This is a genomic window from Pseudomonas sp. MF4836 (assembly GCF_002018875.1).
Lineage (GTDB): Bacteria > Pseudomonadota > Gammaproteobacteria > Pseudomonadales > Pseudomonadaceae > Aquipseudomonas.
Genome location: NZ_MVOL01000024.1, coordinates 1 through 55,127 on the forward strand (window position 1 = coordinate 1; position 55,127 = coordinate 55,127).

Consider the following 55,127-nt stretch of genomic DNA (forward strand, 5'->3'; position numbering starts at 1 on the left):
GGTGGGGGTCAGGCTTGTTCGGGGGCGGCGAAGGGCGCATCCAGCGGCGCTGTGTCAAAGGTGCGCAGCAGCTCCACCAGAATCTGAGTGGCCGGGCCCAGGGGCTTGTCCTTGTTCGAGTACAGGTAAAAGGTCGGGTGCCGGCTGCCGCCTTGTTCCATCGGCAGCACCTTGAGCACGCCTTCGCTGATTTCCCGTTCGATCAGGTGCCGGGGCAGCCAGGCAAAACCCAGGCCGCTGCCGACGAAGGTGGCGGCGGTGGCCAGGCTGCCCACGGTCCAGCGCTGTTCGGCGCCGAGCCAGCCGACATCCCGGGGTTGCTGGCGGCCGGAGTCGCGGATCACCACTTGCAGCTGGCTTTCCAGGTCCTGGAAATTCAGCTCGCGTTGCAGGCGATGCAGGGGGTGTTCCGGGTGCGCCACGGCGACGAATTCCACTGAGCTCATTTCCGTGCCCAGGTAGCCGGGGATGCTGAAGCTGCTGATGGCCAGGTCGGCGACGCCTTCGAGCAGCACCTCCTCGACCCCGGACAACACTTCCTCGCGCAGTCGTACCCGGCAACCGCGGCTCTGGGGCATAAAGGCGGTCAGGGCCCGCACCAGGCGCGCATTGGGGTAGGCGGCGTCGACCACCAGCCGTACTTCGGCCTCCCAGCCTTGCTCCATGTGATGGGCCAGGTCTTCCAGCTGGCTGGCCTGCTTCACCAGTTGCCGCGAACGCCGCAGCAAGACGCCACCGGCTTCGGTCAAGACCGCCTTGCGGCCGTCGATGCGCAACAGTGGCACGCCCAGTTGATCCTGCATGCGGGCCACGGTGTAACTGACGGAGGATTGCGAGCGATGCAGCGCCTCGGCAGCCTGGGCAAAGCCGCCATGGTCGACCACGGCCTGCAGGGTTCGCCATTGATCGAGGGTAACGCGGGGCGCTTTCATGAGGGGCTCCTCTTGTCCTAAGCTGGCGCTCCACATTGGAGACTGCCGAATGAAAAAATTCTGTTGTGCGCTGTTGGCCCTGCTGCCACTCAGCGCCTTTGCCTACCCGATCGATGTCGAGAAACAGCTCAACGGCCTGAGCGTCGACTACACCGCCTTCGACACCGACCAGGACATCGGCTCCATCCAGTTGAACAACTTCGGCAAGACCGATGTGCTGTGTTCGGTGGTGTTTCGCAACGGCCCCGAAGCACCGCGCACGCGCAAGGTGGAAGTCGCCGCGGGGCAGAGCAAAAACGTCACCGCCAAGTTCAACCGCAAAATTATCAAGCTGCGGCTGGACCTGAACTGTTCCGCCAAGTGATCCCGGTGTGCCCGGCCTGTAGGGCTTATGCCGGGTACGCTGCGCTTATAAACGAATTTGTTGATTGGTTATAGCAGTTATTTGCGCTTTTTCATCGATATCACTCTGTTTAGTCTCCCCTCCATCGACTTACGCACCCCGATGGAGGCTACAGCCCATGTCCCGCGTCCTGATCATCGAAAGCAGCGCCCGCCAGCAAGATTCCGTGTCTCGCCAACTGACCCAGACCTTTATCAGCCAGTGGCAAGCCGCCCACCCAGGCGACGAAGTCACCGTGCGTGACCTGGCGCGCCAGCCGGTGCCGCACCTGGACGCCGACCTGCTGGGCGGCTGGATGAAGCCTGCGGAACAGCGCAACGCCGGCGAACACGCTTCCCTGGAGCGCTCCAACCAATTGACCGACGAACTGCTGGCTGCCGATGTACTGGTACTGGCAGCGCCGATGTACAACTTCGCCATCCCCAGCACCCTGAAGGCCTGGCTCGACCATGTGCTGCGTGCCGGCGTGACCTTCAAATACACTGCCACCGGCCCCCAGGGCCTGCTGACCGGCAAGCGTGCCTACGTGCTGACCGCCCGCGGCGGGATCTATGCCGGCAGCCCGGCCGACCATCAGGAACCCTACTTGCGCCAGGTGCTGGGGTTCATCGGCATCCACGATGTCGAGTTCATCCATGCCGAGGGCATGAACCTGGGCGGCGACTTCCAGGAGAAGGGCCTGAACCAGGCCAACGCCAAGCTGGCCCAGGTCGCCTGATCCGTTAATCGTCAGATAATCGCGCAGTGCTTAAGTAACGCCTGCGCTCCCCCTTCAAGCGGTTCGCGCATCGAACCTCCCTTTGCACTTGTTGCTCCTGAGTGCTCCTGCCCGATCGAACGCATGGCGAGATCGGGTTTTTTTTGCCTGCGAATCGGCAAACCGCTATCGTCGCCGCCATTCCAGACGAGGCGACCATGGGCTATCTACTTTTTGTCACGCTGATCCAGGCGTTTTCCTTCAGCTTGATTGGCGAGTACCTGGCCGGTCACGTCGACAGCTATTTCGCGGTGCTGGTGCGGGTGGTACTGGCGGGGCTGGTGTTCATTCCCCTGACTCGCTGGCGCCAGGTCGAGCCCAAGTTTATGCGCGGCATGCTGGTGATCGGTGCCTTGCAGTTCGGCGTGACCTACGTCTGCCTGTACCTGAGCTTTCGTGTGCTGACGGTGCCGGAGGTGTTGCTGTTTACCATTCTCACGCCGTTGCACGTGACCCTGATCGAAGACGCCTTGAACCGACGTTTCAACCCCTGGGGCCTGCTGGCGGCACTGGTGGCGGTGGCGGGTGCGGCGGTGATCCGCTACGACCGCATCAGCCCGGATTTCTTCTTCGGCTTCCTGTTGCTGCAACTGGCCAACTTCACCTATGCCGCCGGGCAGGTGCTGTACAAGCATCTGGTGGCGCGTCACCCCACGGATCTGCCGCATTACCGGCGTTTTGGCTATTTCTACCTGGGGGCGCTGGCGGTAGCGTTGCCGGCGTTTCTGTTGTTCGGCAAATCCAACTTCCTGCCCGAAGCGCCGCTGCAATGGGCCGTGCTGCTGTTTCTCGGTCTGGTATCCACGGCGCTGGGCCTGTACTGGTGGAACAAGGGCGCATGCCTGGTGAACGGTGCGACCCTGGCAGTGATGAACAACCTGCACGTGCCGGTGGGGTTGCTGATCAACCTGTTGATCTGGAACCAGCATGAAGAACTGGGGCGGTTGTTTTTCGGGGCTTTGGTGATCCTGGCGGCGGTATGGATCAGCCGACGTGGCAACACCTCACAGCCTCGATCCACCTGAAACCCAGCGGCGCTCCCGCGGGCGGCTACGGACCTGTAGCCGCTGCCGAAGGCTGCGACACCATCAATCCACCTGACACCCCACGGCGGTCTCCCGGGCCAGCGCAGCCTGGCGGCAGCGGCTACGGGGCACATCAGATTGCGCGTTTTTCCGCTTCGGGAATTGCGCTGGCTCCGAGCACCGCGGGCAGCAGGCCGGCGCGCAGGTCGTTGCCGCTGGGTTGCTGGTACAGGCTCAGGCCGAATTCCGGCATCACCGCCAGCAGGTAATCGAAGATATCGCCCTGGATCCGCTCGTAATCGGCCCAGGCCGTGGTGCGGGTGAAGCAGTAGATTTCCAGGGGGATGCCCTGGGCGGTGGTCTGCATCTGCCGGACCATGCAGGTCATGTTCGGCTGGATCTCGGCGTGGCTCTTCAGGTACGCCAGGGCGTAGGCGCGAAAGGTGCCGATGTTGGTCATGCGCCGACGATTGGCCGACATGGCGGCGACGTTGCCCTGGGCTTCATTCCAGCTTTTGAGCTCGGCCTGCTTGCGGCTGATGTAGTCGGTCAGCAGGCGGACCTTGCTCAGCCGCTGCTCTTCATCGTCATGCAGGAAGCGCACGCCGCTGGCGTCGATAAACAGGCTGCGCTTGATCCGCCGCCCACCTGATTGCTGCATGCCGCGCCAGTTCTTGAACGACTCGGACATCAGGCGCCAGGTCGGGATCGAGACAATGGTCTTGTCGAAGTTCTGCACCTTGACCGTGTGCAGGGTGATGTCCACCACGTCGCCATCGGCGCCGACCTGGGGCATTTCGATCCAGTCGCCGACCCGCAGCATGTCGTTGCTGGTCAACTGCACGCTGGCCACGAACGACAACAGGGTGTCCTTGTAGACCAGCAGGATCACCGCCGACATCGCCCCCAGGCCAGACAGCAGTAACAGCGGCGATCGGTCGATCAGGGTGGCGACAATGATGATCGCGCCAAACACATACAGCACCATCTTCGCCAACTGCACATAGCCCTTGATCGAGCGGGTGCGGGCGTGTTCGGTGCGGGCGTAGATGTCCAGCAGGGCATTGAGCAGGGCGCTCAGGGCCAGGACCTGGAACAAAATGGTGAAGGCCATCGCCACGTTGCCCAGGAACACCAGGCTGGCCTTGCTCAGTTCCGGCACCAGGTGCAGGCCGAACTGCACCACCAGCGACGGAGTCATCTGTGCCAAACGGTGAAACACCTTGTTGTGGCGCAGGTCGTTGATCCAGTGCAGGGCCGGTTGGCGCCCCAGCAGTTTGGTGACGTGCAGCACCACATAGCGCGCCACTCGTCCGAGAACCAGGGCCACCGCCAGCAGCAGGGCCAGGGCCAGGCCGGAAAGCAGGAACGGGTGCTGATCAAGGGCGCCCCAGAGGTCTTGGGTGTTGAGCCAGAGCTGTTTGAAATCCATAAGCTAAAACGATTCTTCTGTAAGACAAGTTCGGTCGATTAGAGCATTTAAGCCGTAAAAAGTGACGGTTGCCGACAAACCCGCTGACAAAAAACCATCGGTTTAGCGCCGTTCGCGCAAAGAAACTCGGCCTCGGCGCTCGAAACCGGTAACCTATGCAGCTGTTTTTTTGCATATCTTCGAGGTAGCACCCGTGTTTTCCCAATTCGCCCTGCACGAACGCCTGCTCAAAGCCGTGGCCGAGCTTAAATTTGTCGAGCCTACGCCTGTGCAAGCAGCGGCTATCCCGCTCGCGCTCCAAGGGCGTGACCTGCGGGTGACAGCTCAAACCGGCAGCGGCAAGACTGCTGCTTTTGTCTTGCCGATCCTCAATCGCCTGATCGGTCCGGCCAAGGTTCGCGTCAGCATCAAGACCCTGATCCTGCTGCCGACCCGCGAACTGGCCCAGCAGACCCTGAAGGAAGTCGAGCGTTTCTCGCAGTTCACCTTCATCAAGTCCGGCCTGATCACCGGCGGTGAAGACTTCAAGGTCCAGGCCGCCATGCTGCGCAAGGTGCCGGACATCCTGATCGGCACCCCGGGCCGCATGATCGAGCAACTCAACGCCGGCAACCTCGATTTGAAAGAAGTCGAAGTACTGGTACTCGACGAAGCCGACCGCATGCTCGACATGGGGTTTGCCGAAGACGTGCAGCGCCTGGTGGAAGAGTGCACCAACCGCCAGCAAACCATGCTGTTCTCGGCCACCACCGGCGGTTCGGGCCTGCGCGAAATGATCGCCAAGGTCCTGAACAACCCGGAGCACCTGCAGCTCAACGCCGTCAGCCAGCTGAACGCTACCACCCGTCAGCAAATCATTACCGCTGACCACAACCAGCACAAAGAACAGATCGTCAACTGGCTGTTGGCCAACGAGACCTACCAGAAGGCCATCGTGTTTACCAACACCCGGGCCATGGCCGACCGCATTTACGGCCGCCTGGTGGCGCAGGACTACAAAGCGTTCGTCCTGCACGGCGAGAAAGACCAGAAGGACCGCAAGCTGGCCATCGACCGCCTGAAGCAGGGCGGGGTCAAGATCCTGGTGGCCACCGACGTAGCCGCACGCGGCCTCGATGTGGACGGCCTGGACCTGGTGATCAACTTCGACATGCCACGCAGCGGCGACGAATACGTGCACCGTATCGGTCGTACCGGCCGCGCCGGCAATGATGGCCTGGCCATCTCGCTGATCTGCCACGGCGACTGGAACCTGATGTCGAGCGTCGAGCGCTACCTCAAGCAGAGCTTCGAGCGCCGCACCATCAAGGAAGTCAAAGGCACCTACGGCGGACCGAAAAAGGTCAAGGCGTCGGGCAAGGCCGTGGGCGTGAAGAAGAAAAAGGTCGACGCCAAGGGCGACAAGAAGAAGACCGGGGCCAAGGCTCCAACCAAGCGCAAGATCGCCAATCGGCCAAAAACCGATGCCCTGTCGCTGGTCAGCAAGGACGGCATGGCGCCGCTCAAGCGCCGCAAGCCGGAAGCTCCAGCTGCTGAATAAGCGCCTGGCGTGACCCTGAAAAAAGCCCGGACCTGTTCCGGGCTTTTTGCATCCGGACTATCAGCTGTCGGCTTTCTTGCCGGCGGTGTCGAGTTCCTTGAGGCGCTGATCGATCAACTGGCACTTGTCGGGCAGGTCCTTGCTCGCGGTTTCCAGGTTCATCTTTTGCAACTCATCATTGATCTCCTTGGCCTTGGTCGGGTTCTGCTGGGTGAGTTTCGTCACTTCCTGGGCCAGCTGTTCGCGCTTGGCGGTGGCCTCTTCGAGGGTGCAGGCCCAGGCGGGCAGGGCGCAGAGCAGGGTGCTGGCGATGACAAGGTTACGCAGGGTTTTCATGGCAGTGGCCTCGGGGTCCGATAAGGCAGTTACCCGGTTGAGGCCGAGGGGCGGATAAAAGTTCAGAGTTTCAGGCGCTGCGCAGCGCCAGGAAATGACTTTGTTTCCGCTGGCCGGCTGTTATCGTGAGCGCCCCGAAGCCCCGTGCGGCCGGGAAAGCAGTTATCAGCAATGAGATGAGCAATGGATGCCCAATTGAACCAGCAGTGCGCCACCCTGCGTGCCATGAGCTCCGCCGAGGCCGCGCAGTGGCTGCTGCGCGAATACCCCGCTGCCAGCCCTGCAAGCGCAGTCGCCCTGCAACTGATCCCCCATCGTTCCTGGCAGCGCAGCGAGCAACGGTTGCTGGCCGAGCACTACCTGACGTTGTCCTTCGCCAGCGCCCGGCCTTATCAGGCGTTTTGTTCGATCATGCCCACCCGAGTGCTGGCCGACTGGGTCGCCCAGCGCCTTCCCCAATCCCCACGCGACCGCAGCCTGTTGGCGTACCTGTTATTGCCGACCCTGAAGCAGAACACCCGTACCGAGCGCGACGCCGAGGCCATGGAACGCCTGGCCCAGGCTCTGCGCGACAAGGCAGAATCCGACCCGGAGCACACCGCAGATGAGTAACTACTTTGACCAGGAACTGCTGCAGGACCTGCGCCAGCCGCTCGCCAGCGGCCAACTGCGGATCGAACCGCAAGTCGATGCTTACTTTGACCTGATGAAGGGCTGGTTCGAGATCCGCAACCTGCGCCCACACTGGCCGAGCCTGCCGTTCGCGGTGACCGAGGTGGCGCTGGATCGCCAGCAGCAGACCCAGGCCTTCAGCGACTTCTTTGCCCGGATGGTCCAGCAATTTCGCCTCGCCGGAGACGCCGTGTACGTCGGTGACAGCGCCACCAGCCTCGCAGTAGTGGGCGATGTCTCGGCCTTGCTCGAGGTGCCGGAGTGTCTGTTTTCCATTCCCCAGCACCACTACCTGCTGGCCGCGGATCATGGGTGGTTCATGTGTTTCACCTTCGAGGGGGATATGGGGTTTGGGTTTGTGCCGGCATATAAGACAACGTATGGATAGAAATGCCGGGTGAGCTCGTCTACAACAGGGGCTTCTCTGTCGACGGTAGATACTCCCGCTCCTCCGGCATCATCTCCCACGCTTTTACCAAATCCCCCTCCTGAACCAGTTTGCAGATCGAATGGGCTAAGGGTGTGACGTCAGTAATACGCTGTATCCACTGATGCACATACAACTGCACCGCTTCTTTACTCAATCCAATTTGAATCGCGCGGTGTTCCTGTGGCTGCAAGTGCAGATCCCGTTCCGGGTCCCATTGAATGCGCACCGGTGAATTGTTTTTCAGTGTGAGCCATTGTTCTTGGCTGACGGACTCATCGGCATGGCTTAAACAGCCATTGGCCAGTGCCCATTCGAAGCCTTCCCGGCTGATGTCGATGGCGAGGATGCGTTTTTGCCCGGCGTCTTTAAACCCCCAGCCGGCGCGGTACATCATCCACAGGAAGGACGGTTTAACCCAGGTCATGCGTTCCATTTTGAACGGTGGGGATATGAATGTGCCGTGGGCCAGGGCGGTGTCGGCGATGGTGTCGCAATAGGCTTGGTAGACGCGAATGGTGTGGGCGTCGTAGACCGCTCTGATTTGGCGGTGAGGTATGTTCGATGGTGTTACGGGCATATTTTCCTTGATGGCATTAAGCGGGCGACTCTCAGGTCGCCCGTTTTGTTTTAGAGCGTGAGTTGTTCTTGCAGGCGTCGCGTCGTCACGTCCAGTAAATCACAGCCGTCGCGCAGCAGGATGGTACAGGCCAGGGTCAGTTCCTGGAGCACGACCGGCGCGTGGTCTGGTTTCTCGGGGCCTGCGAAATTTTCCAGCAGTTGGGTGGCGGCACGAATGCGGTAGGCGGCTGCGTCGTGCAGCACGTCGATGGGCGCATGGGTGTCGATCAGCAGGGAAGGGAATGTGCAGTCGTGTCCGGTAATGGGCATGTATCGGTTCATGAGTAAATCTCTGGTGGTGGGCTTTTATGCTGTTCCCATCGTCGCCAAACAACGGGTGGCAGCTGTACGCAGGTTGGCGAGCCGGCACCAGATAAGCCGGCAGACCCGAAGGTCTCCCACGCACAGCCGCCATAGAGCGATTGTGCGGGTGCAAAAGTACCTGCAAGCAGCGGCTTTTGCATCAGTTCTGGTGTTAGGTCGCCAAACCCAGCCGTCGTTATCGACGGCTTGCCGACTATAGCCAATCCGTTGATTGCCTTTAAAGGGCTGGCCGGGTTGGGGTTTCTGATGTTGTTGTAAGGCCTTTCCTATTTTATCGAGGACCCCGTTCAGCCAACTTAACCGCTGACGACCTCGGGTTGCTTTCAAATCACTGCCTGTATTCGGCGTAGGTGAATTCTCAGCCAGCAGAAGGTGGTGTTATTCTCGCGCACGTTTGCCAGTTGCTCTTGAGCAACACTCTATGCGCTAAAAGGGGCGCATTTCAGGCGGACGCAGAGCTTGAAAGCACCTCGAAGAACGCCTCGAAAAACGTCCAGTCGATGTTTTCCTGGCTTGATGTAAATACCATGCACTTTACGGCCTCCGACCCCCGCGTCGGAATCTGTTCCGGGGCCCAACCCCCTTCGCCTATTCACCTATCAAAGGATGATGGAGCCGTTGCTCAATGGCTCCACAACGGGAATACGCCCATGCTCATTAATTACCTCGAACGCTCCATGTCGGCCTTGCGCTCCATCGGCATCACTTTCCCCCAGCAGGAGATGCCAGTGCTGGCGCTGTTGGACAAGGTGGCGGTGTATGACGTTGACCGCGTGACCAATATCGCCGCCACCTTGCAGCAGTCCACCGCGTTTAACGCTGCGGTGCGCGACAAGTTGCAGGGCATGGACATCAGCACCCGCTATGCCGATATCGCCACCAGTTTCGATTCGATTCGCAACGATGCGCAGCAGATGATGGAGTGGATGGCCGACGGCAAGTTGCAGTTCTCCGAGCGCATTCAGTTGGCGTGGTTGAACATGCGTCGCGGCTCGATCCCGGATCGTTTTGAGAGCATCCGCGAGAATTACCTCGCCGTGGCCAAGTCGGCGAATGAGCAGATCCAGCTGGAAACGCTGATCCTCGAGGCCTATCAGGACTATCGCTTGGCGATGAAGTCGGCCGAGGTGGATGCCTGTGAAGTCCAGAAGATCGCCCAGACGCAAATGGATGCCCGACGCCAGGCCTTGGCGGACGCCAGCGCTGCACTTGAGGTGGTGGGGGCGGCCGCGCCGGACCAGGCCAAGCTGGAGTTGGAGCGGGATGTGGCGCTGCGTGATTTGCAGGATGAGGACAAACGCTTCCAGATCATTACCGACATCGCCGATCAACTGAAGGCCGCCTATGGTGCGGCGGAGTTGGTATTCGCCCGCCTCAATCAGTATCACGCGGTCAAGGAGCGGCTGTATCAGCGGGCAGTCAGTTTCTTCGCCACCAACGAGATTGTCCTGACAGGGTTGGCGGCGGGTTTCACTTCCTCCGGCGGCCTGGCAGAAACCACCCAGACTCTGAATGCCATGACCGACGGTATCAATACCAGTCTTGAAGTGCAGGCCCGTGTTGGAGGCGACCAGCTTAATGCGGCGCTCAAGGCCGGTTACGGTTCGAGCCTCAAGGCCAGTTCGGTCAAGGCGCTGGCGGATGCGGTGCTGGAGTTCCAGGCCAGTAGCCTGAGCCTGATTCAGGAGCTGCGTAAGGAGTCGGCGTCGGCCGCTGCGGAAATCGAGTCGGTCACTGAGGACAGCAAGCGCCGCTTCACCGCGCTCCTGCAGAAGGGGATGTGAGGTGAGCGAGGTTTCTCTTACCGAACAGATGGGCGCCATGGCGCTGATTGATGAGCTGCGCCACAGCCAGACGGAGATCCAGAAACACCTGAATCTGCCCCTGCATCGCAAGGCGGTGGCTGAGCGGATTCGTGAGTTCTACAAAGCCAAGGGTATTGACGTCGAGGATGGGCTAGTGGAGCAGGGGGTGCGTAACTACTTTGCTACACGTCTTGTTTATGAAGCACCGAAGCTGCGTTGGTGGGAGCAGCGTGTAGCGGATACTTACCTGCGTCGCCGCTTTTGGCAGAAATGGGTACTGATATGGACGCCCATTGTTTTGTATTCGCTGTATGCCTGGACCCACGTGTTTATCGACCTCAAGGAACAAGGCCGCTATACCCAGGCTGATTTGGTCAGCCTGCAGAATGAGGCGCACACCCGCACGCAGCAGGTGTTCTTGGTGCAAGAACAGTTGGGCAAGCTGGAGCCCGAAGTTCAGGCGGGGCAGGTCGCGGCGGCGACGCGTTTAATGTATACGGCCAAGAACGGGTTGGCGAAAGCCCGTGAGCAGGCGTCGATCAAGTTGCCGCAGTTTGCCCTGCCTCAAGAACAGCGCAGTTTCAGCGATGGGGTCATGGTCTCCAATGCCAGGGACAACTTGAAAGCAAGCGTCACATCGCTAAAGGACGTGCAGGCTCAACTGGACAAGATCAAGAACCTGTTGGTCGCGGCGCAAAAACTCAAGCGTTTGACTGCCAGTCGCGAGTTTCTTATTGCCAGCAAGGCTGTCCCCGAGGTTGCAGCGGCAGCCAAGGAGGCCCAATGGGCGTTGGATGATGCTGACACCAAGGGTGTGACGGCGGCTATTGCCAAGGTGGACCGGGCGGTAAGACTGACCGATCGGCAAAGTTTGAACCCCAATTACCTCGCCTCCCTTGAGGCGGCCCGGGCAAGTGTGCAGCAGATGGGGTTGAGCCAGGGGGATGCGGCGCAATTCCAGCCGTTGTTGAATAAGGTAGACCAAGCGATCAAGGCCCTGGATGTCTCCGGCACCACCAGTGGGCTCAAGGAGATAGAGCAGTTACTGGCGTTTGCCAAGACCCCTTTGAAGCTGGATGTGGTGAGCCGTGTGGGCGAAAAATCAATGGTCGAGCGTAACTACGACCCGACCGGGGGCAAGAGTTGGTACCTGTTGACCGAGGCGACCGACGCTGCCGGCAATGTGGTACCGGTGCCGATTACCAGTATCGAGACCGGGGAGAAGCGTTACGCCAGAATATTCGGTGTTCGGGTTAATCAGGCCACCTATCAGGAGGTCAAGAATGACAAGTTGGCCGATGGTCATGTGGATAATCGGCGTCTGGGCAGCAAGGATGCCAATTCCTTGAGCTTCAAGTTCGTCAAAGGGCGTACAACCGCCAAACCTGCTTACATTTTGGAGTGGTGATGAGCGCGAACAGCATGATGGCGACCCTCAGTGAAAACTCCCGACGCTATGAATATGAACTGCGCAAGCTGCAGCGAGAGCTGTCCAAGGCCCATGAGCGCGAGTTGCGACTGGAACAGGAAATCACTGATGCGTTGGCGCAGATCGCCGGTTATCAACTCAAGAACGTTGGCCAGCAGTCGGTTGAAGTCAAGCGTTTGCTGAAGCAGCGCAATGAGGGCGAGGCACAGTTGCGCGAGCGCCTGACCGCAGCTGAGGCCAGTGTGGAACACCATCTGCGAGCGGCTATGGAGGTTTCGGGTGGGCTTCAGGCTCAGGTCGCGGGCATCGATCGGCAGTTGGCGGATGACCCAGGCTATCAGCGTCAGGTACTCGCATTGCGTGAGGCGGAGATGGCTCGGGTTGCAGCGTCTGAGTCCTATGAGGAGCTGCGTGATGAATGCCGGAGCAAGCTTCAGAGCTTCCAGGTCGACCGGTTATATCTGTACTTGAAGTCGCGCAAGTTCGGGACCGCGGGCTACCCACGCTGGACCCCTTGGCGGCAGGCTGACCGCTGGGTCGCCAAACTGTGCAACTTTACTGAAAACTGGCGCACCGAGCAGACGCTGCTGGCGCTTCAGGAAGCCAATCAAAGTGCTGCCAGCCGCTTGGAGAAAGAAGAGGCTGCCCAACAGGCCAAGCTGACGCAGCTGTATCAAGCGGCGTCCACCGGCGGTGAATTTGCCGAGCTTCAGCAGCGCTTGCAGACTGCGCTGCAGGCGGTGGAGGTGGCTAAAGGCCAAGCCAATGAAGTGCATGCCAGTCTGGATGCCTACAGCGCGAAGCGGGACGAGTATCTGGCGCAGGCTTCAGTACTGTTGGCCGAGCAACTGGCCGAGATGAGTGACCAGAAGCTTGCACGCCTGGCGGCGCAAACCCCCGGTTCCGAGGATGATAAGCAGGTGGTGGAAGTACGTGATCTGCGCGCCGAACTTGAAGCGTTGCAGAAGCAGGTACCGTTTCTGCAGGGTAAGTGCGAAGAGGCTCAGGGCGAATATGAACGAGCCAAACAGCTTGAACGAAGTCTGTTGGCCAGCGAGGCGGGTCGAGCCAGCCAGAGCGTTTCCAGCAGTGGCAACGTCAACTCGCTGATGGTTGGTTTCATGAAGGGCGCGCTATCGGTGGCGCAGGCTCCGAGTCGAGACAGTAGTAGTCGCAGTTCCGGATCTTCCAACTCAAACAGTTCATTCAGTAGTTCCCGTCCTCGCGATGGGGGTGGGTTTTCTACCAGCGACAGTCTCTAGGTCAATCAGGCCTGTTGGAGGGAAAGTAGAGTAGGGCGAGTACCAATTCATGCTGGTCAGTTAAAGAAAGCGCTGTTTTCTCATGCAGAGGAAACGGCGTTTTTTGCCTCTGGTCTGAGGGGGGATATTTGCTGGTAGAGCTGTGCTGATTCGAAGCTTTTGGGGGTGTGCTCAATACCTTGTGTGACGCTAGCTTGATGACTGCTATGAGGTTCTACCCGGGATAATTAGGGCTCAGGTTTTGCCACCGCTGTGCGGTCGAGCCGGAGCACGCTGCCTCGCCACGGGGAGCCCTTTGGTTAAAGCGCCTTCACCGGAATACAGATCTCACATTCCAACTCGCCGGTTTGCGCGTCGTAGGGGGCGTAGACCGGGTAGCGTTCGAAGGCCGGCCGGGCGTCGAGTTGCAGGCCGCTGCGCGGGAGCCAGTCGCGGCAGAGTTCGAGCCAGGCATCGGCGATGTCCGGGCCTTTGCCTGCGTAGGGCGCGACGGCGTAGAGGCCGCCGGGCAGGAGGCTGAGGGTAGCGGGTGCGGCGCTGATGAGCTCGGCGGGGACTTCGATGCAGGCGTCGTAGCGGCATTGGTGGGCCGGGATGATGCTCGGGTCGTCGTGGCCGATGCCATAGCGCACGCGATTGAACAGCTGGTTGTCGATCATCCAGCGCGCTGCGGTCTCGCGCCAGAACAGGCCGATGCCGGTGCCATAGGGGCCGGTGTAGCGCAGGCAGGCCACGGGCACCGGTGGCAGGTGTTTGAGGGTGACGTTCATCAGCGGCTCCTTGAGGTGAATGAAGGCGTCAGGGTCGTCGAATCCCGGGATATGGGTCTGATCGGGGTTGGGTAACTCGCGCAGGCGGCGCTCACGCACGTCGCTGAGGCGACGGTGCCAGCGTTTGGGTTCGCTGCTGCGCCAGCTGCTTGGGGTGACTGAGTAGTGTTGCTTGAAGGCCCGGGAAAACGCCTCGCCCGAACTGAAGCCAGCCGTCAACGCGACCTCAAGGATGCTTGCCTGAGGTTCACTGGCCAGTTGATAGGCGGCGTGGGCCAGGCGCCTGCGGCGCAGGTAATCGCCCAGGGGTTCCCCGACCCAGGCGTTGAACAGGCGATGAAAATGCCGTGGGGTGAAATGCGCGATTTGCGCCAGGTCCGCCAGCTCCAGGGGCTGGTCCAGGTGATGGTCGATATGCTCCAGCACCCGGTTCATACGCAGGGTGTATTGGTGCAGGCTGAGGTCGGCGGGGGTCATATTTGCAGCTTAGCCGGGGCTTGGTGGTATGCGGGGTAGCCGTTGCCGCGTTCGACCCGGTGCCCAGCGGTTTCCGATCAAGGGTCGGATCAGGCGCAGGAAATCCTGAACGGCTGAAAACCACACCGGTCACAACCTATGAAAGGCATTTCACTCTTATGTGTGGAGGTTGAATCAGGATGACGACTTATAACTGGGATTTGATTGAACGGCTGTTGCACGAAGTGCAGAACAGCGCCGGCCATAGCTTTACCCCGCGGCCCTACGCCGAGCAGCATGCGGCGGCCAAGGAAGCCGAGGGCGAGTCGACGGGCAATCTGGATGAGCTGAAGGTCACGGCCACCGAGTACGAAAAGCTGCTGTTGGATCGGGGCTTTATCGAGTCGCGGCCGGAGGACGAGGGCGGCAACGGTGAGAATTTCATTCTGACGCCGCGGGGCTCCAGCCTGTTGTGCATGATCGACAGCAGTATCCCCGGCAACGATCACCCGCGTCAGGTACTGGACGAACAGGCCGATGCCCTGGATCCGGCGACCTTCGACGAAGTGGCGAGCAAGGCCCAGATTGCCTGAGCCTTGGGCCCCGCGTCGCCAGTTGCCAGTGAAAGCTTCAGCTCTGGCGCGCGGCTTTTAGGCACTTGAGGGCTTCGAAGTCGCTGCGTACGCCATCGATCTTCTTCAGAAGACGTTGGCGTTGCTCCACCGTACTTTGGGCCATCAGGTCCACCAAAAGGCTGCGTGCCGCCTGTTCAGTGGCGGCGTAGGCCTGGCGATATTCCGGCGTCCACAAGCTCTCGCGATTGACCAGCAGTTGCTCGATGCGTTGCGGGAAATCACTGACATGGCGCTGCTCCACGGCGGCGCTGAACTGCGTCTGCCAATGGGCGCGGTTGGCGATCCATTGTTGATTCTGATCGCCGAGGTCGGCTGACCACTGTTCGACCCGCTGCTGCTGTTGCGGGCTGAGCGCGCCCAGCCAGGCGTTGAGGCGTTTAGTCATGCGCTCGCTGCGTTGCTTGATCTGTTCCTGCAAGGTCGGCTTGAGGTACTGCGCCTGACGCTCGCGCTGATCCTTGGCGAAGGCGTTGTTCATGTCCTTGACCTGTTGATCGTCCAGGCCCTGCAGCAATTGGATGGCCGATGGGGTGATCTCCCGGGCGGTCTGGGCGATGGCCTGCTTGGCTTCCTGGGTTCGCACTTGCAGGGCCGCGTCGTCGACCTGGTTGCTTTCAACCATTTGCTGCAGGCGGTCGAGCCAGTCGAGGTAGCCCGGTAGCTGGGTGCTGCAATGCCAGCTCAGGTGTTCCTTGAGGCGTTGGTTGAACCAGCCCTTTTGCTCGCTGTTCATGTCCAGGTAGTCGTTGAGCGTCCAGGGGATGATCACGTCGAGGTTGCGATAGGCCAGGCCAACGCGGTTACAGGCGCTGGAGGCGAAGCACAGCACTAACAGCATTGCGAAATGGATTAACCGGCGCGACATGGGCGAGTCCTTGCGAATGCGGGTTTGTGTATCTGAACCCGAAAGGCGCCCCGCAGTTCAGCCTTTTAATAGAAGGAGCGTTCGGCCTTGAACGTCAGCAGGCCGTCGCATTCGGCGTTTTGCCCAGAATAGGCCGAGCAGTCGCCGCCGTTGAGGTTGGAGTCGCTGTAGATCAGGTTGAGGTCGATCCCCATCCACGGCCGTGAGAGCTTCACCGACCAGTCATTGAAGCTGTTGACGTAGCCGCCACTGGTGATCGACACCGGGTTGCCCAGCTGATGGTTGGTGTATTTGACGCTGACGCCGATGCCAAATGGCGCATTCCCGCCGAGGTCGGCGAACAGGGTGCTGTTGCGTTTGTCCGGGTCGTTGCTGAAGGCCGCGCCAAAGCGGCTGCCGAGCAGGGTCAGGCCGCCGAAAAATTCATGGCTGTCCAGGGTTTCCAGCTTGGGGTAGCTGTAATGGATCATCCCCAGCTCATAGCCCAGGGTCTGGTCGAAGGGCTGCTTGTAGCCGAGGTAGGAGTCCACTTCCAGTTTGCTCGATGGGCTCAGCCCCACGCTGGGCGACCATTGCCCGGCGTACCAGCCGCTGTCATGGCTCAGGTCCAGGCCGCCGTGGAATGAGCCGGAGCTGGTCGGCTTGACCAGTCCCTGGGCCATGCTGCGCGTCGGGGTGGTGCCCAGCTTGAGGTCGAAGTCGCCCAATTCACGCTGGAAAACCTGGGCGTGACTGACGGGGCTGGCCAGCAGTGCGCTGATCAGCAGGAAAGAGGGTTTGAGCATGCTGCACTCCATGGGTAGCGAGGAGCAGAAACCAAGAGCCCTTGGCAAAGGCCCGTTCTAGACGTGTGCAAGCATACCGGCGAAACCTCGGGGTTGAGGGCCGTTCGTCGATTTATGCAAGGAAAGGGGGGGTCAGGCTCTAGTCCTAGCGCTTTGAGGTTCAAAGCGCTTAGGGACCAGGATGTGCTGCGGGGGTATTACTTTTTGCCGAGGGTAATCTGCTTCGACGGGCCGAAAGTCTGGCCGCTGACGCCTTTGGCAATTTGCTGGATCTCGCCGCCAGACTTGAGGAATGCAGCGATCTGGTTGTTGATCGATTCGCTGGTTTCAACGGCTGGAGCTGGCTTTGCTTTGCTGTTGGATGCTTTTACACGCATGGCGGCCATTAACCTGTAGAAAATTAACTTGGCCACGCATAATACATGAAATGCTTGACAATTGCTTGGTAAATATCCTTCGAAATACTTGGGTGATAAAGAGTTGAGCATCGGACAGTGCTCGCTTTATTTACCTAAGCTGCTGTTTTAACTAAAGCTTTGTCTTGATTATGGCGTTTTTTAGCGGTCAGGTCGGGGAGTTCGGGACGGCCTCTGCCTGACGAGCGGAGGCCTATGGCTGTGGAAATCGAGAAAAATCAATGTCTTCAAGGAAATTTCGTCCACCGCCCGCCTGCGCATCAAACCAACCGGGTAAAACCCCTGTAGAATGCCGCCCACGCAATGAGGGTATTGGAAATGGCTTTAGTCGGGCGCTACAACAGTTTGCAAGTGGTTAAACACACTAACTTTGGTTTGTATCTGGACGGTGGGGCGGACGGCGAGATATTGCTGCCTAATCGTTATATTCCCAAAGATATTCCCAGTGAAGACGAAGACTGGCTCAATGTTTTTGTTTATCTGGACAGTGCAGACAAACTCATCGCAACTACTGAAAAACCGAAAGTTCAAGTCGGTGAGTTCGCCAGTCTTAAAGTCGTTGAAGTTAACAGCATCGGTGTATTCCTCGATTGGGGTTTGCCCAAGGATCTGTTGCTGCCGTACTCCGAAGAAAAGCGCCAGATGACCGCCGGCGAGTACTGCGTGGTGCACGTCTATCTCGACAAGCACACCCGCCGTATCACCGCCACCGCGCGTCTTGACCGCTACCTGGACAAGACCCCGGCCAACTACCAGCCGGGTCAGGAAGTCGACTTGCTGGTGGCCGAAGCCACCGACATGGGCTTCAAGGCGATCATCAACAACAAGCACTGGGGGCTGATCCACAAGAACGAAGTGTTCAAGTTCCTGCGCCCGGGCAAAGAAGAAAAAGGCTTTATCAAAGAAGTTCGTGGTGACGGCAAGATCAGCCTGAGCCTGCAACCGGTGGGCGAAGAAGCTTCCACCAGCCTGAACTCGAAGATCCTCGCCAAGTTGCGTGAAAACAACGGCACCTTGCCGGTCAGCGACAAGAGCGACCCGACCGTGATCAGCAGTTTGTTCGGTGTCAGCAAAGGCAACTTCAAGAAGGCCATCGGCGCGCTGTATAAGCAGGGTCAGATCGTGATCCATGCCGATCGCATTGAACTAAGCTGAGCGGGACCCCACTGAACAGGCCATTCGACATGCGACTCCGGCTGATTGCCTATTTCGGCACATTGCTCGCGTTTCTGCTGCTCGACGGCCTTTGGCTGGGCCTGTTGATGGGGCCGACCTACAAGGCGCTGCTGGGTTCGCTGATGCTCGACCAGCCGCTGCTGGCCCCCGCAGCGCTGTTTTATCTGCTGTATGTCCTGGGTTGCCTGGTGTTTGCGGTACAGCCGGCGCTGGCTCGGGGCAGTTGGCTGCACAGTACGCGGCTCGGTGCTTTGCTCGGGCTGGTGGCCTACGGCACCTATGACCTGAGCAACTGGTCGACCCTGCACGGCTGGTCGGCGCAGTTGGCCTTGTTGGACATGGCCTGGGGCACCTTCGCCAGCGCTGTCGCCTGCAGTATCGGCTATGCCTGTGCGCGGCGCTTTGGCGATCTTCGCGCTTAGCCGGTCTTGCCTTGTGCCGCCACGGATGTGGATGGCCGGCGATGTCCTGGCAATGCCTTTTCGTACACCCACCTGAGTCTGTTTCGCCACGCAGCCATCGCGAGGCTTTTTCGTTTTTGTCGAGTAACTGCCATGTCGTTGATTAACGTTGAGTGTTTGCGGTGAGCACCGAGCGGCGTAGCGCCGATGGCTTTGCCCTGCAAGTGATGCTGGGGCTGTGCCTGATCTGGGGCGTGCAGCAGGTGATGATCAAGTGGGCGGCGGCCGATATTGCACCGGTGATGCAGGCTGCGGCGCGCTCCGGGATTTCCGCGCTGCTGGTGGCCTTGTTGATGTGCTGGAAGGGCGGCTGGTCGCAGATCGGCAGCACCTGGCGTGGCGGCTTGCTGGCCGGCAGCCTGTTCGGCCTGGAGTTTCTGTTTATCGCCGAAGGCCTGCAGCTGACCAGCGCCGCCCATATGTCGGTGTTTCTGTACACCGCGCCGATCTTTACCGCGCTGGGGGTGAACTGGCTGTTGCCCAGTGAGCGCCTGCGGCCCCTGCAGTGGCTGGGGATTCTGCTGGCGTTTATCGGCATCAGCATTGCCTTTGCCGGCGGCATATCCCTGGAGAACCTGGACCGGCGCATGTTGCTGGGCGACACCTTGGGCCTGCTGGCCGGCATGGCCTGGGGCGCGACCACTGTGGTCGTGCGTGCCTCGCGGCTGTCCGAGGCGCCGGCGACCCTGACCCTGTTCTATCAATTGATCGTCGGCTTTGTCGGCCTGCTGCTGATTGCTGCGCTGAGCGGGCAGATCAGCCATGTCAGCCTGACCCCGGTGGCGGTCGCCAGTGTGTTGTTCCAGGGGCTGGTGGTGTCGTTTTTCAGCTACCTGACCTGGTTCTGGCTGCTGCGGCGTTATCTGGCGGCCAACCTGGCGGTGTTCTCCTTCATGACCCCGCTGTTCGGCGTGACCTTTGGGGTGGTGCTGCTCGGTGAGCCCCTGAGCTTCAACTTCGTGATGGGCGCGGTGCTGGTGCTGTTGGGCATTACGTTCGTCAGCGCCGAACAGTGGTTGCGCCGACGTATTCGCCGCTTTCTGTAAGGGTTGCGCAGGCTTTCGGGCTCTTGCCGGCAAGCCGCTGGCGGCTTAACAGCAACGCCCCCGCCAGCAGCAGGCCCCCGCCGGCGATGATCAGCGCCGGGTGCAGGTCGCCGCTGTAATGGCTGCTCAGGGCCGCGAGCAGCGGACCACTCAACTGGCCAATGGCGAAGCAGGCGGTCAACAGCCCGGCGTTGCGCTGGGTGGCATGGGGCGCGATCTCCCGTGAGCGCTGCATCACCAATTGCATGCAGGCCAGGAACGAAGTCCCGCACAGGATCACCCCCAGTACCAGCCCGGTGCCATCGCCCAGCAGGCAGGCGAAGACCCCGGCAGCTTGCATCCACAGCGTTGCCATCAGCCAATAGCGGGTTGCCCCGGGGCTGGCGCGGCGCAGGCTGACCAGCAATACCCCGAGCGCCGCCGTCAGGCCGAAACAGGGCCAGAACAGGTCTGCCTGCCACTGGCCTTGGAAATGCGCGCTGGCCATCTGCGAAAGAAAGGTCGCCGGGATGATGTAGCCCAGGCCGTACAGGCCGTAGATCAGCCCCAGGCGGGGGATTTCCCGGCCCTCGGCAGTAGCAGGCGCGGGCGCGGTGAGCGGCATGGATTCGGGCTGCGGGAGGATCGGCAGGATCACCAGCAGCATCAGCAAACCGACCGCGGCATACACCAGCCAGAGCATGGCCGAACTTTGCCCGAGCAGGTTCGAGCCCAGCACCAGCAACCCGGTCAGAAAGATACCCAGGCCCGGCCCGGCAAATACCAGGGCGCCGAGCCGTGGCCGACCGGCTGCCTGGGCCAGGGGCTGGCTCAGGGCGGTGATCATCACCAGCACCCAGGCGCTGGCTACCCCGGTGCCGAAGCGCAGCAGCAAGTGTGCCCAGAAGCCTTGGGCCCAGAACGAGGCCAGGGTCAGCAGCACGCACAACCACAGGCCGCCGAGCAGGCGCTGGCGAACCTGGCGAGGGCGTCGGGCAAACATTGCATCCAGGGCGCCCAACAGGTAGCCCAGGTAATTGGCGGCGGCGATCAGGCCGGCGGCGGTCAGGTCGATCTGGCCTTCGCTGAGCAGATGGGGCAACTGCGGGGTGAGGGCAAAACGGCCAATGCCCATGGCCATCATCAAGGCGATAAAGCTGGCGAGCAGGCGAATCAGCGGGGACATGGTCAGGGTTCCATCAGTGGAGCAGTGACCGTCAGGCTAGGATCGATTGACTTTCTTTAAAAATGAATAATATTAAGCAACTTGTTCACTTTTGGAGAGTATCGTGGAATTCAGCCAGCTCCGCATCTTCCAGGCTGTGGCCGAGGAGGGTTCCATTACCCGCGCGGCCGAGCGTCTGCATCGGGTGCCGTCCAACCTCTCTACCCGGCTCAAGCAGTTGGAGGAGCAATTGGGCGTCGAGCTGTTTCTGCGGGAGCGGCAGCGGCTGCTGCTCTCGCCGGCGGGCAAGGTGCTGCTCGATTACAGCCTGCGCTTGTTCGCCCTGCACGATGAGGCCCAGGCCGCGCTGCAAGGAGGGCAGCCTGCGGGCGTCTTCGTGCTGGGCACCATGCACAGCTCGGCAGCCATCCAGTTGCCGCCGCTGCTGGCGCGTTATCACCGCACCTATCCGATGGTGAACCTGCAGGTGCAGTCGGCCCCCAGCGGTGAGTTGCTGGAGGGCCTGCTGACCGGGCGCCTGGATGCGGCCCTGGTCGACGGTCCGCTGCAGTTGGCGGGGCTGGACGGTGTACCCCTGTGCGATGAAACCCTGGTGCTGATCAGTGAAGCGGGCCACCCACCGGTGCGCAGCGCCCGCGACGTCGAGGGCCGGGCGGTATTTACCTTTCGTCGGGGCTGCTCCTATCGCATGCGCCTGGAGTCCTGGTTTGCCCATGACCACGCGACCATGGGCCGGGCCATGGAGATCGAGTCCTACCAGGGCATGCTCGCCTGTGTGATTGCCGGTTCAGGGGTGGCGATGATGACGCAGTCGATGCTGGCCAGCCTGCCGGGGCGGGAGAGTGTCGCGGTGCACACCCTGGCCGAGCCGTTCGCCAGCGCCACCACCTGGTTGATGTGGCGCAAGGGCATGCTCGGCGCCAACCTCACGGCATGGATCGAACTGCAGGAAGCCGCCAAGGCCGAAGCGGCGGTGGATGGCTGCTCTTTAAGAAAAGTCCACGGATGATTCAGATTAATCCGGTAACAGATCATTGCGATCTAGGGCGAGCAATGCGTAGGACTTAGGACTATTATCAGTGCGAAGCGGCCAAAGAATCCCGTCGCTCGGCATGACCCTTAAGGGGGGCGCTATGAAAGACAAACTGCAAAACTGGCTTCACGACCTTGGCGTCGCATTGGGCCTGATCGAGCCACCGTTGCAGCCGGTGCCGATTCGTACGGACGACGACCAACGACGTCGGCAGCAAAAACGCCGCTGATCGGGTCGATGTGGAGCAAGCGCAAGGCTTGCTCCTCTACTTTTCAACCCGCGCCTAGGATGTGGCTACGTCCCTATAGGCGCACTCCCAGTATTTCCACCTTGATGTTCAGTGCCTGGAAATCTTCAGCAAAAACTGACTGAGGTCATTGGCCGTGCTCGCGGCCTTGAGCAGTTGATCTTCCTCGTGGGTAAACGCTGTCAGTCCGAACTCATCTTCCAGATGGAAAATCAATTCCTCCAGATCCTGCTTGTCCAGGCCCAGCGTTTGCAGGTCGAGTTGGTCGTCGAACGGCTGGTTGCGCTCCAGCAGGCGGTGGATGTAGTCGCGCACGACTTGGCGCACATGGGCGCGTTTCATGACCGGGGCTCCGGCAGACAATCCAATGGGGCGCTTGCGCAGCAGGGGGGATGGCATGGGGGGATGGTGCCGAGTGGCAAGTCAAAGGCGTTCATGAGCACCTCGGGTCTTATTGTTATTTACCCTTGGCCGCGACCGGCGGAGCTGGTGCGGTGCTAGTCGCAGTACAGCACAGGTTGCTCGGGCTTGCCGCGAGCCTGGGTGTGCCCTTGACGGGTAGGCGTACGGCGCTTTTCCCCAGGCAAAAAAAACGGGTGCAGCCTCCGACGCTGCACCCGCTGAAGAAACTCCCAAAAATGTCCGAATTCAGCTTAAACCGCGTTGGCCAGGGGAGCCGGGCGGCGGGACAGCAGGCTGACCACCACGAAGCTGATCAGGCCGACAGCCAGGCTGTAGTAGATCGGTGTGTTTGCGTCCAGGCCGTCCTTGATCATGAACACCAGAGCCGTGGCGAAACCCAGGCCCATGCTGGCGATGGCGCCGGAGGTGGTTGCGCGCTTCCAGAAAATCGCTCCGATCAGCGGAATCAGCATGCCGCCCACCAACAGGTTGTAGGCCAGGGTCAGGGCGCTGATCACGTCGTTGACCACCAGGGCGATGCCCAGCACCACGATCCCGGTGAGGAAGGTGAACAGGCGGTTGATGCCCAGGCTCGACTGTTTGCCGCCACGCAGTTTCGGCAGCAGGTCTTCGGTCAGTGTGGTGGAGGCGGCGAGCAGGCCGGCGCTGGCGGTGGACATCATGGCGGCCAGTGCGGCAGCGATCACCAGGCCACGGATACCGTCCGGCAGCGAGGCTTTGACGATGGCGGCAAAGGCGTTGTTGACGTTGTCCAGGTCCGGCAGCAGCACGTGGGCGGCCATACCGATCAGGGCGCAGGCCAGGCCGTAGATGATGCAGTAGACGCCGGCGACGGTGCCTGCGTACTGGGCCACTTTATCGGTCTTGGCGGTGAACACCCGTTGCCAGATGTCCTGGCCGATCAGGATGCCGAAGAAGTAGATCATGAAGTAGGTGATGATCGTGTCCCAGCCGATGGTGGTGAAGCTGAAGCTCGAGGCCGGCAGCTTGCTCACCAGTTCGTCCCAGCCGCCGACGCGGTACAGGCAGATCGGCAACAGGATAAACATCAGGCCCACGGTCTTGATCACGAACTGCACGATGTCGGTCAGGGTCAGCGACCACATGCCGCCGATCGCCGAATACACCACCACCACGCCACCGCCGAGCAGGACCGAGATCCAGAACGGCAGGCCGAACAGCACTTGCAGCACGGTGCCGATGGCCAGGATCGAGGTCACGCCGATCATCAGCGCGTACGCCAGCATGATCACCGCGCTGGCCTGGCGCGCCATGGGGTTGTAGCGCTTTTCCAGGACCTGGGTCACGGTGAAGATCCGCAGCTTGAGCAGCGGTTTGGCCAGGAACAGGTTCAGCGCAATGATACCCAGGCCCAGTGCGGCGCACAGCCAGAACCCGGAGATGCCATGCACATAACCCAGGCGCACGGTGCCAACGGTCGAGGCGCCACCCAGCACGGTCGCGGCCATGGTGCCCATGTACAGCGTCGGGCCCAGGTTGCGGCCGGCCACCAGGTAGTCCTCGTGGGTCTTGGCCTTGCGCATGCCGTAGTAGCCGAGCACCAGCATTGCGGCAGCGTAGATAAGTACGACAAATAGATCTAAAGCCATGATGGCGTTTCTCCGATTATCTTTTTTATGGTGAAACTATTAGGTCAGGCAAGCGCCGGCCAGCCGGCGCCTTGAACTCAGACGGTTTGGCCGAGGGCCGGTTTGGTGAGCGAATCCATGCCCTTGCTGCGTGGGTCGCCTGGACCGAACACCGCTGCCGGTTCCGGGAACAGGCCGAGTAGCACCAGGTACACCAGGGAGGCCAGGCCGAGGGTGACCGGCAGGCTGATGTCGATGCCGCCGGCCAGTTCGCCAAGCACCCCGACGAACTGCCCCGGCAGGTTGACGAAGCACAGGCCCACCAGCGCGCTGGGGATCCAGGCGCCGAGGCCGCGCCAGTTCCAGCCGTGCTGGAACCAGTAGCGGCCGCCTTGTTCGCCACGGGTGAAAACTTGCAGGTCATCCGGGCAGTAGAAGCCGCGCCGCACCAGCAGTCCGATGATCATGATCACCATCCATGGCGTGGTGCAGGTGATGATCAGCACGGCGAAGGTCGACACGCTCTGTACCAGATTCGCCGCAAAGCGCCCGATAAAGATGAAGGCAATCGACAGCACGCCGATCAGCAGGGTCGCCTTGACCCGCGACAGCAGGCGCGGGAACACGCTGGACATGTCCAGCCCGGTGCCATACAGCGACGTGGTGCCGGTGGACATGCCGCCGATCACCGCAATCAGGCACACCGGCAGGAAAAACCAGCTCGGCGAGACCGCCAGCAGCCCGCCGACGTAGTTGTTGGCGGCGATGTAGTCCGGCGCCTTGATCGCAACGATGGTCGCGGTGGCCAGGCCGAACAGGAAAGGGATCAGGGTTGCCAGTTGCGCCGCGATCACGGCCAGCATGATGCGTGCTTTCGGGGTTTCCCGCGGGATATAGCGCGACCAGTCGCCTAGGAAGGCGCCGAAGGAGATCGGGTTGCTCATGGCCACCAGCGCGGCGCCGATAAAGGCCGCCCAGAACCCGGCCTGGCCCATGGCGACGGTTCCGGCGAACTGGCTGTCGAAGGTCGGCGCGAAGGCGAAGATCCCCAGCAGGAACAACAGGCTCGCGGCCCACACCGCAATGCGGTTGACCCAGAGCATGAAGCGGAAACCGTAGATACACACCGTCAGCACCAGGATCGCAAACAGGCCGTAGGCCAGGCCCAGGCTCAGGTCGGTTTCCGGCAGGCCGATCAGGCGCTTGGCGCCACCGATCAGCGCATCCCCCGAGCTCCAGACCGAGAGCGAGAAGAAGGCGATGGCGGTCAGCAATGACAGGAACGAGCCGACGATCCGCCCGTGCACGCCAAAGTGCGCGCCGGAGGAGACGGCGTTGTTGGTGCCGTTGAGCGGGCCGAACAGGCCCATGGGCGCCAGGATCAGCGCCCCGAGCACCACGCCGAGGACGATGGCCCAGACTCCGGCCTGGAACGACAGGCCGAACAACACCGGGAAGCTGCCGAGCACGGCGGTGGCAAAGGTATTGGCGCCGCCGAAGATCAGACGAAACAGGTCGCCGGGGCCGGCGCTGCGTTCGTGATCGGGGATCTGTTCGACTCCGTTGGTTTCAATGCTGCTAAGGCTGTGTTCTTTGTTGTTGTTATTCATGATCTGCTCCGATCATCGAGGCGCGCCCATCGTGTGCGGGCGTCACCTGTATTGGCTAAGGGGGTGGCAGCCCTTCCGGCATGGCGGATAAATGTTCGTGGCAGGCCAGCCAATGGCCTTGTTGTTGTCGGCGAAACACGATGGTTTCGCGCTCCTGGCTGAAGTGTTGCTCCCCTTGCATGCGCAGCTCGGTGGCCACGTCATGAATAAACAGCGCCACGTCGCCTTGCAGGCTGACGAAGGCATTGCTCGAGGTGCACGCGAGCACCTCGAAGCCATCCTCGGCGCGCCATTGGTCCCACAACACCTGATAGGCATCGCGGGACAACAGCGGCTGGGGAAGGGTGTAGAACACAAAACTGGCATCGCGGCTGAACGCCGCGAAGTAGGCTTCGCGGTCGTTGCGGGCGAAGGCCGCGACCAATGCGGCAGCGGCGTTGAGGACGTTCTCCTGATCGCTCATGGCCGTGACTCAGCGGTGGGCCACGCCAGGCAGTACGCAGAGCATCTCGTACAGCAGGTTGGCGCCCAGCAGCGAGGTATTGCCGGTGGTGTCGTAGGGTGGCGAGACTTCTACCAGATCGCAGCCGATCAGGTCCAGGCCCTGGCAGCCACGGACGATTTCGATGGCCTGGATGGTGGTCAGGCCGCCGATTTCCGGGGTGCCGGTGCCAGGGGCCCAGGCCGGGTCGATGCCGTCAATGTCAAAGCTCAGGTACACCGGGCCGCCGCCGACTTTTTCGCGGACTTCGGCCATCAGCGGGGCCAGGGATTTGTGCCAGCACTCTTCGGCCTGGACCACGCGGAACCCTTGTTTGCGGCTCCAGTTGAAGTCTTCAGCGGTGTAGCCCTGGGCACGCAGGCCGATCTGTACCACTCGGTCGCAGTCCAGCAGGCCTTCTTCCACTGCACGGCGGAAGGTGGTGCCGTGGGCGATTTTCTCGCCGAACATGTGGTCGTTCACATCCGCGTGGGCGTCGATGTGCACCAGGCCGACCTTGCCGTGCTTCTTATGGATCGCGCGCAAAATCGGCAGGGTGATGGTGTGGTCGCCGCCCAGGGTCAGGGGAATCACGTTGTGTTCGAGGATGCCGTCGTAGGCTTCTTCGATGATGCGAACCGCGTCCAGCAGGTTGAAGGTGTTGATCGCCACGTCGCCGATGTCGGCAACCGACAGCGAGTCGAAGGGCGCGGCGCCGGTGGCCATGTTGTACGGGCGAATCATCACCGATTCAGCGCGGATTTCTCGCGGGCCGAAGCGGGTGCCGGCCCGCAGCGAGGTGCCGATATCCAGCGGGATGCCGATGAACGCGGCATCGAGGCCGGCGGCGGTGGGCAAATGGGGAAGACGCATCATGGTGGCGATGCCGCCGAAGCGCGGCATTTCGTTGCCGCCCAGTGGTTGGTGAAGGATCTTGTCCACGGGATTGGCCTCATCGTTGTTTTATTTTTGGGCTGGGCGGCGCAGAAGGCTCTGCCCGCACAACCGAGTGAGGCCGATTCTGCGAAATGCGCTGCGGGGAAAGAATCGCTGTGAACAAATACTTAGTTCAGATTTTTCTGAACTAATGCCGAGCTTGGCGCTAGACTCTCGCCCAGCCGCCACGCCCCCTGTGGCGAGGATGTCCGACCCGCTCGGTGATGCAGCCGGCGTAATCCGGGTGTGTGCTGGGTCGGTTCAATCTGGCGGCAGGTATTTTTCTCAGCCATGGATGGTGTTTTTTCGCTGGTTATCGGAGCCCGTCATGGCCAACGCTTTACCTGATCTGAAACTATTGCGCATCTTTGTCAGCGTGGTGCGGCATCAGGGGTTCGCCAATGCCCAGCACGAACTCAATCTGTCGACCTCGGCTATCAGCACCTACATGAGCCAGCTGGAAGCGGCGCTGGGGCTGGTGCTGTGCCATCGCGGGCGCGGCGGTTTCAGTCTCACCAGCAAGGGCGAGCTGTTCCATCAGGAAACCCTGCGCCTGCTCGGCGAACTCGAAGGCTTCGAGCAATACGCTGCGGCGCTCAAGGGCGAGTTGCGCGGTACCCTGAACCTGGGGGTGATCGACTCCACCGTCAGCGACAAGGCCCTGCCTTTCGCCGAAGCCATTGGCGCCTACAGCCAGGAGCACCCGGCGGTGCATTTGCACTTGTCGGTCATGAGCCCTTACGAGTTGCAGCTGGGGGTGCAGGACAACCGCCTGGACCTGGCCATCGGCGCGTTCTCCACGCGCATGAGCGGCCTGGTGTACATGCCGTTGTACCGCGAGCAGCACTGGCTGTATTGCAGCAATCGGCATCCACTGTTTACCGAGCGGCGGATTCCCGAACAACTGATCACCCAGCAGCGCATGGTGGGCCGGGGCTATTGGAGCCAGGCAGAGCTGGCCCGGCATGGTTTCAAGCACAGCGCGGCGACCGTGGAAAGTATGGAGGCGCAGTTGATTCTGGTGCTGTCCGGTGCCTACATCGGCTACCTGCCGGAGCACTACGCCCAGGCCTGGGCCGACAAGGGCGACCTGAGGGTGTTGCTGCCGGCGACCTTTGGCTACCAGGCGCCGTTCTCGATGATCATGCGCCGTGGGCGCAGCCGCGAGCCTTTGATCCAGACCTTCCGCGACCTGCTCAAGGCGCAGCTCAACCAGGCTTGAGGAGGCCGCCATGTCACGAAGTCAATGCCCGCGCTGCCTGCGCCCCGAAAGCCATTGCCTGTGCGCGTTGATACCGCAGCTGGACAGCCGCACCCGGGTGCTGCTGCTGCAGCATCCCAGTGAGGTCAACCATGCGTTGAACACCGCCCGCCTGGCGGCCCTGGGCCTGACCAATGCCGAGCTGATCGTCGGCGAAGTGTTCGCGGACTTGCCGCAGTTGCTGAATCGCCCTGGCTATCAGGCCAGGTTGCTGTTCCCGGCTGATGACGCACAGACGTTGCAGGCCTATGGCCCAGCGGCGCAGCCGTTGTTGCTGGTGGTGCCCGACGGCACCTGGCGCAAGGCGCGAAAGCTGCTGCACCTCAACCCGCTGCTGGCAGCGTTGCCGCGAGTCAGCCTGGGGCAGGGCGGGGTGTCGCGCTATCGCCTGCGCAAGGCGCCCGGGCCGGGAGCGTTATCGACCTTGGAGGCCATCGTCCAGGCCTTGCAAACCCTGGAAGCGCCGGCCTCGTTCGAACCTTTGCTCAAGCCGTTCGAAGCGTTGATCGAGGGGCAGATTGCGGCCATGGGCGAGGACACCTATCAGCGCAACCATGGTGGCCACTGATAGCTCAGGGTTTGTGCAGGGTTTTTTGCCGCAGGATGTAAATCGTCACCAGCACCGCGCTGGTCAGCATGAAACCACGGGCCCAGGGCAGCGGCACCAGGTAGCAGGACAGGCCGATGCTCAGCCACATCAGGCCGATCGCATAGACCTTGCCCTTGAGCGGAATGCCGTTGCCATCGAGATAGTCGCGAATCCACGGACCGAGCCGTGGATGTTCCACCAGCCAGTGGTAGAAACGCGGCGAACTGCGGGCAAAGCAGGCGGCAGCCAGCAGCAGGAAGGGAGTGGTGGGCAGCACCGGCAGGAAAATCCCGATCACCCCCAGCACCACGCTCAGCCAGCCAATGGCCAGCAGGGCGTAGCGCAGAAGCAGCGGGCGATTGCCTATGGGCGGGGTCATAGGCGACGACTCAGAACCTGTTCACGATGTGCTGTGCTTGGGGATGCCGCGTTGAAAATGGCCTCGGAATGCTCATTTAGGTCTCTAAACTCCGCTTCCTCAGCCATGTTTGCCGTGCCTGACCCTTTGCTCGCGAGATCGTGGGCAGTTGCTTAGTGGTGGCGTGGCTTGAGGATCGCCGGCTTTTCGTCCGGGGCATTGCACAGCAGGTACAGCGCGGTCAGGGCTTCCGGGATTTGGACGATCATGTCGTCCATCAGGTTGGCATCGCTGGCGATGTCGGAGAATTCAGGCTGTTCATCGAACAGACCGGAACCGACCATGATCGGCAGGAGCATTTCGCTGACTTCTTCCTCCGCGGTTTCGAACCAGGCCGCTTCACGCAGGAACACCCCTTCCATGAAGCCGATGCACCAGCCGCGCAGGTCGGAGTCGTCCGGGTCTTCGCCCAGGTCGAGTTCGCACGGCAGCTCGAACTCTTCGTCGGACGCCAGTTGGCGGGCGATGTGGGCCTTGAGGGCAATCAGGGTGGATTCGATCACTTCGCGTTCGGTGTCGTCGCTGTAGTGCGGCTCTTCGGCGAACAGGGCGTCGATCCACTCGCGATCGGGAACGCTCTCGGAACAGATCGACAACGCAGTCAGGTAGCCGTGAGCGGCCACGTAGTCCAGCGCCTCGTCGTGCAGCTCATCGGCGTCGAGGAAGACTTGCAGGCGGGTTAGTTGCTCGGCGAAGGACATTGAGGGGCTACCTTGGGGAATAAACGATGCTGAATTCTAGGCCTTCTTGAGCGCCCAGGCCAGCCGCAGCGCAGATTTGAACGCTTCCAAAGGTTACCGGTGGCTGATTGTCGGCACCCTTTGTCGGGGAGGGCTCGGGTATACTCGCGCGTTTTGTGATGCCCTGCAGGCGTTGCGGCGGTTGCGGAAAAGTCCGCTAACGGATTTGTCCGTGAAGCCCGACGTGTTTTCAGTCAGCCTGCGCTCAGGGATTTCAGCGATTTTTGGAGTTTTTCATGCTCGAACAGGCTCAACGCGTCCTCAAGGACATCTTCGGCTACGACAGTTTCCGTGGTCGCCAAGGTGCGATCATTGAGCGCGTGGCCAGTGGCGGCGATGCCCTGGTGCTGATGCCCACCGGCGGCGGCAAGTCCCTGTGTTTCCAGGTTCCGGCGCTGCTGCGCGAAGGCCTCGCGGTGGTGGTATCGCCGCTGATCGCGCTGATGGACGACCAGGTCGCCACCCTTGAAGAACTCGGCGTCGCCGCCGCCGCGCTGAACTCCACACTCAGCGCCGAGCAGCAGCGCGACCTGGCAGCGCGCATCCGCCGCGGCGAGGTGAAAATGCTCTACCTGGCCCCTGAGCGCCTGGTGCAGCCACGCATGCTGTCGTTCCTGCAGGGGCTGGATATCGCCCTGTTCGCCATCGACGAAGCGCACTGTGTCTCGCAATGGGGTCACGACTTCCGCCCGGAATACCTGCAACTGGGGCAGTTGGCGGAAATGTTCCCCGATGTGCCGCGCATTGCCCTGACCGCCACCGCCGACAAGCGCACCCGCGAAGAAATCGTCACCCGCCTGCATTTGCAGGAGGCCGAGCGTTTCCTGTCGAGCTTTGACCGGCCGAACATTTTCTACCGCATCGTACCCAAGGAGCAGCCGCGCAAGCAGTTGCTGGCGTTCCTCAACGAGCGGCGCAGTGATGCGGGCATCGTTTATTGCCTGTCGCGCAAGAAGGTCGATGAAGTCGCCGCGTTTCTCTGCGAGCAGGGCTTCCCGGCGCTGCCGTACCACGCAGGGCTGCCCAGCGATCTGCGGGCTCACAACCAGAAGCGCTTCCTCAATGAGGAAGGCCTGATCATGGTGGCGACCATTGCCTTCGGCATGGGCATCGACAAATCCAACGTGCGGTTCGTCGCCCACATGGATTTGCCCAAGTCCCTCGAGGCCTATTACCAGGAAACCGGGCGCGCCGGCCGTGATGGCCTGCCAGCCGATGCCTGGATGGTCTACGGCCTGCAGGACGTGGTGATGCTCAAGCAGATGCTGCAGAACTCAGAAGGTGACGAGCGCCACAAGCGTCTGGAACAGCACAAGCTCGACGCGATGCTGGCGCTGTGCGAAGAAACCCGCTGCCGCCGGCAAACCCTGCTGGCCTACTTCGATGAAGACATGCCGCAACCCTGCGGGCATTGCGACAACTGTGTCGACGGCGTGCAAACCTGGGATGCCACCGAGCCGGCCCGACAGGCCTTGTCGGCGATCTATCGCACCGGCCAGCGTTATGGCGTCGGCCACCTGGTGGACGTGTTGCTGGGCAAGGATAACGAGAAGGTGCGCAGCTTCGGTCATCAGCACCTGTCGGTGTTCGGTGTCGGCAAGGCCCGTAGCGAGGGCGAATGGCGTTCGCTGTTTCGCCAGTTGGTGGCGCGCGGCCTGGCCGATATCGATCTTGAAGGGTATGGCGGCCTGCGCCTGAGCGACAGCTGCCGGCCGCTGCTCAAGGGCGAAGTGACCCTTGAATTGCGCCGCGAGCTCAAGCCGCAGACCACCACCAAGACCAGCACCAGCCAGGCCAGCCAACTGGTGCGTGGCGAAGAGCGCGAACAGTGGGAAGCCCTGCGTGCCCTGCGGCGCAAACTGGCGGAAGAGCACGGTGTGCCGCCGTACGTCATCTTCCCCGATTCGACCTTGCTCGAAATGCTGCGCAGCCAACCCACGTCCCTGGCGGAAATGGCCAAGGTCAGCGGTGTCGGCGCGCGCAAGCTCGAGCGTTACGGCGAGGCCTTCCTCGAAGTGCTGGGGGGCGAGGTCGAGGCGCCAAAAGTGGTGGCCGATATTCGCCACGAGCTGATAACCCTGGCGCGCGCCGGCATGACCCCGGTGCAGATCGCCGGGCAGCTGCAATGTTCGGAAAAGAACGTCTACACCCTGCTGGCCGAGGCTGTCGGCAAGCAGGAGTTGTCGCTGGAACAGGCGTTGGATCTGCCGGAAGACCTGCTGGGTGAGATTCAGGATGCCTTCCTGGACGGCGAGGGTGAGCTGCCGCCGGTGGCCGAAATTGCCGAGTTGTTCGCCGGACGGGTGCCTGAAGGCGTTCTGTACTGCGTGAGGGCGGCGCTGCAATCGGAATTCGAAATGTGAGTCGCTGCGTCAACGAAGTAACGATTCAGTACATGTCGGGCCTTGCCTCCGGGCAAGGCGCATGCTTAGCTGACTAATTATTAGTTTTCACTACTTCAGTCTAATCATGAGTTTTTTATGCCGTTAACCGATCAACACCGTTTTGGCATGCAGTTGGCGCAGATGTCCCGTGGCTGGCGTGCTGAACTGGACCGGCGTCTGGCCGGGCTGGGCCTGTCCCAGGCGCGCTGGCTGGTATTGCTGCACCTGGCCCGCTTCGAAGAAGCCCCGACCCAGCGCGAACTGGCCCAGAGTGTGGGCGTTGAAGGCCCGACCCTGGCCCGTTTGCTCGACAGCCTGGAAACCCAGGGGCTGGTGCAGCGCCAGTCGGTGCTGGAAGATCGCCGGGCGAAAAAGATCGTACTGTGCGCCCCGGCCCGCCCACTGATCGACCAGATCGAAACCATCGCCAATGCCCTGCGCCAAGAGCTGTTTGTGGGTGTTGAAGAAGAGGACCTGCGGGTCTGCATGCGCGTCCATGGCCACATCCTGGCCAACCTGGAAAAGTCCTGATCCCGGGCCTTTCCCTCCGTCCCTGATTTCAGTCGCCCCCGTGGACCTCCCGCTCTTGCGGGGTCCACGGGTGTTGGCGTGTGCCTGCATTCGGGGGACTTCGGTCTATTTGACCTCCAGTACCAGCCGCGCCCGGACCTGGGCCTGCGGATTGACTTCAAGGTTCGCCGAACTCACCTCCACCCCTTGCTCGCCCAGGTGCTGCAGCCAGGGCAAGAGGTCGGCCAATGCGCCATCGAGGCTGAGGTCGACCCGGCCCTGCTGCTCGTTATCCAGACGCTCCAGGTTCAGCTTGGTCTCGGCGCTGGTGCGCGCCAGCAAACCCGGCAAGGCGTCTGCATTGATCGCCACTCCCGGCTGGCTGCCGCCGCTGGCCGGCAGGCGTTGCAAGTCGGCGGCCAGTTGCAGCTCGTCCCGGTAGTTACGTTCGGCGTTCTGCAAGGCCAGGCGCTGTGGCTGCCACAGCAACGTCCAGATCAATACCGCGCCGAGGAACAGGGCCAACAGCGCCAGGGCTCGGCGTTCACGTGGGGGCAAATTGCGAAAGAGCATATTCATTCCTTGATCTGCAAGCGGGCGCTGACCACTTGGCCGTCGCGGGCGGTGGAATCGGCCTGCACTGCAAGTCCGGCCCGGGTCAGCCCCTCGCGCAGGCGCTCGAGGTCGGCGAAGGCCGGGGCGATCACGCGCAAGGTCCAGCCTTCGCCCTGTAGATAGTCGAGCCGGTCGACCCGGGCCAGGGCGCCGCCGCTGTTGCCCCAGTGTCGGGCCAGAGTGTCCAGGCGCCGCGCCAGGTCCTGTTGCGGCGCCTGGTCTTGTTGCAGTCGAGCCTGGACCTGGCGCTTGAGGTCGATGACCCGCGGCTCGTCAGGCACCCGCCGCTGCCAGGTGTCGAGGTTGGCCAGATGCAACTCGGCACTGCGCTGCTCAAGCACCAGCCGGTGGCCGATATCCTGTGCCAGGCTGGCGCCACAGCCCAGCACCAGCAGCATGGTCAGGGCTCGCCAGGGCAGGCGGTGCTGGCTGCCGAGGGCAAATTCGCCTTGACGCAGGTCGATGGCCTGTTGCGCGCCCTCGGCCAGCAGTGGCCAGGGCGAGTCTGTGCAGCGTTGCAGGTCCTCTGGCAACAGTGCGGCCAGGGTTTGCAGTTCCTCTTCGACCAGGGCCGAGGGATGCTCCGCCGCGCCGCCCAGCAGCCAGCGATCGGCGCAGTACACGGCCCGTGGCTGCTCGCCCGGGATACAGTCGGCATCGATATGAATTCGCGTCGGCACCAGGCCTTTGTCGGCCAGTCGCGCCAACAGCGACTGCAGCCAGTCGCGGCGCAGCACCCATAGCCGGCAATGACGCCGCTGGCGCAACGGCCCCTGGGCCAGGTGCAGTGAGTCGAGGTCATCCAGCAGTTTTTCTTCCAGTGCCGAATGGATCGCCTGGCGCAGCCAGCGGCCGCTGCGGGGCGGGACGTCGATGTGGTGATGGCTGGCGGCTTCGGCGGGCAACAGCAGGAGCAGCGGCTGGCCAGCCAGAGCCTGGGCCGCCTGATCCAGGTCGCCCTGGACCACGGGGCCATAGCCGCGCCACCAGGTCAGGGGCGCGTCATCGGCCAGGGAAGAAAGATGGAGCAAGGCGTGCACGGGGGTTACTCCGAAAGGGGGCGGTCGGGGGCGACCAGTTGGCGACGCAGCACCTGGACCTGGCCGTCGCTGGCGGTGCGCAGGTCGCTCACCAGGCGCAGGCGGCGTTCGCCCAGGGCTACATCGAGGGTCGCGCGAAAGTTGTGACTGCTGACGGCCAGCCCCGCGCCATTGACCTGGCGGCCTTGCAACTGCGGCTGATCAAGAAACGCCTGCACGCTCTTGTAGCCGTTCGCTGGACGTTGTTGCACCAGGCTGCGGGCGATGCCGCTGTCCAGGCTTTCGAGGGTGGCCAGCAGTTCGGCGCTGGCGGTATTGATGTTCAACGGCGCCTTGCCGGTGGTCGCGACCCAGGGTTGCAGGCGCTGCCAGCCCGCCGCGTCCAGCGCCGGCAGGCGCCGCAACTCGCTGCTGTCGGCAAAGGGCTGGAGTTTGTGGTCGTAGCCCAGGGGCGCGGGCAGGTTCGCCGGGTCATGGGGCGTCAGGCCGAGCTGGACCAGCAGGCGCTGGTAACGGGCACGATTCAGGTCGTCGTCGCGATTGCGCAGGCGATCGAGGTTGAAGCGCGCGCCCAGGTCTTCGAGGCGGATGCGGATGCGCCCGTCCTCGATCTCGAATTCGCCGGCGCTCTTGGCCCAGTGCTGGCCCAGATGCACCCGGAGCTTGCCGTCTTCAGTGCCCAGGTCGCGACGCAATTGCTCGCGGGCCCAGGTCTCGCCGCTCAGGGCCAACTGCCAGAGTTGCTGTTGTTGCAACTGGTTGGCGCTGCTGGCCACGCTCAGGCGCTGGCGGGCGAGCATGTCGCTGATGATCAGGGTCACCAGGGCGGTGATCAGCAATACGCTGATCAGCGCCACGCCCCGTTGCCGGCGCGGGCTATGCACCGGCGTTGCCCTGGAAGCCCGGAAGCAGGATGACCCGGCGCATATCCGGGTAGCCGGGGGCGTCGAGTTCGATCTCTATCGCCTGCGGCAGGCTCAGCGGCAGGCCCAGGGCCGGCCAGGCCGAGTGCGCGGCACCGCTGGCATCGATGTAGCGCAGATGCTTGAGCTGCACGCCGTCGAGCAGGCGCTGCTGGCGCACCTCCCCGGGCCGTGGTGCTTGCCCGGTAGGGCTGTGGTAGTCGCGCAGCCACTGGCCATTTTCCCAGCGATGGCTGACTTGCAGCACATCGCTGCGGGCCTGGTCCAGCGGGTTGCTCCAGCCACCCCGAACCAGGCGCAGGTTGTCGGCGCGACCGATCAGCGCCTGGCGGCGGCTGAGGTCATCGTCGAGCGGATGGACGATGGCTTGCGTCAGGTCGCGCTCGAAGATCCCCAGGGCCCGTTGCAGGCTGCGCAATTGCTGTTCGTGCTGCTCGATGCGCCGCTCACTGTGCAGCACCCGCTCCAGCAGTTGGTAACAGGCCAGGCCCAGCAGGCTGAACAGGGCCATGGCGATCAGGACTTCGAGCAGGGTAAAGCCGCGCTGATTCATGGCCGTGCCTCGATAAACCCGCTGAGCAGGGCCCGGCGCACGGGCTTGGAGCCGACCACCGACACTTCCAGGCTGACCTTGCGCAAGCTCGGGTCCGGCGCGCTGGCCACCCGGCTGTCGAGCAGCCATTGGCGGCCGCCGAAGTCCAGCCGATCCTGCTCCTGGCCGGTGGCGAGCGAGCGCATGCCGGCGCGCAGCTCATTCATCCGGTTGTCCGCCAGCCAATGGGCCAGGCTGCGTTCGGCAAGGCCGGCACTGTTGCCGGCGATGTGCTGGGCAGCGCTGTAGAGGGCCACCGACAGGGTGGCGAAAATGCTCAGGGCGACCATCACTTCCAGCAAGGTAAACCCTTCACAGCGTTTCAATGCGCACCTCTTCCAGGCCGTCGCTGTGCAGCGAGAGCACCGGGGTCAGGCGCTGTTCCAGGCGCAGGGTGAAAGGTGAGATTTCATCGTTGGACAGCACCAGCAACTGCGGCACTGTTCCGCTGGGCGCAGAGGCGGGATCGAGCAGCTCGACCTCCACTTGCAGTTGCAGGCGGAGGTCGGCCGGCAGCTGTTGCTCGCGGTACTGCAAGGCGGGCTGCCAGCGGCCGTCGTTGGCACGCAGCAGCACCGAGTAGCGGTCTTCGTCCAGGCGCAGCCCGTAGTCGCGGTGGTTGAGCAGGGCATCGGCGCGCAGCAGCCCGATCAGGCTGCGCAGGCGCTCGGCTTCGCGCCGTGCCTGCTGGCCGCTGTCGACCTGGGCCAGCCCGGTAAGGCCGGCCAGCAGGCCGACGATCAGGATCACCACCAGCACCTCGAGCAGGGTGAAGCCCCGGGCTGCGCGTTGCACGTCAGAGGTCCCAGTTGCCGATGTCAGCGTTCAGGCCTTCGCCACCGGCACGGCCGTCGGCACCGAAGGAGAACAGGTCATAGGCATTCGCCCGGCTGCCCGGGGCCAGGTACTGGTAGGGGTTGCCCCAGGGGTCGACCGGCAGGCGCTTGAGGTAGCCGTCGGCATTCCAGTTGCGTGCTGGCGGGGTGCCCGAGGGTTTGCTGACCAGCGCTTCGAGGCCTTGCTGGGTGCTGGGGTAGTTGTGGTTGTCGAGCTTGTAGATGTCCAGGGCCATGGCGATGGCCTTGATGTCGCTCTGCGCCGCGGTGGCCTTGGCCTGGTCCGGGCGGCTCATGATCTGCGGCACCACCAGGGCGGCGAGGACCCCGAGGATCACCACCACCACCATGATTTCGATCAGGGTAAAACCCCGTTGCTTGTGTCGCTTGTGCATGCGCGTTCCTGTGTATCAGGTGATGAGTTGGTTGAGGCTGAGGATCGGCATCAGGATCGCCAGCACGATCAGCAGCACGCTGGCGCCCATGAACACCAGCATCACCGGCTCGAACAGGCCCACCAGCATGGCAATGCGGTTGGCCAGCTGCGCTTCCTGCTGGTGCGCGGCGCGGTCGAGCATGGCGTCCAGCTCGCCGGAGCGTTCGCCGCTGGCGATCATGTACAGCATCATCGGCGGGAAATGGCCGCTGTGTTCCAGGGCTCGAGTCAGGCCGCTACCTTCGCGCACGGCTTGGGCCACGTCTTTCAGACAGGTACGAATCTGCTGGTTGGCCACCACTTCGGCGGCGATCTCCAGGGCGTCCACCAGGGGCACGCCGCTGCGTCCGAGAATCGCCAGGGTGCTGACAAAACGCGTGCAGTTGCTGGCGCGGATCACCCGGCCGATCAATGGCAGGCGCAGTTGCACCTGGTGCCAGCGCAGGCGCGCTGCCGGTTTTTGCAGGGCCAGGCGCGCCAAGCCAAGCCCGCCGGCCAGCACCAGCAACATCAACAGGCCGTAGTCGCGCAGCACGCCGCTGGCAGCGATCAGGCCCCGGGTCAGCACCGGCAGTTGCTGGCCGCTGTCGATAAACACCTTGACCACGTCCGGCACCACGAACCCCAGGAGGAAACCGACGATGCTGAACGCCGCCACCATCAGGATGCTCGGGTACAGCATGGCCAGCTGGATCTGCTGCTGCGCGGCCTGGCGCGCCTCGGTGTAGTCGGCCAGTTGCAACAGCACCTGGCCCAGGTGCCCGGCGCGCTCGCCGGCGGCCACCGTGGCCCGGTACAGCGCCGGGAACGCCCGGGGGAATTCGCCCATGGCGCGGGCCAGGCTGTGGCCTTCGAGGACCCGCGCGCGAATCGCCAGGACCATGCTCTGCTGGGCGCTTTTTTCGCACTGGGCGGCCACGGCGGCCAGCACTTCTTCCAGTGGCAGGGAGGCTTGCACCAGGGTTGCGAACTGGCGCGTCAGCAAGGCCAGTTGCGCCGGGCTCAGGCTGCGCCGGGAGGCTGCCGTCGAGCCCGGGCCGCGCTCCTGGTTGCCGCGCGCCGGCTTGATCTGCAGCGGGATCAGGTTGCGTTCGCGCAGCAACTGGCGAGCCTGGCGCAGGCTCTCGGCCTCCTGCACGCCGCGGGTCTTGCGCCCGGCATTGCACATGGCGAGGTATTCGAAGGCGGCCATGGTCAATCCTCTTGGGTCACGCGCAGCAGTTCTTCAAGGCTGGTGCTGCCTTGCAGCACCTTGTCGCGGCCATCGGCGAACAGGCTTGGGCCATGGGCGCGGGCGTGGCGGCTGAGTTCGGCTTCGCCGGCGCCCTGGTGCACCAGTTGGCGCAGCTCTTCGTCGAACAGCACCAATTCGTAGATGCCCTGGCGTCCGCGATAGCCGCTGTGCTGGCAGCCGGCGCAGCCGGGGGCGTGATACAGCAGGGGCGGGGCCGCAGGGTCCAGCTCCAGGCGCGCACAGGCGCTGGCGTCGGCCGGGGTCGCGACTTTGCATTCGACGCACAGCACTCGCACCAGGCGCTGGGCCAGCACCCCGAGCAGGGAAGTGCAGAGCAGGAACGGCTCGACGCCCATGTCCACCAGGCGCGTCACCGCGCCCACCGCGCTGTTGGTGTGCAGGGTCGACAGCACCAGGTGCCCGGTGAGGGAGGCCTGTACGGCGATTTCCGCGGTCTCTCGGTCGCGGATTTCGCCGACCATCACCACGTCCGGGTCCTGGCGCAAAATCGCCCGCAGGCCACGGGCGAAGGTCATGTCGACCTTGGTGTTGACCTGGGTCTGGCCGATGCCCGGCAGGTGGTACTCCACCGGGTCTTCGATGGTCAGGATATTGCGCGACAAGGTGTTGAGGCTGGCCAGGCCGGCGTACAGCGTGGTGGTCTTGCCCGAGCCGGTGGGCCCGGTCACCAGCAGGATGCCGTGGGGCCGCGACAGTGCGCCTTCCAGGCGTCGGCGGCTGGCATCGGCCATGCCCAGGCGCCCGAGGTCGAGGCGCCCGGCCTGTTTATCCAGCAAGCGCATCACCACCCGTTCGCCATAGGCCGAGGGCAGGGTCGAGACCCGCACATCGACTTCATGGCCACCGATCCGCAGGGCGATCCGGCCGTCCTGGGGGATGCGTTTTTCGGCGATGTCCAGGCGCGCCATGACCTTGATCCGCGACACCAGCAGCCCCGCCAGTTCGCGCCGTGGGCGCAGTACTTCACGCAGCAGGCCATCGACCCGCAGGCGCACCGACAGGTGTTGCTCGAAGGTTTCCAGGTGGATGTCCGAGGCCTTGGCCTTGACCGCCTCGCCGAGGATGGCGTTGATCAGGCGGATGATCGGCGCATCGTCTTCCTGCTCCAGCAGGTCGGTGGTTTGCGGCAGGTGTTCGGCCAGGCTGGCGAGGTCGTCCTGGTCGGCGATCTGGTCGCCCAGGCCCTCGGCCATTTGCATCGCATCGTCCTGGCCATCGCGGTAGTGCTCGGCCAGGCGCAGGGCGAAGGCCTCGGCGCCGAGTACCTGGCTGTGCGGCGGCGCGCCATGGCGTCGACGCACTTCAGCCAGCACCGCCAGCGGGGTGTCGCTGCGGCACAGCAGTTGGCCGGCCTCCAGCAGCACGCCGTGGCGCCGGGCAAAACTGAAGGGCAGGCGTGGGGCCTGGGTCATCGTTGCGGCTCGCTGCGCATGTCGATCACGGTGCCTTGCGGGGCGGCCTCGAACATCTGCCGTGGGTCATTGGGCAGGCGCAGGCTGTTGGTGCTGCCGTCCAGGGCCCGCAGTTGGCGCAGGTTCTCGTACTTGCGCTGGCCGAGGTGGGTGTTGTCATTGCTGGTGCGCAGCAGGGTCGGACGCAGGAACACCATCAGGTTGGTTTTTTCAGTGACCTCGCGGCTGCTGCTGAACAGCCGGCCAATCAGCGGGATGCTGCCCAGTACCGGAACCTTGCTGACCTGGGTCTTGACGTTGTCCTTGATCAGGCCGCCGAGCACGATGATCTGCCCATCGTCGGCGAGGATGGTGCTTTTCACCGAGCGCTTGTTGGTGATCACGTCACTGGTGCTGATGCCGGCGGGGGCGGCGGCCAGCTCGGAGCTTTCCTGCTCGACCTGCAGGCGCAGGGTGTTGCCCTCGTTGATATGGGGCGTGACCTTGAGGGTGATGCCCACGTCCTTGCGCTCCACGGTGGTGAAAGGGTTACTCGCGCCAGCGCTGTCGGTGGTGTAGGAGCCGGTCTGGAATGGCACGTTCTGCCCCACTAGGATCTCCGCGGCTTCGTTGTCCAGGGTCAGCAGGCTGGGGGTGGACAGCAGGTTGTTGTTGGAGTCGCTGGACAGCGCGGTGACCAGGGCGCCGAAGTTGCGGCTGCCCAGGCCGATGATCGCGCCATCGGGCAGGGGCGGGCGCTTGTCGCCTTCGAGGTTGCCCAGCAGGCTGCCGATGGCCAGGCCGCTGGCGGGGAAGTTGGTGCCGCCGGTGACGTTGCCGGCATGTGCGGCCCACTGCACGCCGAGGGCCTCGCTGATGTCGCCGCTGACTTCGACGATGGCCGCTTCCACCAGGACTTGAGCGCGCGGGCGGTCGAGCTCGGCGATGACTTTGTCGAGCATGTTCAGTTGCGCCGGCTCCGCCATCAGCACCAGGGCGTTCTGACTCTGGTCGGCGCTGACCAGGATCGATTTGCCCTGGGTGCCGCCGTCCTTGCCGCCACGGCCGCCTTCGATGCGCTTGCCGACGTCATTGAGCAGCTCGGCCAGTTTCGTCGCATCGCTGTGGCGCAGGCGCACCACGCGGGTGCCATCGTCAGCGTTGCCGGCGACGTCCAGGGTCTTGGCCAGGCGTTCCATCTGCTGGCGAGCGGGCAGCGGGCCGATCAGGATCAGGCGGTTGCTGCGGGCGTCGCCAATGGCCTTGGCGGTGTTATTGCCGCTGTTGTTCTGCGCCACGCTTTCGCTCAGGACCTTGGCCACGTCGACTGCCCAGGCGTGTTTCAGGTTGAGGGTGGTCACCGCCTTGTGCCCGGCGGCGTCGAGGTCACGCACTACCTGGCGGATGCGCTCGACGTTGTTGGCGCTGTCGGTGATGACCAGGGCATTGGAGCTGGCCGAGGGCGCCAGATACGCGTCTGGCGCCACCAGCGGCCGGACCACGGTCGCCACTTCACTGGCGGTGGCGTTGTACAGCGGCAGCACCTGGGTGATGAACATATCGCCGACCGCGATTTTGCTGCCGACGGCCTTGGTCTTGGCTTCGCTGACCGGCACGATCAACACCCGGTCGCCCTGGTCGAGGGCGGCAAACCCCTGGCTGCGCAGCACGGTGAGGAACAGCGAGTAGATGCCCTCGCGGTCCATGGCCGAGGCCGACTGTACCGTGACCTTGCCGCTCATGCGCGGGTCCAGGACCATGGTCTTGCCGGTGATTTCGCCGACTTCGCTGACCAGGTCCTGCAGCTCGGCGTCCTTCATGTTCAAGGTCCACTGGCGCTTGGCCTCGGCGGCGGCCAGAGTCGGCAAGGGTGAAAGCAGGGTGCCGAGCATCAGCACGGCACCGGTGATCTGGGACAGTTTCATGGTTGTATCTCTGCAAGGGGGGGTAAAGCGGGCTCTGCTGTGGGGGTCAGCAGGCGCGCGGAATGACTGGGAAAAGCAAGGGTTTGCAGGCGACCGCCCTGGAGCACCACGACGTGGTCCGGGCTGATCGCGCTGAGGCTGGCGCCGCCGGGCAGGCGGTCGCCGATGCTGTAGAACGCGGCGCCACCAGGGGCGCGGATCAGCGCCCGCGAATCTTCGCTGCGCGGTGCGGCAAGGCTGGCCAGCAGCGTCAGCGGCACGGCGTAGGCGCTGGCCTGGGTCTCGGGCGGGACGGCGCCGAACAGGCTGGCGATGCCGTTCGGGTCCAGCGCTGGCAGCGGCTGGGCGGTCGGTGCCGGGGCCGCGTCGCCGGCGGTCTGCGCGGGCAACTGCTGGATGAAGTCCCAACTGCCCAGGGCAAGCCAGGCACACAATGCACAGGCGCTGGCGGGCAGCAGGCCTTGGCTCAGTGGCAGCCGGGCCAGCAGGGCATGCACCGCGTTGAGGCTGATCAAGGCAGCATCCGCTGCAGCACGCCGTGGCCACGCCACTGGTGCAGCACCACTGCGCCGACATGCCCCAGTACCAACAGGGCCAGGACCACGCAGCAAGCGCGGTGCACCTGGTTGAAAAACTCCAGCAGCAGCGGTTCTTCAAGGGGCTGGGGCATGGTCAGCAGACCAAAGAAATCGATGGGCCGGTTCATCATCAAGACGCCGGTCACCAGCACCAAGGCGGTGGCGATGTACAGCGCCAGGTGACCGAGTTTGGCCAGCACCTGGCTGGCGGCGCCGATCATGGACGGCTCCGGTGGCGCCGGGTGGGCCACGGAAAAAAACAGACGCAGCGCAAACAGCGGTATCAGCAACGCAGTCAGCGAGACGTTGATAAAGGTGATGCCGCTCTCGATCGCGTGCGGCATCTCCAGCAACGCGACGGCAAAGCCACTGACCGAGGCCCAGATAATGATCAGGGCCGAGCACCAGTGCAGCAGCCGACGCGGCTGGGAATAGTTATGAGCGGACATGGGGGTATTCCTGAACGAAAAGAGCGTGACGCCAGGCGTCACGCTCGTGTTGCAGCCTTATGAATTACTTGACCAGGTCCCAGGCTTGACCCCATGCCCAGCCCTTGCCAGGTGCGTAGGCATTGCCGGACGAGTTCTTGCACCAGCCGGAGAATGGATGCGGTTTGCACTGGTAAATCTTGCCGTCAGAGGCCAGTACTTTGGTGCCGGCTTTGTAGTCGTTCTCGCCATCCGGGAATACGAAGTCATAGCCCCCACCGACCGCTGGGTCCTTGAGTTTGAAGCTGTGGGTCTGCTGCAGCAGCTCGCCTTTGTCGGCCTTGGCCACGACCACCAGGTCGTAGTCACCGGCAGTGACGTCCTTCAGTGCCATGGTGAAATGCGCAGTGTTTTCCCCGACAGCGGCCTGCTGGTAAGCGATGTTCTCGCCCTTGGCATTGAACACGGAAGCGTCAATGGTGTACTTGCCACCTTGAGCGATAGCGTTGAAGTGCAGGTCGGCGGCGCCGTTATTCAAGGTGTAGTCAGCAGCCAGGCCGGTCAGGTTCAGGGTGCCTGGCAGAGCCGGTTGATCTTTATCGATCATGACCTTTGTCACGTCGCTCTTGGCAGTGATGTAGATGCCGTTGGCGTCGTAGCTAGGCACGACTTTATCGCCGGCACCAATCTTGCCCATCTGGTAGCCGGCGTTGGCTTTGTTGGCTTTTTCGGCCAGCAGGAATGGCCAGGTTTTGGCCTGAGCCTGTTCGACGGTGTTGATTTCCAGCACGGTCTGACGGCTGGTCTGTTCACCAGCAGCGGTGAACACGCGGGTCATGACTTTGTCGCCAATTTGCAGCTGTTCAGGCTGCACGGAGCCGATCTGGCTCCATTGGGAAACAGGAGCGCCGTCGTTATCGATATTGACGTCGACCGCCTGGTAGAAGGTAGCGCTGGTGTTACCGACACGCCAGGTGGCGAGGATGACGTGATAGCCCGAGCGGTCAGCCGGAATGTTGACTTGGTGCTTGGTCGGCTCGGAGAGGGACGGAATCTTGTTGTGGCCTTCTTCGTGCAGCAGCGGGGTCAGCTCGAAGGAATCGCGGGTCAGTGGCTCGTTCGGGTTCCAGTTTTTCTTGGTGATGTAGAACTGGCGATAGGCGGCCGGGTGCACAGCGGTGTACTTCCAGCGGAACTCGTTCATGCCCGGCTTGATGGTGGTCTTGGCCCAGCGATCGGCTTTCTGCTCATTCAATAGATCGAAGGATTGCAGGCCGCCGCTAGGGATTTTACCGTCAGCTGGGCCGCATTTGCTGAAGTCTTCAGCGCAGTACGTGCCAGTGTGATGATACTGAGCACCATTGGCTGAGTACTCCATGCTCTGTGGTTCATATTGGGCGGCGCCGCATCCTTTGTTGATTTCGCCGCCGTTTTCATTGCACATGAATGCGCGGGATTTCGGGCTTTCAATGTAGCCGTGGGCGAAGGCTTGCTGCGAAGCCAGGGTGGCCAGGCCAATGGCCATGGCCAGGGGTAGTTTGCGCAGGGCGCTTGCACGTTTGCTATGAATCATGGTGAATCCTTGATGGCTTTCTAATTGGTTATAGAGCCGTCAAGGGCGGGTACGTATGGGGTGCTGAGCCCGCCTTTGAAGGCCTGGGCAGGATGCCCGCGGGGGTGAGAGGCGCCCATGGGACGAGTACGAGAGTCGGGTGCGGGGGACTTTTACGGGAGCCATCCAATGGGGCGGCAGCCCCGAGGGTGCGCGCCGGAGCATGACGTGAATGGCCAGGTCGAACAGGCCCGCGTCGAGGCGGGCGCAATGGGCGAGCCCCTACCCTCGGGGCGGTCGGTCCGGATGCCGATGCCGGATATCGTCCAACAGGCCGAGCAGCACCGCCACTAACTGCGCCTGGGCAGGATCCAGGTCGACGCCCTGGCTGGCAGCCTGGCGCACCCCTTCGCACGCACGCAGCAGCCCGGGCGCATCGATGGTGCAGGCCAGGCCCTCAAGGCGGTGCATGAATTGGCCGATGGCTTCGTCGTCGTTGTTGTCGGCCAGCGGCTGCTGCAGGCGCTGGCATTCCTCCTTCAGGTTGCTGTGCAACTCCTCCAGCAAACGCCTGATCAGGCTCGGATCGGCGCCGGCCAGGCCCTCCAGATGGCTCAGGTCAAAGCCCGGGGTGGTGCCGGGCCGCAGTCGTTGGGGCTGTGCCGCTTGCCCGGCGAGGGCTTCGCGCAGGCGGGCCAGGGTCACGGGTTTGATCATCAGCTCGTTCATGCCGGCGTCGTGGCAACGTTGGTTTTCCCCGGTTAGGGCGCTGGCGGTGTAGCCGATGATCGGGCGCGGCACCAGGCCCAGGACCTGCTCGCGCTGGCGAATGGTCCGGGCCAGGGTGTAGCCGTCCATGCCGGGCATGTTGCAGTCGCTGATCAGCAGGTCGAAGGGCTCGCGCTCCCAGGCCTCCAGGGCCGCCGCGCCGCTGCAGACGAAGGTCGCGCGGTGGCCAAGACTGGCCAGTTGCTGCTGCAACACCAGGCCGTTGGTCGAGACATCGTCCACGATCAGCACCTTCAGCGCCTGGCTCAAGGCTTGCGGCAGATGGTGCTGTGGATCGCTACCCAGCGCCGGCGCCGGCGCCGGCTGCCAGGTCAGGGGCAGTTCGACACTGACCTGGCAGCCCTGGTTGGGCTGGCTGTCGAGCCAGATCCGGCCCCCCATCAATTGCACCAGCTGGCTGCAAATGTTCAGCCCCAGCCCGGAGCCGCCATACAGGTGCGCGACCTCGGCATGGGCCTGCATGTAGGGTTCGAAGATCCGTGGCTGGATGGCCTTGGAGATACCGATGCCAGTGTCGCTGACCTGCAGGGTCAACAAACTCTTGTCGCCCCCCAGGTCCAGCTCTTCGACGCTGAGCCGGACCTGGCCGCGGGCGGTGAACTTCAACGCGTTGCCCAGCAGGTTTTGCAGCACCTGGCGCAGGCGCATGGGGTCCAGCCAGTAGTGGCGCTGGGGCGTCAGGCCGGAGCAGTCGAGGCTCAGGGCCAGGCCGCTCTGCCGGGCCTGGGCGGCAAACAGATCGAGGCAGTCTTGCAGCAGCGGCGCCAGGGCCACCGGCTGTGGCGCCAATTGCATCTGTCCGCTCTCGATCTTGTCGAGGTCGAGGATATTGCCGATCAGGTCGATCATCGAATGGGCCGACTGCTGGGCGATCCGCAGGTTTTCCGACGGTGCCCGTTCGCTCCGGCTTTCCAGTTCCAGCAGGCCGACCAGGGCATTGAGCGGGGTGCGCAGTTCGTGGCTCATGGTGGCCAGGAACTCGCCCTTGGCGGCGCTGGCATCGACCGCGGTCTGTTGCGCCTCGCGCAGTTTGAGTTCCAGGCCCTTGCGTTCACTGATGTCGATCCAGCCGCCGAGCAGGCCCTGCAACTTGCCGCGCGCGCTGTAGAACGGCACCAGCCAATGGTAGATATGCCGCCGCTCGCCGTTGACCTCGATGCAACCGTCGAAAAACTGCGGCTGACGGTTGTCCAGCAGCAGCCGGTACTGCTCTTCCAGATTCAGCGCCAGGCTGTGGGGCGCCATGCCCTGCTGCTGCGGGGTGGTGCCTTGCAGCTGTTCCAGGGCGCTGCCGAAGAAGCTTTCGTAGGCGCGGTTGCAGGTGCTCAGACGCAATTCCAGGTCGCGCACGTACAGCGGCGTCGGCAAGCCGTTGAGCAGGGAGAACTGGAAGGCCAACTGGTCGCTCAGCTGATGCTGGGCGGCACGCCGTTGGCGCACCTGGACCTTGAGCCGCCAGTTCCACAGCAGCGACAGCAGGACCACCACCAGCGCCAGGACCACGGCGTGCCAGAAGCCATCCGGCAGTTGCTCCCAGGGTGCGTGATCGGCCTGGGGGCTGGTCAGCAGCTTGACCCGGCCATTGAGCTCGCCGGCCACCGACCCGAGCAACTTATCGAGAATGCCGCGCAGCTCGGGGGCGCTGGGGCTGATGGCGAACACCTGGGGCAGGGACATGGCCTGGACAGTCTGCCCGGCCCGCAGGTCGCGTCCGCTCAGCCACGGCTGGCGTCCACGGGTGCAGAGCGCGGTGTACAGGGTGGCGTCGACCTTGCCGCTTTCCACCAGGGCCAGAGCCTGCTCGGTGGTTTGGGTGCGCACCACCTGGACGCGCGGGTAGCGGGTCTGCAACCAGCTGTCCAGGGGGTGATTGAACGGCAAGGCCAGGCGGCGGCCGACCATGGCCTCCAGGGAGCTGGGCGAACTGGCGTCGCGGCGAATCACGAAGGTCCAGGCCTGGGCGCCGAAGGGTTCGCTGAAGGCCAGGGTCTGCCGGCGTTCGGCGGTGGCCGGCAGGCTGGTGGCCAACTGCGCGCGGCCGCCTTGCAGCAGTTGCTGGTCGGCGGCGGGCGACTGGCTGGCGAGCACTTCCAGTTGCAGGGGGTAGACGTCGCCCAGGCCCCGCAGGATCTCCATGCCCAGGCCGATCCACTGGCCCTCGTTATCGCGATAGAAGTAGGGCGGTTGCTCGCTGGCAATCAGGGTCAGGGTTGGATGCTGGTGCAGCCACTCACGCTCTTTGGGGGTCAGGGCAAAGGCGTCCGCCGGGGCGAACAGCCGGGTGGACTGGGTACGCTGCTCGATGATCTCGCGATTGCGCGCCTCGGAGATGCTTTCCAGGGTCACGTTGATCAGGGTAATCAGGTCGTGCTCGTTTTCCCGGGCGGCGAAGGAGAAACCTTCGCTGCTCAGGTGCGCGGCGAACTTGTTTTGCAGCTTCATCTCGGGCAGGGCGAGCATGTGGAAATTGGCCCGTACCTTGTCGCCGATAAACGCATCGACTTCGCCCTCCGCCAGGCGCCGCAGGCCTTCGGCGGTGTTCGCAACCGTGCTCAGCTTGGCGTGCGGGTAGGCCTGGAGCACGGTGGCCAAGTCCATGTAGTCGGCGAGCAGCAGGACCCGCTTGCCTTCCAGGTCGGGAGGCAGGCTGTTGTCGGCACTGCGGCCGACGATGATCGGTGCATTGGTCAGGTACGGGCGGCTGAGTATCAGCCTGGCATGTCGGCGTTCAAAGTCGGTGACCCGGGTCAGCAGGTCGATTTCCCCGGATTTGAGCCCGTCTATGGCTGCCGCCACGCTGGGGTAGGACACCTCCTCGATCGACAGGTCGAGAAAGTCCCCGACCAGTTGCAGGTAGTCCTCGGTGATGGCGCGCAGGGCCAGGTTGGCGCTGCCTTCGCGCACATTCTCGGGGGGCGTGATGCGCGCCACGCGCAGGGTTTTGCTCGGCAGTGACTGACGCATGGCGTTGAGCTGGGCCAGGCTGGCCGGGGTCGGCTCGGGCGCGTCGGCCAGGGCGTTGTTGGGGCCTGTCAGAGCACACAGGCCAAGCAGGCACAGGGCGATCAGGGACCGCAGCAAACGATGCATGGCAGTCGCCTTCACGTCAGGCCGTTTTCCTGGATGTAGAGGTAGAGCGCGGCGTTGGTGTCCAGCCCCAGCTTGCGCATGGCGCTGATCTTCTGGGTGCTGATGGTTTGCTTGCTGCGGTTCAGGTGCAAGGCGATTTCGCCGATGGTCAGGCCGCTGCCATACAGGCGCAGGACCTCGACTTCCCGTGGCGAGAGTTCTTCCAATTGCAGCAGCGGTTTGCCGTGCTCGGCCTCACCCAGGTCCAGCAGTTGCCTGAACACGGGCGAAAGAAAGGGCGCCGAGGCACTGGCGCCAATAGCCTTGGGCAAGTCATTGAGCAGCCCGCGCTTGCTCACCAGGCCCTGGATCCCGAGCTTGAGCACCGAGCCGATCAGGGCCGGGTTGTTGAGCATGGTGACCACCACTATCGCCAACTGCGGGTAGCGACGGCGCAGTTGCTGGATCAGGCGCAAGCCATCGACCTGCTCGCTGCCGGGCATCATCAGGTCGGTGATCAGCAGGTCGCAGGATTGCCGACCGAGGAGTTCGAAAAGCCCGCCGACGTCCTGCGCCTCGCCCACGATCGACAGCTTGGGGTTATCGCTCAACAGGGCGCGCATGCCGATCAGTGTGATGGGGTGATCATCGACGATCACGGTTTGGATTGGCATCGGGTCGGGTCTCTTTTGATTCAGGGGAGAGGGGGCTTGCTGGCCTGGCAATAGGGCTCCGTTCACCGCTTGTCAGGGGGTGTGTTGTCTGGGGGGGTAGCGAGGGGCGGCGATTCTATAGAGAAAAACCTGTCATCTGCCTGAACGCGGGGTGCCTTTTTTGTAAAGAAGTGTTGGTTTCCGATGGCCGGATATGCAGCTCGAAGCGTGAGCGGGGCTGAGGTTTTAGTACTTGGCCGATAGGCCTCGGACCGTTGTTTTTGCACCATGGCGCCCTTAATCCGGTGCGCCCGGTCGCCGATTCGACCTGGCGTGCCCCGAGCCCGTCGCGGGGTCTTTTGCAGCGCCCCGCGTCTTCAGGAAAGCCCGTCATGAACCATCTCCCGGCCCGCCGTCGTTACGCTGCGCTGCTGTGCGCCACCCTGTGTTCCCCGGCCTTGGCCGAAGAGGCGCTGGTCCTGCCCGATCAGGTCGTCAGCGCCGATGAGGCGCCCCTCAGCCCGGGGCTGGAACTGGACCGCTTGAGCAGCACCGGTTCGCGGCTGGGCCTCGACCTGCGTTCGACCCCGGCCTCGGTCAGCGTGGTCACCCGCGAGCAGATCGAGCGCCGCGGCGCCCGTACCACCGGTGAAATGCTCGACATCGTGCCCGGGCTCAATGCGTCGGCACCGCCAGGCATGGGCAATGCCGTGAGCTGGCGCGGCTTTGGCGGCGGCCAGGTGAGCCAGTTGTTCAACGGCATCGGCCTGCATTACGACAGCATCACCGCGCGTCCGGTGGACGGCTGGATCTACGACCGGGTCGAAGCCATTGGCGGGGCCTCGGGTTTTCTCAATGGCGCCGGGGCGGTGGGTGGCTCGCTCAATTACATCTCCAAACAGCCGCTGCGCGGCCACGACTTCAACCAGGCTCGGCTGCGCCAGGGCTCGGATCACAGCGGTGAAACCGCCCTGGGCTTCAACCACGGCCTGGGAGAAAACCACGTCGCGCGCCTGGACTTCAGCCACAGCCAGGGCCGGGGCTATGCCGACCGCGAGCGGCGCGAGGCCTTTACCAGCGCCTTCTCCCTGCTCAGCGATATCAGCGCGCAGTTCAGCCACACCCTGGCCCTGGAGTATCAGGAAGAACGGGTCGACAACCCCTACTGGGGCACGCCGGTGCTCAATGGCACTGGCCGCCCGATGAAGATCGACCGCCGCGACCGCCTGCGCAATTTCAATGTCGACGACAGCCTGTACCAGCAGCGCGTGCAGTGGTTGCGCTCGCTCAGCGAATACCGCTTCGACGAGGCCACCGAGCTGCGCAACACCCTCTACCGCTACCAGGCCACGCGGCAGTTTCAGAACCTGGAAAACTACCGCTACAACGCCGACAACAGCGCGGTGATCCGTTCCGGCGCGCTGTTGCAACGCCATGAGCAACAGGTCATCGGCAACCGTTTCGAGCTGCACCGCGAACAGCCGTTGTTCGACCTCGACAGCCGCTGGCTGCTGGGGCTGGACTACAGCCATAACGTACAGATGCGCCTGCCTCGCTCGCTGCCCGGCGTGGTGGACCAGGTGGATCCGGGGGATTTCGACCCGGGCAGTTTCTGGGACATCCCCGGCATGCAGCGTGGATTCCACAAGGACCGGCGCAACCAGGTGGACACCCGGGGGCTGTTTTTCGAGCACCACCTGCAACTGACCGAGCGTCTGTCGCTGCTCACCGGCCTGCGCCATGAGCGCATCGAGTTGCAGGTCGACAACTACCGCGCGGTGAGCACGAGCAACCCGGCTTATTTCAGCCGTGATTACGCTGCCAGTACCGGTCGCGCCGGGTTGGTCTACCAGTTGACCCCGCACGCCAACGTCTATGTGCAATACAGCACTGCCGCCGATCCGCCGGCCGGCATGCTCGCCACCGCGACCCTGGGTCAGGTCGAGGATTTCGACCTGACCCGTGGCCGGCAGCTGGAGGTGGGCGCCAAGTTCGACTTTCTTCAGGGGCGCGGCGCCGGCACCGTGGCCCTGTACCAGATCGAGCGCAAGAACCTGGCCACCGCCGACCCGCTCAATCCCGGGCAAAGCCTGGCAGTCGGCCAGCAATCGAGCCGTGGCCTGGAACTGGCCGGCTCGCTGCGCGTGACCCCGCAATGGCTGGTGGAAGGCAACCTGGCCTACACCGAGGCCTGGTACGACGATTTCAGCGAGCGGGTCGATGGCGTGAGTGTGTCGCGCAAGGGGCACACACCGGGCAACACCCCGCGTCAGGTGGCCAACCTGTGGCTGACCTGGGACCTGGACCCGGCCTGGCAACTCGGTTTCGACGGCCGCCATGTGGCCCAGGTGTATGCCGATGCGGCCAACGAGCGGCGGGTCCCGGGTTACCAGGTGTTCGGGGCATTTGCCGGTTACCGCCTGAGCGCCGATACCCGCCTGACGGCACGGCTGCGCAACCTGACAGACGCAATTTATGCCGAGCGCGCCAATGGCACGCAGCTGTATCTGGGAGCCCCGCGCAGCGTTGAGCTGGCGTTGGACACGCGGTTCTGAGGCGCGAATGAAACGTTATCTGTACCTGTGGCACCGTTGGTTGGGGATTGGCCTGTGCCTGCTGCTGGCGCTGTGGTTTTTCTCCGGGGTGGTGATGCTCTATGTCGGTTACCCCAAACTCACCCCCGCCGAGCACCTGGCGCGGCTGCCGGCGTTGCAGGTCCAGGATTGCTGCGTCGACCTGGGCACAGCGTTGCTGGCGGCGCCGCACGAGCAGGCACCGAGCAGTATTCGCCTGAGCAGCGTGGCTGGCCGTCCGCATTACCTGTTGGGCTACCGCGCTGGTGAAAGTGTTGCGGTAGATGCCCGCAGCGGGCAGCGGGTGTACTCGACCCTGGGTTCGTTGATGGCCAGTGCCGAGCAATTCGACCCGGCGCCGGCGGTGTACCTCGGTTCGGTATGGGAAGACGCCTGGAGCCACTCCCGAGCCCTGGACTCCGAGCGACCGCTGCACCGCATCCAGTTGCAGGACCGCGACGCCAGCCTGCTGTACCTCTCCGGGCAGACCGGCGCGGTGGTGCGCGTGGCCACCGGCAACGAACGCCTGTGGAATTGGGTCGGGGCTTGGCTGCACTGGCTGTATCCGCTGCGCGGCGGGGTGCTGGATGGCGCCTGGGGTTGGGTGGTGACCAGCCTGGCGTTCGCCGCCAGCCTGATGTGCCTCTCCGGGATGCTGGTCGGCGTGCTGCGCTGGCGTTTTACCAAGCCTTATCGCAGCGGTTCGCGCACCCCCTATAAAGGCATCGCCCGTTGGCACCACCTGCTCGGCCTGGTGTTTGGCAGCCTGGCCTTGACCTGGGTCTTCAGCGGCTGGTTGTCGATGAACCCGTGGCGGGTGTTCGAGCATCCGCAAGCCTTGGCCAGCGCCGCCTATCAGGGTGGGCCCTTGATTGCTGAGGCGTTTGCCACAGACACTACCGAGGCCCTGGCGCGCTTCACGGCCGAGGGCTTTATCCCCCGGGAGATCGAGTGGCGGCGGATCGGCGGCCAGGGTTATCTACTGGCCCGCGATGGCACTGGCGCGGTGCGCCTGCTGGACGGCGACGGCCGCGTGCATCAAAGCCTGGAGCCCGAGGCCCTGGTCCGCGCCGCAGCGGCCATGTGGCCGGCCGGCACACCGCAAGTCGAAACCCTGCATGCCTACGATGCCTATTACTACGGTCGCGCCGAGCACAGCATGCTCGGCCACCTGGACAAACCCTTGCCGGCCCTGCGTTTGAGGTTCGACGACCCGGCCGCCACCTGGCTGCACCTGGACCCGCGCAGCGGTGCCTTGATCGAACAATTGGACGAGCGGCGCCGGGTCTATCGCTGGCTGTTCAACCTGCTGCACAGCTGGGATTGGCTGCCGCTGCTGGAGCGCCCGCCGCTGTGGCAAGGCTTGCTGATCACCCTGAGCGTCGGCGGTTCGTTACTCAGCCTGAGTGCCACCTGGCTCGGTTGGCGCCGATTGCGGCCGCGCAAGCCTTTGGCCAGGCGCCTGGCGGCGAAGCGAAAGTAAGGGGCAGTGGGCTTGGACGAATGCTTCGCTGACCTGTGTCGACGGGGGAGCTGCATTTCCGCGTGGATAGTACGGTGCTTCATTCCGAATTGGGCGCAGTGAGTGAGGATATGCCGCGAAAGCCCCTTGAGTGCACAAACCGGGCTAAATGCTAGGTGGAAGGCTGAACCTGGGCATCTGAGATCCTCTTAATCTGGACAGTGCGCATGCCGTCAGCCTGGAGACGTCATTTTCCTATTCCTCAGCGCGATCACCGAATAAGAGCGCATCCATTGCAAATGGAACTGCCTTATAGCGTTTCCAAGCGTTGGATTTCGGGTTAGTGACTCGGTCCATACTGGCGCATTCCGGGCACCAGTGGCCCGCTCGAATGTTTGCATATTGGGCATGCCAACTATGGCCGCGGTGACACAACCAATGCAGTTTATCGATGACCCTGATGTACGAGGTCGACAAACATTGGCCTCCCCGAGCTTTGGCGCTGGCGTGTGCATCTTCAATGGAGAGCCGCTTTTTGTCATAGGCACAGATAAGGCACCATCCACCACGTAGCATTCGCCGCCCGAGGGTTTCCCATTCGTGTCCTTTGGCACAGCGAAAGCGGTAGCGCGAACCGACGCCAAGGTACGCTTCGGCCAGGCATTGCCCACCGCGCTCAGCGGCCTTTTGTCGAAGGCGTTCCAGCCCATCCTGATGGCGATACCCCTCAACCTTGCGCAGGCGGGCACATTCGGGGCACCAGGTTCGACGCTTCACTTCATGACCCTGCGCCTCCCATTCATGCCCACGAGCGCAGCGGAATCTATAGGGTTTATTCGCCTGGTAGCTCGTGTTCAGGCACACACCGCCGCGCTCGGCGGCTATCTGATGGAGTCGAGCCAGACTCTCAGCGCGTCTGCGGTCGTAGCCAGAGGCTTTGCCGCAATGGGGGCAGTCAATGCCGGATAGGGCGCGATTGCCCCGGCGGCTCCAGATATGCCCTTGTGCGCATTGGAATCTATGGGCGGCATCCCAGCCGAGCCAGCGCGTTTCAAGGCATTTCACCCCGTTCCGATCTGCCAGCGTGCGCAACTGATTCATGTGCGCTTCAACAGCACACGTTGGACATTTCGCGTTCGATACTCGAGAAAATGTCTGAAGCGTTCTTAGGAACACATGCCCTCGATCACAGCGAAAGCGATACATGGCGTTCACCCCTTTCCACTGATGGTCAAGGCAATCGAGTCCGCTACGAACGGCAGCGGCGCGCAAGCCTGGATCACGATCGAGAACTGGGTGATTCGGTTGCGCAAGGGCGTTGTCGGGTTCGCGACTCTTGGTCATGGCTGACCCGCTTTGCATGCACGAGGAACCATTTGTCCTACGCCTTTCGGTAATGCGCCGAACACGATGAGGAAACCTGGCAGCCACATGCGAGTTTGGCCGGCTCAAACACCACCGGGCGGCCGTTGTGAATGGCGGTTTCATCCCCACCGGAAACCAGGGGAAACACCCCCTTGTGCGTAGGGCATACCGCTTTGTCACCGAGCAGGCATTGGGGCTTACCGTTCACTGGGAACCCACTGGCTTCTATCATGACGCCGCCACCAGAGTGCTTGTCCCCGAGCCGAATGGCGCCTCTAGACATGAAAAGGCTCCTTCGTGGCGCAAATTATCGTCATGGACCACAAAGCGCTCCGGGTGATTTCAACAGGGTTTGCCATGGTCAGAGCCCCTTGGGCAGGACCGCAGGGTCGCGGCGACGTACAGTTTCAAGGAAGCGCTCCAGCAACTCGTCGCGCTGGCCCTGGGAAGCCAGGAACTCCGGGGTGCAGGTGATTTGCGCGTAGGGTGTCTGCATCAACGGATGGTCGATCTGTGTCGGGTTTGGCAAGCCGAGCAGATCGCGCAGACGAAGCACGGCCAGGATTTCAGTGGGATGAACGGCCAGTAGCGGTGTGGCGAACTCGAACTGTTCGGCGATGGTTTCGTGCTCGCGATAAGTGACCGCGATACGGTCTACGTGGACATCGCAGGCCGTCAGTAGCG

Annotated in this window: 55 protein-coding genes and 1 pseudogene; 21 read left to right on the forward strand and 35 right to left on the reverse strand. The window is 63.0% G+C overall.

Features of this window, described 5'->3' with window-relative positions:
* Nucleotides 1–8 precede the first annotated feature (8 nt).
* A complete protein-coding gene (locus MF4836_RS32965) occupies nucleotides 9–932 on the reverse strand; it encodes a LysR family transcriptional regulator (RefSeq protein ID WP_078473888.1) in 924 nt (307 codons plus the stop codon).
* A 49-nt stretch (nucleotides 933–981) separates the two neighbouring features.
* Here MF4836_RS32965 and MF4836_RS32970 point away from each other — a divergent pair, with 49 nt between their 5' ends.
* The 3 genes from MF4836_RS32970 to MF4836_RS32980 all read left to right on the forward strand — a co-directional run bounded on the left by MF4836_RS32970 (nucleotide 982) and on the right by MF4836_RS32980 (nucleotide 3,117).
* Nucleotides 982–1,296 carry a 3-phosphoglycerate kinase gene (locus MF4836_RS32970; protein ID WP_078473889.1) on the forward strand — a complete coding sequence of 105 codons (315 nt, stop codon included), beginning with the start codon at nucleotides 982–984 and terminating at the stop codon, nucleotides 1,294–1,296.
* 157 nt (nucleotides 1,297–1,453) lie between these two features.
* Nucleotides 1,454–2,053, forward strand: coding sequence for an FMN-dependent NADH-azoreductase (locus MF4836_RS32975; RefSeq protein ID WP_078473890.1), 600 nt, complete (start codon nucleotides 1,454–1,456; stop codon nucleotides 2,051–2,053).
* Between the two features lie 197 nt (nucleotides 2,054–2,250).
* Nucleotides 2,251–3,117, forward strand: a complete 867-nt coding sequence (locus tag MF4836_RS32980; protein ID WP_078473891.1) for a carboxylate/amino acid/amine transporter — start codon at nucleotides 2,251–2,253, stop codon at nucleotides 3,115–3,117.
* A gap of 133 nt (nucleotides 3,118–3,250) precedes the next feature.
* Here MF4836_RS32980 and MF4836_RS32985 read toward each other — a convergent pair whose 3' ends face one another.
* The gene (locus MF4836_RS32985; protein WP_078473892.1) at nucleotides 3,251–4,549 is read right to left on the reverse strand and encodes a mechanosensitive ion channel family protein; all 1,299 of its coding nucleotides are present in this window, start codon (nucleotides 4,547–4,549) and stop codon (nucleotides 3,251–3,253) included.
* Nucleotides 4,550–4,742: 193 nt separating this feature from the next.
* Here MF4836_RS32985 and MF4836_RS32990 point away from each other — a divergent pair, with 193 nt between their 5' ends.
* The gene (locus tag MF4836_RS32990) at nucleotides 4,743–6,089 is read left to right on the forward strand and encodes a DEAD/DEAH box helicase (protein WP_078473893.1); all 1,347 of its coding nucleotides are present in this window, start codon (nucleotides 4,743–4,745) and stop codon (nucleotides 6,087–6,089) included.
* Nucleotides 6,090–6,149: 60 nt separating this feature from the next.
* Here MF4836_RS32990 and MF4836_RS32995 read toward each other — a convergent pair whose 3' ends face one another.
* Entirely contained in the window at nucleotides 6,150–6,425 is a 276-nt protein-coding gene (locus MF4836_RS32995) for a hypothetical protein (RefSeq protein WP_078473894.1), read from the reverse strand.
* A gap of 183 nt (nucleotides 6,426–6,608) precedes the next feature.
* On the opposite strand from MF4836_RS32995, the gene MF4836_RS33000 reads away from it, so the two are divergent.
* Nucleotides 6,609–7,037 (forward strand): hypothetical protein, encoded by a 429-nt coding sequence (locus MF4836_RS33000; RefSeq protein ID WP_078473895.1) that lies wholly within the window; start codon nucleotides 6,609–6,611, stop codon nucleotides 7,035–7,037.
* The gene (locus tag MF4836_RS33005; RefSeq protein ID WP_078473896.1) at nucleotides 7,030–7,485 is read left to right on the forward strand and encodes a hypothetical protein; all 456 of its coding nucleotides are present in this window, start codon (nucleotides 7,030–7,032) and stop codon (nucleotides 7,483–7,485) included. Before MF4836_RS33000 ends, MF4836_RS33005 begins: the two co-directional genes overlap by 8 nt.
* A gap of 19 nt (nucleotides 7,486–7,504) precedes the next feature.
* On the opposite strand, the gene MF4836_RS33010 is transcribed toward MF4836_RS33005, so the two are convergent.
* Nucleotides 7,505–8,104 carry a DUF4291 domain-containing protein gene (locus MF4836_RS33010; protein ID WP_078473897.1) on the reverse strand — a complete coding sequence of 200 codons (600 nt, stop codon included), beginning with the start codon at nucleotides 8,102–8,104 and terminating at the stop codon, nucleotides 7,505–7,507.
* Between the two features lie 50 nt (nucleotides 8,105–8,154).
* The gene (locus MF4836_RS33015) at nucleotides 8,155–8,427 is read right to left on the reverse strand and encodes a hypothetical protein (RefSeq protein WP_078473898.1); all 273 of its coding nucleotides are present in this window, start codon (nucleotides 8,425–8,427) and stop codon (nucleotides 8,155–8,157) included.
* 698 nt (nucleotides 8,428–9,125) lie between these two features.
* Between MF4836_RS33015 and MF4836_RS33020 the strand changes: the two genes are divergently transcribed.
* From MF4836_RS33020 to MF4836_RS33030, 3 genes are read left to right on the forward strand one after another with little or no spacing between them, the layout of a single operon-like run.
* Nucleotides 9,126–10,253, forward strand: a complete 1,128-nt coding sequence (locus MF4836_RS33020; RefSeq protein WP_078473935.1) for a merozoite surface protein 3b — start codon at nucleotides 9,126–9,128, stop codon at nucleotides 10,251–10,253.
* Nucleotide 10,254: 1 nt separating this feature from the next.
* Nucleotides 10,255–11,682 (forward strand): DUF6384 family protein, encoded by a 1,428-nt coding sequence (locus MF4836_RS33025; protein WP_102047969.1) that lies wholly within the window; start codon nucleotides 10,255–10,257, stop codon nucleotides 11,680–11,682.
* A complete protein-coding gene (locus tag MF4836_RS33030; RefSeq protein ID WP_078473899.1) occupies nucleotides 11,682–12,965 on the forward strand; it encodes a hypothetical protein in 1,284 nt (427 codons plus the stop codon). The genes MF4836_RS33025 and MF4836_RS33030 overlap by 1 nt, the downstream gene beginning before the upstream one ends.
* Nucleotides 12,966–13,264: 299 nt before the next feature.
* On the opposite strand, the gene MF4836_RS33035 is transcribed toward MF4836_RS33030, so the two are convergent.
* A complete protein-coding gene (locus MF4836_RS33035; RefSeq protein ID WP_078473900.1) occupies nucleotides 13,265–14,212 on the reverse strand; it encodes an AraC family transcriptional regulator in 948 nt (315 codons plus the stop codon).
* A gap of 179 nt (nucleotides 14,213–14,391) precedes the next feature.
* Between MF4836_RS33035 and MF4836_RS33040 the strand changes: the two genes are divergently transcribed.
* Nucleotides 14,392–14,784, forward strand: coding sequence for a transcriptional regulator (locus MF4836_RS33040; protein ID WP_078473901.1), 393 nt, complete (start codon nucleotides 14,392–14,394; stop codon nucleotides 14,782–14,784).
* 37 nt (nucleotides 14,785–14,821) lie between these two features.
* On the opposite strand, the gene MF4836_RS33045 is transcribed toward MF4836_RS33040, so the two are convergent.
* The 3 genes from MF4836_RS33045 to MF4836_RS33055 form a co-directional block, all read right to left on the reverse strand.
* Nucleotides 14,822–15,691 carry a DUF6279 family lipoprotein gene (locus MF4836_RS33045; protein ID WP_078473902.1) on the reverse strand — a complete coding sequence of 290 codons (870 nt, stop codon included), beginning with the start codon at nucleotides 15,689–15,691 and terminating at the stop codon, nucleotides 14,822–14,824.
* Between the two features lie 65 nt (nucleotides 15,692–15,756).
* Nucleotides 15,757–16,476 (reverse strand): TorF family putative porin, encoded by a 720-nt coding sequence (locus MF4836_RS33050; protein ID WP_078473903.1) that lies wholly within the window; start codon nucleotides 16,474–16,476, stop codon nucleotides 15,757–15,759.
* 197 nt (nucleotides 16,477–16,673) lie between these two features.
* Nucleotides 16,674–16,862 carry a hypothetical protein gene (locus MF4836_RS33055; RefSeq protein ID WP_017337097.1) on the reverse strand — a complete coding sequence of 63 codons (189 nt, stop codon included), beginning with the start codon at nucleotides 16,860–16,862 and terminating at the stop codon, nucleotides 16,674–16,676.
* A 348-nt stretch (nucleotides 16,863–17,210) separates the two neighbouring features.
* Between MF4836_RS33055 and MF4836_RS33060 the strand changes: the two genes are divergently transcribed.
* The 3 genes from MF4836_RS33060 to MF4836_RS33070 all read left to right on the forward strand — a co-directional run bounded on the left by MF4836_RS33060 (nucleotide 17,211) and on the right by MF4836_RS33070 (nucleotide 19,575).
* On the forward strand, nucleotides 17,211–18,047 hold the full coding sequence (locus MF4836_RS33060) for a CvfB family protein (RefSeq protein ID WP_020297769.1): 837 nt from the start codon (nucleotides 17,211–17,213) through the stop codon (nucleotides 18,045–18,047).
* A 29-nt stretch (nucleotides 18,048–18,076) separates the two neighbouring features.
* Nucleotides 18,077–18,490: a DUF2177 family protein gene (locus MF4836_RS33065; RefSeq protein WP_078473904.1), complete on the forward strand. Its 414-nt coding sequence runs from the start codon at nucleotides 18,077–18,079 to the stop codon at nucleotides 18,488–18,490.
* A gap of 161 nt (nucleotides 18,491–18,651) precedes the next feature.
* Nucleotides 18,652–19,575: a DMT family transporter gene (locus MF4836_RS33070; protein ID WP_078473905.1), complete on the forward strand. Its 924-nt coding sequence runs from the start codon at nucleotides 18,652–18,654 to the stop codon at nucleotides 19,573–19,575.
* On the opposite strand, the gene MF4836_RS33075 is transcribed toward MF4836_RS33070, so the two are convergent.
* Nucleotides 19,529–20,740: an MFS transporter gene (locus MF4836_RS33075; RefSeq protein ID WP_078473906.1), complete on the reverse strand. Its 1,212-nt coding sequence runs from the start codon at nucleotides 20,738–20,740 to the stop codon at nucleotides 19,529–19,531. The two genes, MF4836_RS33070 and MF4836_RS33075, sit on opposite strands and share 47 nt — an antisense overlap.
* 103 nt (nucleotides 20,741–20,843) lie before the next feature.
* Between MF4836_RS33075 and ptrR the strand changes: the two genes are divergently transcribed.
* Together ptrR and MF4836_RS36015 are read left to right on the forward strand one after the other, a co-directional pair.
* On the forward strand, nucleotides 20,844–21,749 hold the full coding sequence (gene ptrR / locus MF4836_RS33080) for a putrescine utilization regulator PtrR (RefSeq protein ID WP_078473907.1): 906 nt from the start codon (nucleotides 20,844–20,846) through the stop codon (nucleotides 21,747–21,749).
* Nucleotides 21,750–21,873: 124 nt separating this feature from the next.
* Complete coding sequence (locus MF4836_RS36015) at nucleotides 21,874–22,002, forward strand: PA1414 family protein (RefSeq protein WP_274522656.1); 129 nt, start codon at nucleotides 21,874–21,876, stop codon at nucleotides 22,000–22,002.
* Between the two features lie 108 nt (nucleotides 22,003–22,110).
* On the opposite strand, the gene MF4836_RS33085 is transcribed toward MF4836_RS36015, so the two are convergent.
* The 5 genes from MF4836_RS33085 to speB form a co-directional block, all read right to left on the reverse strand.
* Nucleotides 22,111–22,362: a phosphopantetheine-containing protein gene (locus MF4836_RS33085; RefSeq protein ID WP_078473908.1), complete on the reverse strand. Its 252-nt coding sequence runs from the start codon at nucleotides 22,360–22,362 to the stop codon at nucleotides 22,111–22,113.
* Nucleotides 22,363–22,673: 311 nt separating this feature from the next.
* A complete protein-coding gene (locus MF4836_RS33090; RefSeq protein ID WP_078473909.1) occupies nucleotides 22,674–24,053 on the reverse strand; it encodes a sodium:solute symporter in 1,380 nt (459 codons plus the stop codon).
* Nucleotides 24,054–24,130: 77 nt separating this feature from the next.
* On the reverse strand, nucleotides 24,131–25,642 hold the full coding sequence (locus MF4836_RS33095) for a purine-cytosine permease family protein (protein WP_078473910.1): 1,512 nt from the start codon (nucleotides 25,640–25,642) through the stop codon (nucleotides 24,131–24,133).
* 55 nt (nucleotides 25,643–25,697) lie between these two features.
* On the reverse strand, nucleotides 25,698–26,105 hold the full coding sequence (locus MF4836_RS33100) for a YybH family protein (protein ID WP_078473911.1): 408 nt from the start codon (nucleotides 26,103–26,105) through the stop codon (nucleotides 25,698–25,700).
* A 9-nt stretch (nucleotides 26,106–26,114) separates the two neighbouring features.
* On the reverse strand, nucleotides 26,115–27,065 hold the full coding sequence (gene speB, locus MF4836_RS33105; protein WP_020297779.1) for an agmatinase: 951 nt from the start codon (nucleotides 27,063–27,065) through the stop codon (nucleotides 26,115–26,117).
* Nucleotides 27,066–27,387: 322 nt separating this feature from the next.
* Here speB and MF4836_RS33110 point away from each other — a divergent pair, with 322 nt between their 5' ends.
* Nucleotides 27,388–28,281: a LysR family transcriptional regulator gene (locus MF4836_RS33110; RefSeq protein ID WP_078473912.1), complete on the forward strand. Its 894-nt coding sequence runs from the start codon at nucleotides 27,388–27,390 to the stop codon at nucleotides 28,279–28,281.
* A 10-nt stretch (nucleotides 28,282–28,291) separates the two neighbouring features.
* Complete coding sequence (locus MF4836_RS33115) at nucleotides 28,292–28,888, forward strand: tRNA-uridine aminocarboxypropyltransferase (protein WP_078473913.1); 597 nt, start codon at nucleotides 28,292–28,294, stop codon at nucleotides 28,886–28,888.
* A gap of 4 nt (nucleotides 28,889–28,892) precedes the next feature.
* On the opposite strand, the gene MF4836_RS33120 is transcribed toward MF4836_RS33115, so the two are convergent.
* Nucleotides 28,893–29,288: a YbaN family protein gene (locus MF4836_RS33120; protein ID WP_020297782.1), complete on the reverse strand. Its 396-nt coding sequence runs from the start codon at nucleotides 29,286–29,288 to the stop codon at nucleotides 28,893–28,895.
* Nucleotides 29,289–29,440: 152 nt separating this feature from the next.
* On the reverse strand, nucleotides 29,441–30,028 hold the full coding sequence (locus MF4836_RS33125; protein ID WP_078473914.1) for a UPF0149 family protein: 588 nt from the start codon (nucleotides 30,026–30,028) through the stop codon (nucleotides 29,441–29,443).
* Between the two features lie 275 nt (nucleotides 30,029–30,303).
* Between MF4836_RS33125 and recQ the strand changes: the two genes are divergently transcribed.
* Complete coding sequence (gene recQ / locus MF4836_RS33130; RefSeq protein WP_020297784.1) at nucleotides 30,304–32,430, forward strand: DNA helicase RecQ; 2,127 nt, start codon at nucleotides 30,304–30,306, stop codon at nucleotides 32,428–32,430.
* Nucleotides 32,431–32,547: 117 nt separating this feature from the next.
* Nucleotides 32,548–32,982: a MarR family transcriptional regulator gene (locus tag MF4836_RS33135; RefSeq protein WP_078473915.1), complete on the forward strand. Its 435-nt coding sequence runs from the start codon at nucleotides 32,548–32,550 to the stop codon at nucleotides 32,980–32,982.
* A 105-nt stretch (nucleotides 32,983–33,087) separates the two neighbouring features.
* On the opposite strand, the gene gspM is transcribed toward MF4836_RS33135, so the two are convergent.
* From gspM to MF4836_RS33210, 15 genes are all read right to left on the reverse strand, one after another.
* Nucleotides 33,088–33,534 (reverse strand): type II secretion system protein GspM, encoded by a 447-nt coding sequence (gene gspM, locus MF4836_RS33140; protein WP_078473916.1) that lies wholly within the window; start codon nucleotides 33,532–33,534, stop codon nucleotides 33,088–33,090.
* Nucleotides 33,535–33,536: 2 nt separating this feature from the next.
* A complete protein-coding gene (gspL, locus tag MF4836_RS33145; RefSeq protein WP_078473917.1) occupies nucleotides 33,537–34,616 on the reverse strand; it encodes a type II secretion system protein GspL in 1,080 nt (359 codons plus the stop codon).
* A 5-nt stretch (nucleotides 34,617–34,621) separates the two neighbouring features.
* Nucleotides 34,622–35,500, reverse strand: coding sequence for a type II secretion system minor pseudopilin GspK (gspK, locus tag MF4836_RS33150; protein ID WP_238596247.1), 879 nt, complete (start codon nucleotides 35,498–35,500; stop codon nucleotides 34,622–34,624).
* The gene (gene gspJ, locus MF4836_RS33155) at nucleotides 35,493–36,092 is read right to left on the reverse strand and encodes a type II secretion system minor pseudopilin GspJ (RefSeq protein WP_078473919.1); all 600 of its coding nucleotides are present in this window, start codon (nucleotides 36,090–36,092) and stop codon (nucleotides 35,493–35,495) included. The genes gspK and gspJ overlap by 8 nt, the downstream gene beginning before the upstream one ends.
* On the reverse strand, nucleotides 36,089–36,457 hold the full coding sequence (gene gspI / locus MF4836_RS33160; protein WP_078473920.1) for a type II secretion system minor pseudopilin GspI: 369 nt from the start codon (nucleotides 36,455–36,457) through the stop codon (nucleotides 36,089–36,091). Before gspI ends, gspJ begins: the two co-directional genes overlap by 4 nt.
* Nucleotides 36,444–36,926 (reverse strand): type II secretion system minor pseudopilin GspH, encoded by a 483-nt coding sequence (gene gspH, locus MF4836_RS33165; protein WP_078473921.1) that lies wholly within the window; start codon nucleotides 36,924–36,926, stop codon nucleotides 36,444–36,446. Before gspH ends, gspI begins: the two co-directional genes overlap by 14 nt.
* 1 nt (nucleotide 36,927) lies before the next feature.
* Nucleotides 36,928–37,362: a type II secretion system major pseudopilin GspG gene (gspG, locus tag MF4836_RS33170; RefSeq protein ID WP_078473922.1), complete on the reverse strand. Its 435-nt coding sequence runs from the start codon at nucleotides 37,360–37,362 to the stop codon at nucleotides 36,928–36,930.
* 15 nt (nucleotides 37,363–37,377) lie between these two features.
* Nucleotides 37,378–38,595 (reverse strand): type II secretion system inner membrane protein GspF, encoded by a 1,218-nt coding sequence (gene gspF, locus MF4836_RS33175; RefSeq protein ID WP_078473923.1) that lies wholly within the window; start codon nucleotides 38,593–38,595, stop codon nucleotides 37,378–37,380.
* A gap of 2 nt (nucleotides 38,596–38,597) precedes the next feature.
* Nucleotides 38,598–40,070, reverse strand: coding sequence for a type II secretion system ATPase GspE (gene gspE / locus MF4836_RS33180; RefSeq protein ID WP_078473924.1), 1,473 nt, complete (start codon nucleotides 40,068–40,070; stop codon nucleotides 38,598–38,600).
* Complete coding sequence (gspD, locus tag MF4836_RS33185; RefSeq protein ID WP_078473925.1) at nucleotides 40,067–41,974, reverse strand: type II secretion system secretin GspD; 1,908 nt, start codon at nucleotides 41,972–41,974, stop codon at nucleotides 40,067–40,069. The genes gspE and gspD overlap by 4 nt, the downstream gene beginning before the upstream one ends.
* The gene (locus MF4836_RS33190; protein WP_161955781.1) at nucleotides 41,971–42,489 is read right to left on the reverse strand and encodes a type II secretion system protein N; all 519 of its coding nucleotides are present in this window, start codon (nucleotides 42,487–42,489) and stop codon (nucleotides 41,971–41,973) included. The genes gspD and MF4836_RS33190 overlap by 4 nt, the downstream gene beginning before the upstream one ends.
* Nucleotides 42,486–43,001 carry a cytochrome b gene (locus MF4836_RS33195; protein WP_078473927.1) on the reverse strand — a complete coding sequence of 172 codons (516 nt, stop codon included), beginning with the start codon at nucleotides 42,999–43,001 and terminating at the stop codon, nucleotides 42,486–42,488. The genes MF4836_RS33190 and MF4836_RS33195 overlap by 4 nt, the downstream gene beginning before the upstream one ends.
* 64 nt (nucleotides 43,002–43,065) lie before the next feature.
* On the reverse strand, nucleotides 43,066–44,553 hold the full coding sequence (gene gbpA / locus MF4836_RS33200; protein WP_078473928.1) for an N-acetylglucosamine-binding protein GbpA: 1,488 nt from the start codon (nucleotides 44,551–44,553) through the stop codon (nucleotides 43,066–43,068).
* Between the two features lie 261 nt (nucleotides 44,554–44,814).
* On the reverse strand, nucleotides 44,815–48,411 hold the full coding sequence (locus MF4836_RS33205) for an ATP-binding protein (RefSeq protein WP_238596248.1): 3,597 nt from the start codon (nucleotides 48,409–48,411) through the stop codon (nucleotides 44,815–44,817).
* A gap of 11 nt (nucleotides 48,412–48,422) precedes the next feature.
* Nucleotides 48,423–49,064, reverse strand: coding sequence for a response regulator (locus MF4836_RS33210; protein ID WP_078473930.1), 642 nt, complete (start codon nucleotides 49,062–49,064; stop codon nucleotides 48,423–48,425).
* 371 nt (nucleotides 49,065–49,435) lie between these two features.
* Between MF4836_RS33210 and MF4836_RS33215 the strand changes: the two genes are divergently transcribed.
* A complete protein-coding gene (locus MF4836_RS33215; protein WP_078473931.1) occupies nucleotides 49,436–51,598 on the forward strand; it encodes a TonB-dependent receptor in 2,163 nt (720 codons plus the stop codon).
* A 7-nt stretch (nucleotides 51,599–51,605) separates the two neighbouring features.
* Nucleotides 51,606–53,099, forward strand: coding sequence for a PepSY domain-containing protein (locus MF4836_RS33220; RefSeq protein WP_078473932.1), 1,494 nt, complete (start codon nucleotides 51,606–51,608; stop codon nucleotides 53,097–53,099).
* A 234-nt stretch (nucleotides 53,100–53,333) separates the two neighbouring features.
* Here the strand turns inward: MF4836_RS33220 and MF4836_RS35265 are convergent, their stop codons facing one another.
* The 3 genes and pseudogenes from MF4836_RS35265 to MF4836_RS33235 form a co-directional block, all read right to left on the reverse strand.
* The gene (locus tag MF4836_RS35265) at nucleotides 53,334–54,422 is read right to left on the reverse strand and encodes a hypothetical protein (RefSeq protein ID WP_153050293.1); all 1,089 of its coding nucleotides are present in this window, start codon (nucleotides 54,420–54,422) and stop codon (nucleotides 53,334–53,336) included.
* Nucleotides 54,423–54,459: 37 nt separating this feature from the next.
* The gene (locus MF4836_RS33230; RefSeq protein WP_078473934.1) at nucleotides 54,460–54,726 is read right to left on the reverse strand and encodes a PAAR domain-containing protein; all 267 of its coding nucleotides are present in this window, start codon (nucleotides 54,724–54,726) and stop codon (nucleotides 54,460–54,462) included.
* 78 nt (nucleotides 54,727–54,804) lie between these two features.
* Nucleotides 54,805–55,127, reverse strand: a pseudogene (locus MF4836_RS33235) (hypothetical protein); the annotation flags it as partial.

Coding starts and splice junctions, on each gene's coding strand:
- MF4836_RS32965 (WP_078473888.1), bottom strand. CDS start 932: ATGAAAGCGCCCCGCGTTACCCTCGATCAATGGCGAACCCTGCAGGCC.
- MF4836_RS32970 (WP_078473889.1), top strand. CDS start 982: ATGAAAAAATTCTGTTGTGCGCTGTTGGCCCTGCTGCCACTCAGCGCC.
- MF4836_RS32975 (WP_078473890.1), top strand. CDS start 1,454: ATGTCCCGCGTCCTGATCATCGAAAGCAGCGCCCGCCAGCAAGATTCC.
- MF4836_RS32980 (WP_078473891.1), top strand. CDS start 2,251: ATGGGCTATCTACTTTTTGTCACGCTGATCCAGGCGTTTTCCTTCAGC.
- MF4836_RS32985 (WP_078473892.1), bottom strand. CDS start 4,549: ATGGATTTCAAACAGCTCTGGCTCAACACCCAAGACCTCTGGGGCGCC.
- MF4836_RS32995 (WP_078473894.1), bottom strand. CDS start 6,425: ATGAAAACCCTGCGTAACCTTGTCATCGCCAGCACCCTGCTCTGCGCC.
- MF4836_RS33000 (WP_078473895.1), top strand. CDS start 6,609: ATGGATGCCCAATTGAACCAGCAGTGCGCCACCCTGCGTGCCATGAGC.
- MF4836_RS33005 (WP_078473896.1), top strand. CDS start 7,030: ATGAGTAACTACTTTGACCAGGAACTGCTGCAGGACCTGCGCCAGCCG.
- MF4836_RS33010 (WP_078473897.1), bottom strand. CDS start 8,104: ATGCCCGTAACACCATCGAACATACCTCACCGCCAAATCAGAGCGGTC.
- MF4836_RS33015 (WP_078473898.1), bottom strand. CDS start 8,427: ATGAACCGATACATGCCCATTACCGGACACGACTGCACATTCCCTTCC.
- MF4836_RS33030 (WP_078473899.1), top strand. CDS start 11,682: ATGAGCGCGAACAGCATGATGGCGACCCTCAGTGAAAACTCCCGACGC.
- MF4836_RS33035 (WP_078473900.1), bottom strand. CDS start 14,212: ATGACCCCCGCCGACCTCAGCCTGCACCAATACACCCTGCGTATGAAC.
- MF4836_RS33040 (WP_078473901.1), top strand. CDS start 14,392: ATGACGACTTATAACTGGGATTTGATTGAACGGCTGTTGCACGAAGTG.
- MF4836_RS33045 (WP_078473902.1), bottom strand. CDS start 15,691: ATGTCGCGCCGGTTAATCCATTTCGCAATGCTGTTAGTGCTGTGCTTC.
- MF4836_RS33050 (WP_078473903.1), bottom strand. CDS start 16,476: ATGCTCAAACCCTCTTTCCTGCTGATCAGCGCACTGCTGGCCAGCCCC.
- MF4836_RS33055 (WP_017337097.1), bottom strand. CDS start 16,862: ATGGCCGCCATGCGTGTAAAAGCATCCAACAGCAAAGCAAAGCCAGCT.
- MF4836_RS33060 (WP_020297769.1), top strand. CDS start 17,211: ATGGCTTTAGTCGGGCGCTACAACAGTTTGCAAGTGGTTAAACACACT.
- MF4836_RS33065 (WP_078473904.1), top strand. CDS start 18,077: ATGCGACTCCGGCTGATTGCCTATTTCGGCACATTGCTCGCGTTTCTG.
- MF4836_RS33075 (WP_078473906.1), bottom strand. CDS start 20,740: ATGTCCCCGCTGATTCGCCTGCTCGCCAGCTTTATCGCCTTGATGATG.
- MF4836_RS36015 (WP_274522656.1), top strand. CDS start 21,874: ATGAAAGACAAACTGCAAAACTGGCTTCACGACCTTGGCGTCGCATTG.
- MF4836_RS33085 (WP_078473908.1), bottom strand. CDS start 22,362: ATGAAACGCGCCCATGTGCGCCAAGTCGTGCGCGACTACATCCACCGC.
- MF4836_RS33090 (WP_078473909.1), bottom strand. CDS start 24,053: ATGGCTTTAGATCTATTTGTCGTACTTATCTACGCTGCCGCAATGCTG.
- MF4836_RS33095 (WP_078473910.1), bottom strand. CDS start 25,642: ATGAATAACAACAACAAAGAACACAGCCTTAGCAGCATTGAAACCAAC.
- MF4836_RS33100 (WP_078473911.1), bottom strand. CDS start 26,105: ATGAGCGATCAGGAGAACGTCCTCAACGCCGCTGCCGCATTGGTCGCG.
- MF4836_RS33110 (WP_078473912.1), top strand. CDS start 27,388: ATGGCCAACGCTTTACCTGATCTGAAACTATTGCGCATCTTTGTCAGC.
- MF4836_RS33115 (WP_078473913.1), top strand. CDS start 28,292: ATGTCACGAAGTCAATGCCCGCGCTGCCTGCGCCCCGAAAGCCATTGC.
- MF4836_RS33120 (WP_020297782.1), bottom strand. CDS start 29,288: ATGACCCCGCCCATAGGCAATCGCCCGCTGCTTCTGCGCTACGCCCTG.
- MF4836_RS33125 (WP_078473914.1), bottom strand. CDS start 30,028: ATGTCCTTCGCCGAGCAACTAACCCGCCTGCAAGTCTTCCTCGACGCC.
- recQ (WP_020297784.1), top strand. CDS start 30,304: ATGCTCGAACAGGCTCAACGCGTCCTCAAGGACATCTTCGGCTACGAC.
- MF4836_RS33135 (WP_078473915.1), top strand. CDS start 32,548: ATGCCGTTAACCGATCAACACCGTTTTGGCATGCAGTTGGCGCAGATG.
- gspM (WP_078473916.1), bottom strand. CDS start 33,534: ATGCTCTTTCGCAATTTGCCCCCACGTGAACGCCGAGCCCTGGCGCTG.
- gspJ (WP_078473919.1), bottom strand. CDS start 36,092: ATGAATCAGCGCGGCTTTACCCTGCTCGAAGTCCTGATCGCCATGGCC.
- gspG (WP_078473922.1), bottom strand. CDS start 37,362: ATGCACAAGCGACACAAGCAACGGGGTTTTACCCTGATCGAAATCATG.
- gspF (WP_078473923.1), bottom strand. CDS start 38,595: ATGGCCGCCTTCGAATACCTCGCCATGTGCAATGCCGGGCGCAAGACC.
- gspE (WP_078473924.1), bottom strand. CDS start 40,070: ATGACCCAGGCCCCACGCCTGCCCTTCAGTTTTGCCCGGCGCCACGGC.
- gspD (WP_078473925.1), bottom strand. CDS start 41,974: ATGAAACTGTCCCAGATCACCGGTGCCGTGCTGATGCTCGGCACCCTG.
- MF4836_RS33195 (WP_078473927.1), bottom strand. CDS start 43,001: ATGTCCGCTCATAACTATTCCCAGCCGCGTCGGCTGCTGCACTGGTGC.
- gbpA (WP_078473928.1), bottom strand. CDS start 44,553: ATGATTCATAGCAAACGTGCAAGCGCCCTGCGCAAACTACCCCTGGCC.
- MF4836_RS33205 (WP_238596248.1), bottom strand. CDS start 48,411: ATGCATCGTTTGCTGCGGTCCCTGATCGCCCTGTGCCTGCTTGGCCTG.
- MF4836_RS33210 (WP_078473930.1), bottom strand. CDS start 49,064: ATGCCAATCCAAACCGTGATCGTCGATGATCACCCCATCACACTGATC.
- MF4836_RS33215 (WP_078473931.1), top strand. CDS start 49,436: ATGAACCATCTCCCGGCCCGCCGTCGTTACGCTGCGCTGCTGTGCGCC.
- MF4836_RS33220 (WP_078473932.1), top strand. CDS start 51,606: ATGAAACGTTATCTGTACCTGTGGCACCGTTGGTTGGGGATTGGCCTG.
- MF4836_RS35265 (WP_153050293.1), bottom strand. CDS start 54,422: ATGACCAAGAGTCGCGAACCCGACAACGCCCTTGCGCAACCGAATCAC.
- MF4836_RS33230 (WP_078473934.1), bottom strand. CDS start 54,726: ATGTCTAGAGGCGCCATTCGGCTCGGGGACAAGCACTCTGGTGGCGGC.